General features: G+C 51.7%; 46 protein-coding genes, 3 tRNA genes and 1 other RNA gene (2 of these 50 cut by a window edge). 19 read left to right on the top strand and 31 right to left on the bottom strand.

All coding sequences use genetic code 11. The features are described 5' to 3' along the window. Window positions 1–170 carry the 5' end (the start) of a SpoIIE family protein phosphatase gene (locus JR338_04995; GenBank protein ID QRN84102.1) on the bottom strand. 532 nt of this gene lie to the left of the window's left edge, so 170 of the gene's 702 nt are visible here — the first part of the coding sequence; its start codon is at window positions 168–170; its stop codon lies off the left edge, out of view. A 128-nt stretch (window positions 171–298) separates the two neighbouring features. Here JR338_04995 and JR338_04990 point away from each other — a divergent pair, with 128 nt between their 5' ends. The 6 genes from JR338_04990 (at window position 299) to ssrA (ending at window position 7359) form a co-directional block, all read left to right on the top strand. Further along, entirely contained in the window at window positions 299–2119 is a 1821-nt protein-coding gene (locus tag JR338_04990; GenBank protein ID QRN84101.1) for a nuclease, read from the top strand. Window positions 2120–2177: 58 nt separating this feature from the next. Further along, window positions 2178–3227 carry a hypothetical protein gene (locus tag JR338_04985; GenBank protein ID QRN84100.1) on the top strand — a complete coding sequence of 350 codons (1050 nt, stop codon included), beginning with the start codon at window positions 2178–2180 and terminating at the stop codon, window positions 3225–3227. A gap of 115 nt (window positions 3228–3342) precedes the next feature. Next, window positions 3343–4512 (top strand): sugar ABC transporter permease, encoded by a 1170-nt coding sequence (locus JR338_04980; protein QRN84099.1) that lies wholly within the window; start codon window positions 3343–3345, stop codon window positions 4510–4512. Further along, on the top strand, window positions 4505–5395 hold the full coding sequence (locus JR338_04975) for a carbohydrate ABC transporter permease (protein QRN84098.1): 891 nt from the start codon (window positions 4505–4507) through the stop codon (window positions 5393–5395). The genes JR338_04980 and JR338_04975 overlap by 8 nt, the downstream gene beginning before the upstream one ends. Before the next feature lie 107 nt (window positions 5396–5502). Then, window positions 5503–6861 carry an extracellular solute-binding protein gene (locus tag JR338_04970; GenBank protein ID QRN84097.1) on the top strand — a complete coding sequence of 453 codons (1359 nt, stop codon included), beginning with the start codon at window positions 5503–5505 and terminating at the stop codon, window positions 6859–6861. A 99-nt stretch (window positions 6862–6960) separates the two neighbouring features. After that, window positions 6961–7359, top strand: a transfer-messenger RNA (tmRNA) gene (gene ssrA / locus JR338_04965). Window positions 7360–7520: 161 nt separating this feature from the next. On the opposite strand, the gene JR338_04960 is transcribed toward ssrA, so the two are convergent. The 10 genes from JR338_04960 to JR338_04915 form a co-directional block, all read right to left on the bottom strand. Continuing rightward, the gene (locus JR338_04960; protein ID QRN84096.1) at window positions 7521–7709 is read right to left on the bottom strand and encodes a hypothetical protein; all 189 of its coding nucleotides are present in this window, start codon (window positions 7707–7709) and stop codon (window positions 7521–7523) included. A gap of 146 nt (window positions 7710–7855) precedes the next feature. Beyond that, entirely contained in the window at window positions 7856–9043 is a 1188-nt protein-coding gene (locus JR338_04955; GenBank protein ID QRN84095.1) for a class I SAM-dependent rRNA methyltransferase, read from the bottom strand. Beyond that, complete coding sequence (ligA, locus tag JR338_04950) at window positions 9040–11067, bottom strand: NAD-dependent DNA ligase LigA (protein ID QRN84094.1); 2028 nt, start codon at window positions 11065–11067, stop codon at window positions 9040–9042. The genes JR338_04955 and ligA overlap by 4 nt, the downstream gene beginning before the upstream one ends. A 67-nt stretch (window positions 11068–11134) precedes the next feature. Next, window positions 11135–11206: transfer RNA gene (locus tag JR338_04945), tRNA-Arg, on the bottom strand. A 67-nt stretch (window positions 11207–11273) separates the two neighbouring features. Beyond that, complete coding sequence (locus JR338_04940) at window positions 11274–12272, bottom strand: PrsW family intramembrane metalloprotease (GenBank protein ID QRN84093.1); 999 nt, start codon at window positions 12270–12272, stop codon at window positions 11274–11276. Between the two features lie 114 nt (window positions 12273–12386). Then, on the bottom strand, window positions 12387–13037 hold the full coding sequence (locus JR338_04935) for a DUF2344 domain-containing protein (GenBank protein QRN84092.1): 651 nt from the start codon (window positions 13035–13037) through the stop codon (window positions 12387–12389). Window position 13038: 1 nt separating this feature from the next. Continuing rightward, on the bottom strand, window positions 13039–14943 hold the full coding sequence (locus JR338_04930; GenBank protein ID QRN84091.1) for a TIGR03960 family B12-binding radical SAM protein: 1905 nt from the start codon (window positions 14941–14943) through the stop codon (window positions 13039–13041). Then, window positions 14915–15703, bottom strand: a complete 789-nt coding sequence (locus JR338_04925; protein ID QRN84090.1) for an SDR family oxidoreductase — start codon at window positions 15701–15703, stop codon at window positions 14915–14917. Before JR338_04925 ends, JR338_04930 begins: the two co-directional genes overlap by 29 nt. An 8-nt stretch (window positions 15704–15711) precedes the next feature. Then, window positions 15712–15999: a DUF503 domain-containing protein gene (locus JR338_04920; GenBank protein QRN84089.1), complete on the bottom strand. Its 288-nt coding sequence runs from the start codon at window positions 15997–15999 to the stop codon at window positions 15712–15714. Window positions 16000–16044: 45 nt separating this feature from the next. Then, window positions 16045–16812 (bottom strand): fumarylacetoacetate hydrolase family protein, encoded by a 768-nt coding sequence (locus tag JR338_04915; GenBank protein ID QRN84088.1) that lies wholly within the window; start codon window positions 16810–16812, stop codon window positions 16045–16047. 45 nt (window positions 16813–16857) lie between these two features. On the opposite strand from JR338_04915, the gene JR338_04910 reads away from it, so the two are divergent. The 6 genes from JR338_04910 to JR338_04885 all read left to right on the top strand — a co-directional run bounded on the left by JR338_04910 (window position 16858) and on the right by JR338_04885 (window position 21119). Continuing rightward, window positions 16858–16931: transfer RNA gene (locus JR338_04910), tRNA-Val, on the top strand. 387 nt (window positions 16932–17318) lie between these two features. Then, window positions 17319–17630 (top strand): hypothetical protein, encoded by a 312-nt coding sequence (locus JR338_04905; GenBank protein QRN84087.1) that lies wholly within the window; start codon window positions 17319–17321, stop codon window positions 17628–17630. A gap of 41 nt (window positions 17631–17671) precedes the next feature. Then, on the top strand, window positions 17672–18055 hold the full coding sequence (locus JR338_04900) for a hypothetical protein (protein ID QRN84086.1): 384 nt from the start codon (window positions 17672–17674) through the stop codon (window positions 18053–18055). A 97-nt stretch (window positions 18056–18152) separates the two neighbouring features. Continuing rightward, a complete protein-coding gene (locus JR338_04895; GenBank protein ID QRN84085.1) occupies window positions 18153–19223 on the top strand; it encodes a WD40 repeat domain-containing protein in 1071 nt (356 codons plus the stop codon). A gap of 443 nt (window positions 19224–19666) precedes the next feature. After that, window positions 19667–20023: a winged helix-turn-helix transcriptional regulator gene (locus tag JR338_04890; protein QRN84084.1), complete on the top strand. Its 357-nt coding sequence runs from the start codon at window positions 19667–19669 to the stop codon at window positions 20021–20023. A gap of 46 nt (window positions 20024–20069) precedes the next feature. Further along, window positions 20070–21119: an arsenic resistance protein gene (locus JR338_04885; protein ID QRN84083.1), complete on the top strand. Its 1050-nt coding sequence runs from the start codon at window positions 20070–20072 to the stop codon at window positions 21117–21119. A gap of 98 nt (window positions 21120–21217) precedes the next feature. On the opposite strand, the gene JR338_04880 is transcribed toward JR338_04885, so the two are convergent. Continuing rightward, on the bottom strand, window positions 21218–23164 hold the full coding sequence (locus tag JR338_04880; GenBank protein QRN84082.1) for a S8 family serine peptidase: 1947 nt from the start codon (window positions 23162–23164) through the stop codon (window positions 21218–21220). A gap of 240 nt (window positions 23165–23404) precedes the next feature. Between JR338_04880 and JR338_04875 the strand changes: the two genes are divergently transcribed. After that, window positions 23405–24139: a nucleoside 2-deoxyribosyltransferase gene (locus JR338_04875; protein QRN84081.1), complete on the top strand. Its 735-nt coding sequence runs from the start codon at window positions 23405–23407 to the stop codon at window positions 24137–24139. A 3-nt stretch (window positions 24140–24142) separates the two neighbouring features. Here JR338_04875 and modB read toward each other — a convergent pair whose 3' ends face one another. The 6 genes from modB to JR338_04845 all read right to left on the bottom strand — a co-directional run bounded on the left by modB (window position 24143) and on the right by JR338_04845 (window position 31626). Continuing rightward, window positions 24143–24955 carry a molybdate ABC transporter permease subunit gene (modB, locus tag JR338_04870; GenBank protein QRN84080.1) on the bottom strand — a complete coding sequence of 271 codons (813 nt, stop codon included), beginning with the start codon at window positions 24953–24955 and terminating at the stop codon, window positions 24143–24145. Continuing rightward, entirely contained in the window at window positions 24945–25787 is an 843-nt protein-coding gene (cysT, locus tag JR338_04865) for a sulfate ABC transporter permease subunit CysT (GenBank protein ID QRN84079.1), read from the bottom strand. The genes modB and cysT overlap by 11 nt, the downstream gene beginning before the upstream one ends. Next, window positions 25787–26830, bottom strand: coding sequence for a sulfate ABC transporter substrate-binding protein (locus tag JR338_04860; GenBank protein ID QRN84078.1), 1044 nt, complete (start codon window positions 26828–26830; stop codon window positions 25787–25789). The genes cysT and JR338_04860 overlap by 1 nt, the downstream gene beginning before the upstream one ends. After that, window positions 26827–28728, bottom strand: a complete 1902-nt coding sequence (locus JR338_04855; GenBank protein ID QRN84077.1) for an ATP-binding cassette domain-containing protein — start codon at window positions 28726–28728, stop codon at window positions 26827–26829. Before JR338_04855 ends, JR338_04860 begins: the two co-directional genes overlap by 4 nt. Before the next feature lie 136 nt (window positions 28729–28864). Beyond that, window positions 28865–29557, bottom strand: a complete 693-nt coding sequence (locus tag JR338_04850; GenBank protein QRN84076.1) for a response regulator transcription factor — start codon at window positions 29555–29557, stop codon at window positions 28865–28867. Then, window positions 29554–31626, bottom strand: coding sequence for a HAMP domain-containing protein (locus JR338_04845; GenBank protein ID QRN84075.1), 2073 nt, complete (start codon window positions 31624–31626; stop codon window positions 29554–29556). Before JR338_04845 ends, JR338_04850 begins: the two co-directional genes overlap by 4 nt. 198 nt (window positions 31627–31824) lie before the next feature. Here JR338_04845 and JR338_04840 point away from each other — a divergent pair, with 198 nt between their 5' ends. Beyond that, window positions 31825–32673, top strand: coding sequence for a DegV family protein (locus JR338_04840; protein ID QRN84074.1), 849 nt, complete (start codon window positions 31825–31827; stop codon window positions 32671–32673). A 127-nt stretch (window positions 32674–32800) separates the two neighbouring features. Here the strand turns inward: JR338_04840 and JR338_04835 are convergent, their stop codons facing one another. Beyond that, the gene (locus tag JR338_04835; GenBank protein ID QRN84073.1) at window positions 32801–34000 is read right to left on the bottom strand and encodes a hypothetical protein; all 1200 of its coding nucleotides are present in this window, start codon (window positions 33998–34000) and stop codon (window positions 32801–32803) included. Window positions 34001–34785: 785 nt separating this feature from the next. Here JR338_04835 and JR338_04830 point away from each other — a divergent pair. Together JR338_04830 and JR338_04825 are read left to right on the top strand one after the other, a co-directional pair. Then, window positions 34786–36504, top strand: a complete 1719-nt coding sequence (locus JR338_04830; GenBank protein ID QRN84072.1) for an HD domain-containing protein — start codon at window positions 34786–34788, stop codon at window positions 36502–36504. A gap of 313 nt (window positions 36505–36817) precedes the next feature. Next, on the top strand, window positions 36818–37414 hold the full coding sequence (locus tag JR338_04825; GenBank protein QRN84071.1) for an HD-GYP domain-containing protein: 597 nt from the start codon (window positions 36818–36820) through the stop codon (window positions 37412–37414). A 50-nt stretch (window positions 37415–37464) separates the two neighbouring features. On the opposite strand, the gene JR338_04820 is transcribed toward JR338_04825, so the two are convergent. The 5 genes from JR338_04820 to JR338_04800 all read right to left on the bottom strand — a co-directional run bounded on the left by JR338_04820 (window position 37465) and on the right by JR338_04800 (window position 47020). After that, window positions 37465–39396 carry a diguanylate cyclase gene (locus tag JR338_04820; protein ID QRN84070.1) on the bottom strand — a complete coding sequence of 644 codons (1932 nt, stop codon included), beginning with the start codon at window positions 39394–39396 and terminating at the stop codon, window positions 37465–37467. Between the two features lie 106 nt (window positions 39397–39502). Continuing rightward, entirely contained in the window at window positions 39503–41818 is a 2316-nt protein-coding gene (gene recJ, locus JR338_04815) for a single-stranded-DNA-specific exonuclease RecJ (protein QRN84069.1), read from the bottom strand. Next, the gene (locus JR338_04810; GenBank protein QRN84068.1) at window positions 41818–42657 is read right to left on the bottom strand and encodes a PD-(D/E)XK nuclease family protein; all 840 of its coding nucleotides are present in this window, start codon (window positions 42655–42657) and stop codon (window positions 41818–41820) included. Before JR338_04810 ends, recJ begins: the two co-directional genes overlap by 1 nt. Further along, window positions 42654–44900: an ATP-dependent helicase gene (locus JR338_04805; GenBank protein QRN84067.1), complete on the bottom strand. Its 2247-nt coding sequence runs from the start codon at window positions 44898–44900 to the stop codon at window positions 42654–42656. Before JR338_04805 ends, JR338_04810 begins: the two co-directional genes overlap by 4 nt. After that, a complete protein-coding gene (locus JR338_04800) occupies window positions 44897–47020 on the bottom strand; it encodes a hypothetical protein (GenBank protein QRN84066.1) in 2124 nt (707 codons plus the stop codon). The genes JR338_04805 and JR338_04800 overlap by 4 nt, the downstream gene beginning before the upstream one ends. Before the next feature lie 88 nt (window positions 47021–47108). Here JR338_04800 and JR338_04795 point away from each other — a divergent pair, with 88 nt between their 5' ends. Beyond that, window positions 47109–49208, top strand: a complete 2100-nt coding sequence (locus tag JR338_04795; GenBank protein QRN84065.1) for an acetate--CoA ligase family protein — start codon at window positions 47109–47111, stop codon at window positions 49206–49208. 15 nt (window positions 49209–49223) lie between these two features. After that, the gene (locus tag JR338_04790) at window positions 49224–50018 is read left to right on the top strand and encodes a YhfC family intramembrane metalloprotease (protein ID QRN84064.1); all 795 of its coding nucleotides are present in this window, start codon (window positions 49224–49226) and stop codon (window positions 50016–50018) included. Window positions 50019–50092: 74 nt separating this feature from the next. Here the strand turns inward: JR338_04790 and JR338_04785 are convergent, their stop codons facing one another. Further along, on the bottom strand, window positions 50093–51400 hold the full coding sequence (locus tag JR338_04785; protein ID QRN84063.1) for a UDP-glucose/GDP-mannose dehydrogenase family protein: 1308 nt from the start codon (window positions 51398–51400) through the stop codon (window positions 50093–50095). A gap of 136 nt (window positions 51401–51536) precedes the next feature. Beyond that, window positions 51537–51609: transfer RNA gene (locus JR338_04780), tRNA-Thr, on the bottom strand. A 62-nt stretch (window positions 51610–51671) separates the two neighbouring features. Between JR338_04780 and JR338_04775 the strand changes: the two genes are divergently transcribed. Continuing rightward, on the top strand, window positions 51672–52919 hold the full coding sequence (locus JR338_04775) for a glycosyltransferase (protein ID QRN84062.1): 1248 nt from the start codon (window positions 51672–51674) through the stop codon (window positions 52917–52919). A gap of 14 nt (window positions 52920–52933) precedes the next feature. On the opposite strand, the gene dinB is transcribed toward JR338_04775, so the two are convergent. From dinB to gyrB, 5 genes are all read right to left on the bottom strand, one after another. Continuing rightward, window positions 52934–54139, bottom strand: coding sequence for a DNA polymerase IV (dinB, locus tag JR338_04770; protein ID QRN84061.1), 1206 nt, complete (start codon window positions 54137–54139; stop codon window positions 52934–52936). Further along, entirely contained in the window at window positions 54114–55136 is a 1023-nt protein-coding gene (locus JR338_04765) for an ATP-binding cassette domain-containing protein (protein QRN84060.1), read from the bottom strand. The genes dinB and JR338_04765 overlap by 26 nt, the downstream gene beginning before the upstream one ends. Before the next feature lie 3 nt (window positions 55137–55139). Next, window positions 55140–55946: an ABC-2 family transporter protein gene (locus JR338_04760; protein QRN84059.1), complete on the bottom strand. Its 807-nt coding sequence runs from the start codon at window positions 55944–55946 to the stop codon at window positions 55140–55142. 3 nt (window positions 55947–55949) lie between these two features. Next, entirely contained in the window at window positions 55950–56741 is a 792-nt protein-coding gene (locus JR338_04755; GenBank protein ID QRN84058.1) for an ABC-2 family transporter protein, read from the bottom strand. A 123-nt stretch (window positions 56742–56864) separates the two neighbouring features. Next, window positions 56865–57671 carry the end of a DNA topoisomerase (ATP-hydrolyzing) subunit B gene (gyrB, locus tag JR338_04750; GenBank protein QRN84057.1) on the bottom strand. The gene runs 1110 nt beyond the window's last position, so 807 of the gene's 1917 nt are visible here — the last part of the coding sequence; its start codon lies beyond the right edge, outside the window; its stop codon occupies window positions 56865–56867.

The following is a 57671-nucleotide window of genomic DNA, read 5'->3' as shown; positions in this document are numbered from 1 at the left end:
ACTCGGTGGCTAATCATGGTTGAGATACCCTTGTTGCTCTGACCATTGACCTGACCATCTGCCAGGACAGCGGAAAGCCCGCCGTTGGGCCGCTCGATGATCTCAACCGTATCACCGCTCTTGGCTGAGAAAGCATTGTTTATTTTCGCAACAGCAATTTGTAGTTCCATAATCCTATTTTACTGCAATTCGATTTGATCTGGAGGTCGATTGTGGAGATAAGCTTGCGATATAATGAGGACGTGACATTAGAACTTTCCAATCAGATAAATAAGCAGACTCAGAAAGAAAGACTTTCATGACCAAACAAGCTAAAATCCTCATCATATTGGTTGTCGTCTCTGTTATCCTTGCGGGGTGTGACGCGTTTTCAAAGGCAACACCTCTGCCGGAAGGCGACAAGATCAGTGATATTCAGGGGGCAGGCCACATTTCACCCCTCAAGGGTCGCCCGGTATACAACGTTCACGGCATCGTGACAGCCGTTCGGGCTGACGGGTTCTATCTGCAGGACCCGAACCCCGATGATGACCCCGCCACCTCGGATGGTGTTTTCGTCTTCAAGGGGATGGTGCCGAGAGTTAAAGCTGGCGATGAGGTTTTGATCAACGCAGTCGTGGAAGAATTTAATGCCGGGGGGATTGGCTCAACTTACCTGACCATTACCCAGCTTGAAAACCCTTATATTGAGGTACTCTCAAGCGGCAACGACTTGCCGGAGCCTGTTATCCTGGGAGAAGATGGTCGTATCCCGCCAAACCAGATCATTGAAGATGATGCCAATGGCTCCGTTGCGGCCAATAATGATTTTGACCCTGAGAATGACGGGCTGGACTTCTTTGAGAGCCTGGAGGGGATGCGGGTGCAGGTGAATGATGCTGTGGCCGTTTCCGGCACGAGTCAATATAAGGAGATTGCCGTTGTTGGTGATAACGGTGCTTATGCCAGCGGGATGACAGCTCGCGGCGGCCTGGTCATCCAGGTGGATGACTTCAACCCGGAACGGATCATTTTGGATGATGGCATGCGGCAGATCCCGTTTGTGACCACAGGTGACAAGGCGGAAGGCCCCATCATTGGCGTGATTGACTACACCTTTGGTAATTATAAATTGCAGGCCACTGAAAGTGTAAAATTTTCCGCTGCCGGTCTGGAACGTGAAAGCGTTGTGACTGATTTGGCAGCTGGCCAGATTAGGATTGCGGACTATAACATCCTGAATATGTCCGGGAAGGACCTTGACCGGGCTGAAACCCTGGCGGATCAGATCGTCAATCAGATGGGAGCGCCTGACATCATCGGCTTCCAGGAAATCCAGGATGAGGACGGCAGCACCAGCACCCAATCGCTTTCAGCGGATGGCACTTATCAGATCATTATTGATGCGATCCTCGCTGCGGGCGGTCCGGAATATGGCTTCGTTGATATTGACCCCGAATTGAATCGAGACGGCGGTATCCCCGGTGGAAACATCCGGGTGGGCTTCATTTATCGTCTGGATCACGGGATCAGCCTGGCGGAGGGCGTGGAAGGTGACGCCAGAACAGCAACGGAAGTGCTGAATGTCGATGGTGAGCTAGCCCTCTCACTTAATCCCGGTCGGATTGACCCGACCAATGCCGCGTTTGGGGACAGCCGTAAGCCCCTCGTGGTGACGTTTGAGGTCAATGGTGAGACCCTTTATCTGATCAATAACCACTTCAATTCCAAGGGTGGTGATTCTGCGCTATTTGGCGATGAACAGCCGCCGGTGTTGGAATCTGAAGTACAGCGATTGTTACAGGCTCAGGTTGTGCATGACTTTGTGGCGGAGATGCTGGCAGTTGACCCGGATGCGAATATTGTTGTGATGGGTGACCTCAACGACTTCCAGTTTTCAGCACCTGTCCTGCTGTTGCAGGGGGATCTGCTGACCAACCTGGTCAACACGCTGCCAGTGGAAGAACGTTATTCCTATATTTATGATGGGAACAGCCAGATCCTGGACCAGATGTTGATCAGTTCGAATATGCTTGAGAAATTGGTTGAGTATGACATCCTGCATATCAACTGCGAGTTTGATTATCAAAATCGCTTTAGCGATCACGACCCAGCCTTGGCTGTGTTTGATTTGAATTAAGCTGTTTCAGAGTTAAACTCGTTTTCGTATCTCTAGTGTGGATTTGAAAGGTCTGTTGATGAACCGAAAAATATCCCGAATCATCTGTCTTGGATTGTTTTTCGCCGTGATGACGTTAGGAGCCTGCCAGTCTGGAACTGTGACAGAGACAGCGGCGCCGGCATTGGCGGTTGTTGAGGAACATCCCGTCACGCAGATTGCCCTTACTGGCCCGGTGGCCTCTTCTCAGGCAGAAGTGTCCGGGATGGCTTGGTGTGGAGACAACCTAATACTGCTGCCTCAATTTCCTGATCAATTCTCAGAAGGTGGGGCGGGCAGGGTGTTCTCCATTCCAAAATCCGCATTGTCTGCTTACTTAGGCGGGGATTCAGCGGAAGCGATTGAACCGGTTCAGATCGTTTTTGATACCAATGGGCTGCCAAAGGAACTCTCGGGTTTTGAAGGGTTTGAGGCCATTACCTTTGTGCAGGATGAGGTCTATGTCACCATTGAAACCCACCAATCGGGAGGCATGATGGGCTATCTTGTCCGGGGAACCGTGGCGGATGATTGTTCTGCGATAACTCTGGATGCCAGCACCCGGACGGAACTGCCACCTCAGGCGGACCTTAGCAATATGACCGATGAAACCATCCTGTTTTATCAGGATCAAATCTACACGGTCTATGAAGCGAATGGTGAGAATATTAATCCAGATCCGACAGCCTCGGTCTTTGATCTCGCGCTTGATCCGGTGGGGACGGTGGCTTTTCCCAGTATTGAATACAGAGTGACGGACGCCACGACGGTGGCAGAGGATGGGACCTTTTGGGTGATCAATTACTTCTATCCAGGTGATACGAAATTGCTGCCCGGTGAGGATCAGATCGCTTTGGCTTATGGCATTGGGGTGACTCATCAGACCGCGGAACAAGTGGAGCGCCTTGTTGAAATGCAAATCACCGATGCAGGCGTGATATTATTAGACACCGCCCCCATTTACCTCGAGCTGGATAGCGAGGAAGCGAACAACTGGGAGGGATTGGTCCAGTTGGGCGACGGATTCCTGGTTGTTACGGATGAATACCCGACAACCATACTGGGGTACGTCGCTGGGGTTAATGAGTGATTAATGTATCTTAAATGTTTGAGAATCCTTTGCCTCTAGACGATTCATTGTTTATAATAAAGGGGTAGTTGCGATGTCAGCATATTTATCCTACTGGTTTTCCTAGGAGGAGAACTTGGCAAGAACAACGTCACCGCAGGGGGAATCCACTAAACCGCAGCGAGGCATCAAGTGGCTGAAGCGGCGGGAACAAAGAACTGGATTCCTGTTTATCCTACCTGCTTTCTTAATTATTTTCTTATTTGGCCTTTTCCCTATCGGTTATTCCTTCTATATGAGCCTCTTCAATTGGCGTGTTCGTCGCGGCAGTTTTGTTGGCTTAGGGCATTATATCGATATCTTTGGAGACCTTTTAGGTCTCCTTATGTTTCTGGCTGGGATTGCGCTATTTTTGCTGGCCTACTGGGTTTGGAATAAGGCGTTTCGTTCCTCATCCACAGGCGGTTTGATTGCGAAGTTGCTGGCAGCGGTGATTCTGATCGTTGCCGGCTTCGTGCTGACATCAGGGTGGGGAAGGATGATCGCAGCTGGGAATTCAGATTTTCTGAACTCGCTGATCATCACGCTCTATTATGCCTTGGGGACTGTCCCAGCAGAGATTATTATGGGCATGGTTTTGGCCTATGTTCTTTTCCAAAATATCAAAGGCAAAGAAATCTTCCGTGTGATTTATTTCTTACCCTATATCATGCCGACGGTTTCAACCGCTGTAGTGTTCCAAATCATCTTCAGCTCCAGGGAGACATCCATTGCCAATATGCTGCTGGGTGTGATTGGGATGGACCCATTGAAGTGGCGCTTTGAACCGAAAGCAGTGACCACTCTCCTGGGGATGGACCTGAGCGGTTTCCTGGCAGGACCTAGCCTGGCCCTTATTACCATTGTCATTTTTGGTATTTGGGTCTATGTTGGGTATAACGCCGTCATCTTCCTGGCGGGGCTCGGAAATGTCCCGACGGAGATTTATGAAGCCGCTGAGATTGATGGCGCTAACCGAGTGCACATGTTCCGGCATATCACTATGCCGCTGCTCTCGCCGGTGACCTTTTACCTCTCGTTGGTTGCTTTCATCGGTACTTTTAAAGCATTCAACCATATCTATGTCCTCCGGGTGCCTTCTGCGCAAGATTCAGTAATAACCGCAAGCATCCGGATTTTTGATTCGTTTTATAAAGCCAATATGTATGGAGTGGCTACCGCACAAGCGATTGTCCTGTTCCTTGTGATCCTGGGACTTACCTTTGTTCAAAACAAGATCATGGGAGAGAAGGTTTTTTATGGCTAGCCTTTCCGGTTCCATCTCAAAACGTTCCGTTAGCCACAAGGGCCAGGCCAGGCGGATCATTAGCCGTTTCCTTATTTATATTATCCTGATCGCCGGGGCTCTCATCGCTGTTTTTCCCTTCTTCTGGATGGTCTCAACCTCACTAATGACCTTGGGTGAGACAATCAATAAGCAGCTTTTACCAAAAGCCCCTCAATTCGTAAACTTCGTGGAAGCCTGGAGCACGGCTAAATTTGGTAAATACTTTATCAATAGCGTTATGATTACCGCAGGCACCCTGCTGGGTTTGTTGTTCACTTCCATCTTGGCCGGCTATGCCTTTGGACGGATCGAGTTCAAGGGCCGAGATGCCATCTTTGCGCTGTTTCTTGCGACAATGATGATGCCCGAATCGGTCACCTGGATCCCGAACTTCCTGATGATCCGAGGCGCGATCATTCCCCTCCCGGGTGGAAGTTGGCTGAATTCCTATTGGGCTTTGACGATTCCATTTATCGCGAATGCGTTTAGTATTTTCCTGCTGCGGCAGTTTTTTGCACAGGTGCCAAAAGACCTTTGGGATGCAGCCAGAATAGATGGCTGTGACCATATACGGTTCCTGGTCCAAATCGTTCTCCCAATCAGTAAGGCGCCGATCATGACCGTGCTGCTCTTTGGCTTCACGGCTTCGTGGAATGCCTTTACCTGGCCTCTGTTGGTGACCACCAATGATACCTGGCGGCCGATGATGGTAGGCTTGTGGACCTTTGTGCAGGAAGCTGGTCCGCAGACACACTTGTTGATGGCGGGGGCTGTGATCTCGCTGATCCCGATTTTAATTATTTACTTCATAACACAAAAGCAATTCACCGAAGGAATTGCAACAACGGGTTTGAAAGGATAATTATTGTCCTTGCAGCTGTTCTTAAATAGGATATCACGGGACCTTTGTTGGTCGCGTTTATCAAAAGTTTCTCTCTATTCAATCCTTATTTAACGGAGGCACAAGATATGAAGAAGCACAGTTATTGGATCCTTGCAGTGATCGTTATTTCTGCAATGATTCTGGCTGCTTGCCAGCAGACTGGTGGCGAGACTGGCGCCGTAGATTGGTCCAAAGTCGAACCTGCCACAGAAATCACCTTCTGGCATCAGCACAGTGGCGATCGTGAGACCGAGTTGTTGCGTGTTGTTGAAGAATTCAACGCCACCAACGAATACGGTATCACACTGACGGCTGAATACGCCGGCGGCTATGGTGATATTTTCACCAAGATGCTCCCCATCCTCAACACCGCTGAGGTTCCGGACATTGTGGTGGCCTATCAGAACCAGGCTGCAACCTATCAACTCGCTGATGCCCTCTGGGACATGAACGAGATTATTGATGATCCCACATGGGGTATGCCCCAGGAAGATCAGGATGATTTCTTCCCTGGCTTCTTTGCACAGGATATTTACCCCACCTTCGACAATGCCCGCTTGGGCTTGCCGCCAAACCGCTCCATGGAAGTGTTGTATTACAACATGGACTGGCTGAACGAATTGGGCTATGATGCGCCACCCGCCACCCCTGAAGAGTTCAAGGAAATGGCCTGTGCTGCAACTGCTAATCCCTATTCCGGTGCCACCGCTGAAGGTTCCATTGGTTACGAGCTGAGCATTGATGCTTCTCGCTTTGCCTCCTGGTCATTCGCTTTTGGTGGTAACGTTTTCAGCACCGCTGACAACGAGTTTACCTATGATGATCCCGCTGGCATCGAAGCCTGGGAATTTGTCCAGAGCCTGTTCGCTGATGGCTGTGCCACAATCGTGACCGAACGCTATGGCGATCAGACCGATTTCGGCGCTGGTAAACTCCTCTTCACCGTTGGTTCATCCTCCGGTCTGCCCTATTATGATTCGGCCGTTGCCGAAGGCGCTGGCTTCAACTGGTCAGTGGCTGCGCTGCCCCACACTGGCGATCCGGTTCAGAACATCTACGGCGCCAGCGTCAGCATCCCGAAGTCCACTCCCGAACGCCAATTGGCTGCCTGGATTTGGCTGAAATACTACACCAGCCCCGATCCACAGGCTGCTTGGGTGAAAGCCAGCAACTACTTCCCGACCCGGGCGAGTGTTGCCGACATGATTACGGATTACTTCGATGCCAATCCTGCCTACGCCACAGCATTCGACATGCTGCAGTACGGTATTGCCGAACCCAACGTTCCTGGTTACGACTTCGTCCGTGACGAAATCGAAGCCGTGATGGCTGCCATCGTTGATGATCCGACCGTGGACGTCGCCACCGCATTGACAGACTTCAATGTAGTTGCTAATGACATCCTGGCCGATCAGTTGGCCCAAATCGAACCTGCTGCTGAATAAGCTGCTGGGTTCTAAGAAGTAAACCAAAGGCCGTCCCTTATGGGACGGCCTTTTTCTTATGCAGGGTTAACACGGATAGAGTATAATGATATTCCATTCGGGGATGACTGGCTTCGACGGGAGAGGCTGGTCCCGGATTGCGAGTCGAGAGGTACCGAACTCGTTAACTCAGTACACCAATTAAGTGCCAATCGCACTGAATACGCGGCTCTCCCCCTCGCAGCCTAAGCTGTGAGCTAAGAGCTCTGATCTCATAAGAGGTCACGTCCCTCATCGTCCGTTTTCCTGGCCGGGCATGAGTGTGGCGACACAAAGTCAGGATGCCATGCCGGACGCTGTTAATGGCATGAAAGAAGGGCTTTCGGGTCCTAACAGCTTGCGAAAGGGTCGCCCCGTTGGCTGGCTAACCTTAAGCGAGATTGAATAAGTCAACTACACTCGTAGATATTCGAGGGTCGATTCTTTCGGACGCGGGTTCGATTCCCGCCATCTCCACCTTAACAAAAAACCGCCTGCAAAGGCGGTTTTTTGTTGGATATTATTTGGTTTTTGATTGTACTTGGGTTGCCAACCCGCCGTTCAAAATACCTGTTCTCTATGGGGGGGAACGCTTAATCCATAAGATGGTGGGTTCAAAGGCGGAACCCACCCTACAACGTTTACTCGTTTTTGTGAATAACCAGCCCCTTCAAATATGTTCCCTCAGGGAAGGCCAGATCGGTCGGGTGGTCGGGGGCCTGGCCAAGGAGATAGAGGATCTTGGCGTCCACATCGGCGTCCAGGGCGGAATCGGCCACGATCTTCTGGAAGAAGCCAGCGTCAATCCCACCGGAGCAGGAATAGGTCATCAGTTTGTAGGGTGGGTTGCCAACCCACCATCCACCCGGTTAGTTCTCTTCATGTCTTTGGTAGTGACCAAAGGATAATGCTCAAGATGGTGGGTTCAAAGGCGGAACCCACCCTACGAATAATTTCTTATCCTGATATCCAAGATTTATGCTTTGTGAACGACCAACCCCTTCAAATACGTCCCCTCAGGGAAGGCCAGATCGGTTGGATGGTCGGGGGCCTGACCGAGGTGATAGAGGATCTTGGCGTCCACTCCGGCGTCCAGCGCAGCATCGGCCACGATCTTCTGAAAGAAGCCCGCATCAATCCCGCCGGAGCAAGAATAGGTCATCAGCGTGCCGCCGGGCTTGAGCAGCTTGAAGCCGAGCAGGTTGATATCCTTATAGCCTCGGGCTGCTTTTTTCGCCTGAGCGGCCGTGGGGGCGAACTTGGGCGGGTCCAGGATCACCAGGTCAAACTGGGCAGCCCTGTCACGCTGGGCACGCAGCTCATGGAAGGCATCGCCCACGATCCACTCACAGCGGTCTTCGGGCAATCCGTTGAGCGCGACGTTCTTCTGGGCGGCTTCCAGTGCTTCTGCGGAGGAATCGATTGAGACGACCGATTCCGCACCGCCGGCCAGCGCAGAGAGGGTGAAACCGCCGGTGTAGGCAAAGCAGTTGAGCACTGATTTGCCCTCGGCGATCTCCCGGCACATCTGGCGGTTATCGCGTTGGTCGAGGTAGAAGCCGGTCTTTTGTCCAGCCACCAAATCAACCTGGTAGGACAGGTCGTTTTCCGTGATGATCAACGGCTGGTCTGGTAGAGTGCCACGCAGCAGCCCTGTGCGCTCCGGGAGGCCTTCAAGGGTGCGCACAGCCACATCCGAGCGCTCATAAATGGCCTGAGGAGCGAGAAGCTCTTCAAGCAGGTTGAGAATATCCTCCCGCCAGGCTTCCACACCCGCAGAGAGCACCTGCATGACCAGCGCATCGCCATAGCGATCCACAATTAGCCCGGGCAGGCCATCCGATTCGGCATGCACCAACCTATAAGCGTTGGTGTGCCGTTGGTCGATCCATTTTTCACGCAATTGGATGGCGTTTTGCAGTTTGGCCTTGAAAAATGCCGGGTCGATGGGTGTTTCTGCGTCCCAATTCCAAATTCGGGCTCGGATTTGCGATTCCGGGCTGAATGCGGCCTGGGCCAGGAAGCTGCCTTCGGCGTCATGGACGGCAATTGTCTCACCTGGGGCAGGCTGACCGCTGAGGGACTGAATGGCCCCGGAGAAGATCCAGGGGTGATGGCGGAGGACGGCTTTTTCACGGCCGCGTTTGAGCGTGAGTGTGTTCATTGGGCTTTATCTTTGATTAATTGTTGAAGGTCCGCTTCGGAAAGCGTGGGGATATTGAGCTGCTGGGCTTTCGTGAACTTGGAACCGGGATCGGCACCCAGGACCAGATAGCTTGTGTTTTTGCTGACGCTGCCGGTCACCTTGCCGCCCGCGCTCTCGATCAGATCTTTAGCTTCGTTCCGGCTCAATGAGGGCAGGGTGCCAGTGATCACGAAGGTCAGCCCGTCAAGGGGTTGAGGTCCGCTGGGGGCTTGTTGTTTGCTCACAGGCCAAACCCCACTGGCCTTGAGTTTGGCAAGCATTTCATGGTTATCGGGCGAGGCGAACCATTCCGTCAGGTCCTCAGCGATGGAAGGTCCGAAACCTTCAATTGATTCGATCTGTTCGCTGGTGGCCTGGCTGAGTGCGTCAAGGTCATGGTAGCGCCTGGCGAGATCCTGGGCGGCAACTTCGCCGACCCCGTGAATGCCCAGGGCGTTGATCAGACGGGCCAGGGGTTGGGACTTGGAAGCTTCAATCGCTTCTATTAAATTATCGGCTTTCTTTTCACCGAAGCCATCAAGTTTCAGGAGATCGGCCTTAGTCAGGTGGTAAATTCCTGAGAGGTCATGCAGAAGCCCGGCATCCACCAGCTGGCGGACGGTGTTGATCCCCATCCCGACGATGTCCATCGCACCCTGCGAGACGAAATGCTCCAGGTTGCGGACCAGCTGAGCAGGGCAGGAACTGTTGACGCAGTAATAGGCGACCTCACCGGGGGGATTGACCACCGGTTCGCCGCAGGAGGGGCAGACCTTGGGGGGGACATAGGGCTTTTCCGAGCCATCACGGGCATCCACAACCGGCCCAATTACATAGGGGATCACTTCCCCGGCTCGTTTGATCATCACCCGGTCACCGATACGGATATCTTTCTCGGCAATGTAATCGAAGTTGTGCAGGGTGGCCTGTTTGATGATGGCGCCCCGGATTTCCACGGGTTTGAGGACCGCATTCGGCGTGAGCACACCGGTGCGTCCCACGCTGACCTCGATATTCTCCAGCTTGGTACTGACAACCTCGGCCGGGAACTTATAGGCGATTGCGCCGCGGGGGTCCTTTCCGACCACACCCAGGGACGCCATGAGATCCAGGTCGTTGAGCTTGATGACCATGCCGTCCACCTCAAAGGGGAACTTGTCCGGGTCGGTATTGACGGTGGCGTCAATTGCTTCCTGGATCGTGTCCACTTTTTTGGAGGCGGCTGCCACGGGGAAACCGAGTTTTCTCAGGTATTCAAGCGTTTTCCATTGGGTGGTGGGGATATCGCCATTTTCGTGATCTACAATCGTATAAACCAGCATCCTGAGTGGCCGCTGAGCCGTGATCTTAGGGTCAAGCTGGCGCAGGGAGCCGGCTGCTGTGTTACGGGGGTTGAGGTAGGTCTTTTCGCCTGCTTCTTCCAATTGTTTGTTGAGTTTGTCGAAGTCCGCCTTATAAATAAGCGCCTCACCGCGCACATAGAGCACTTCCGGTGCGGCGGGGCCGTCGGGGCTGACGGGGATCCGAAGCGGCAGGACATTGACCGTCCGCAGGTTGGTCGTGATGTCCTCGCCAATTTCACCGTTACCGCGCGTTGCGCCCTGGGTGAAAACCCCGTTGTCATAGCGCAGGACCACGGTCAGGCCGTCCAACTTGGGTTCCACCGTGAAGGCGGACTGAGTGACCCGATCATCCAGTTTGGCGATCCGGTTATACCAATCCAGCAGGGCTTGCTTGTTATAGACTGCAGCCAGACTGAGGATTGGTGCAGGGTGGGTGACCTTCTTAAAACTTGAAAGAGGTTCTGCCCCGGCGCGTTGGCTGGGAGAGCCTGAAGTTATCCAATCAGGATGTAATTTTTCTATTTCTTGAAGTCTTCGATATTTTGAATCGTATTCAGAATCACTTACGATTGGGGAGTCTTGAACGTAATAATAGTATCCATATTTACGTAGATCTTCTTGGAGTTTCTCATATTCTTTCCGCTCATTATTTTCTGGCATGAGAATTCCTTTTAAATCATTGTCGAATGGGATAATTAATTTTACACGAAGAGACCTTAAATAAAAATATTCCCGCTGAGACTCGAACTCAGATTTACGGCTCCGGAGGCCGCCGCCTTATCCATTAGGCCACGGGAACATGCGAATGGCTTAGCATTCAAGCAGAACAATTATACCTAAAATTCTCTAAACGGCTAGAGTTTGGCTTATTTTAATAGGGCTTGCGAGAGCTGTTTGGTTTCTTCACGTAGTTTTTCCACCTTCTGGGCGTTACCCTTTTCTTCACCCACCCGAGCCAGCAGTTTCTTCTTGATCGCTAATCTGGCTGCTGTCCGGTAGAAGCGGTTGACCGGCTGGTAGTGCCCGGTGAAGAGCGCTTTGGCCCTTTGCCGGTTCACACGGGTGGCGGCGATGGCGTTTTGATATTGTGCTTCCGTCAGCGTGTCAAGGGCGACTTCATCCGCCAGGTAGGTCTTGATTTCGCGATTCTCCAGTGCCATGGCGATCAGGATAAAGATCAGCATGGCGAACCAACCTACCCAATCCAAAACCGCAGAGAGCGGGATCAATGCTGTGCCGGGTAGGAAGCTGGCAATGGTGTTGTGGAGGGAGTGGGCGAAGATAGCTATTGCAAGACCGGCAATCGGGGCGGTGATCTTGACGAAGAGGCTGCGGTTCAAGCGGGAAGCGGCCAGCCCGATCCCGAAAAATGCGGTATAGAAGGGGTGCTGCCAGCCAACCAGCAGGATGCGGATACGTGCCAATTCCCAGAACCCGGCCCATCCGTATTCGGCAAAACCATAGGCGTAAATGTAATAGGCGTTCTCGGTGGCGGCAAAACCCAATGCAGCCACGCCGGCATAGAGGATGCCATCCAGAAGCGAGTCGAATTGATTCCGGAAGGCAAAGAAGACCATTAGAACAGCGAAGCCCTTGAGGATCTCCTCGATGAAGGGGGCTGTCAGGGAGGTGGTGACCAGGTTGGATGCTGCTTCGGAACCTGTGACGACGAAGAGGCCCAGGCCCAGGACGGTGTTGACGATGAACGCCCCTCCCGCTGCCACCACAGCGCCCCAAAGGAAGACCCCAGCCAGCAGGATGAAGGGTTCCTTTTCATAGCGGTCAAACCAGTGCAGCAGATAGGCGAAGAGCAGCGCTGAGGTGAAGCTGATGACGATTGATGCGAGAATGCCAGAGGTTTCCATGGGTAATTCTCCAGTTATTAGTTAATGGTGCGCTCAACTACGGAGCACACCCTACAGAGCGGAGCACACCCTACAGAGCGGAGCACACCCTATAGAGCCATAAGTTGATACAACTTAGGCCTTAAGGATCAGTCCCGTCCGGCAGGCCAAATATTGGGTGTTGGTAAATCCCAGCTCTTCCATAACCTCATCGGGGCGACCGGTCGCGCCGGGTTCGGCGTTGAGCCGCATCCACAGCCCAATTTCACCGTCATCTGCTTTGGTGACTTTCAGATCGAGGATCAGCGGCCGCAGGTCATAGGTTTTATTGCGCCGCACACGGGGGAGTTGATCGGCTGCCAGCAGGGCAGCCACTTTGTCCTCAAGTTCGCTTTGCGGCTGGGGATCATAAAAGGTGATCTGATACTCACTGGCGCTCATCTGTTCCTGCAGGGCTATTTCCTGCCGGGAGACGCTGGTCACCTCCTGAATATCCAGCCCAGGCGGTGCGTTTTCTGCCAGATGCTTCCTGACAGTCTCGGTTGGGAGGGGGACGTCCATCCAGAAATCCAACATCTCAGATTCACTGATCACGCCCAGGGGTAGCGCAGAGGCCAGGTTAAGCCTGGCGCGGGGGTTGAAGCCCTGCGAATAGCGGATGGGCAGCCCACTGCGGCGCAGAAGGCGCTCCCAGAGGCGCTGCATGTCCAGGTGCCCGGTAAAACGCAGGCTGGGCCCTTTGGCATATTTCAGACGGATACGGGTGATTTGTTCTTGTTCGCTCATCTTAGGGGCACTTCCAGCCCCCATCGGGGGCAACCAGGCGGAGTTCATTGAAGGCGGAGAGTATCCCGCAGCCATAGCAGCCGCCCCGACAATCCGGGCGGGTTTTGCCCTGCAGGCTCCATTGGTAATCGGTTTTGAGGAAAGATTTTTTCACACCGGCGTTTATGTGATCCCAGGGGAGGATTTCATCGAGCCCGCGAGCGCGGTGACTGTAGAAATCGGGGTCCAGACCTACCTCTGTGAAGGCTGCCCGCCAATGCGCCATGTTGAACTGATCCGACCAGGCATCAAACCTTGCGCCATTCTGCCAGGCTTTGAGGATCACCTCCGAAAGCCGCCGGTCACCACGGGAGAGCCAGGATTCCAGCAGGGAGGCTTCAGGGTCATTCCAGGTCATCTTGACCTTGGCGCCGTGCAAGCCCTGGTGGAGGATATCCAGCTTCTGTTGGATGGACTCGAGCGAGTCAAAGCCGACCCACTGGAAAGGCGTATGCGGCTTGGGAATGAAGGTGCTGATCCCGGCATGAACGCGGGTGCGTCCGCCGGCAATCTGCCGGCCTTCATAGAGCACAGCCTTGCAGAGTTCAGCGATCGCGGCCACGTCCTCGAGCGTTTCCTGAGGATGGCCGATCATGAAGTAGAGCTTGATGGTCTTCCAGCCATGTTTGAAAACGGAGCGGACGGTATCCATGAAGGCTTCGTCGCTGATCGGTTTATTGATGATGGCGCGCATGCGCTCCGTACCAGCCTCGGGGGCCAGGGTGAATCCACCGCCAGGCGTGAGGGACTGGAGTTCGTCCATCAGGTCTTCGGTGAAGGATTCGATCCGCAGGGAGGGCAGGGTGATATTGACCTGGCGTTCCTGAAGCAATTCGCGTAGCCCATTGATCAATGGGATGATCTGGGAATAGTCTGATGATGAAAGCGAGAGCAGGCTGACTTCTTCATAGCCTGTCTGGTCCAGCCCGGTTTTCAGGGCGGTGAGGATCTCATCCAGCGGTCGCTCACGGATCGGGCGGTTGACCATCCCCGCATGGCAGAAGCGGCAGCCGCGGGTGCAGCCCCGCATGATTTCCACGCTAACGCGCTCCTGCACTACTTCCACATTGGGGACCAGGAAGCGGGTGAGGGGTGGGGGCAATTTGGCGTTGATCCGCTTGACTATCGGCAGCGCAAGGTCCGGGCTTTCGGGCGTGACAGCGGCAATCGTGCCGTCGGCGTTGAAATCCATCTGATAGAGAGATGGGACGTAAACCCCCGGGATTTTCGCCAGGGCTGCCAGAAGCTCTTGCTTGCTACCGCCAGCGGTTTTCCAGGCCTGATGAGTGTTTACCACATCCACAATAGCTTCTTCGCCCTCACCAACCACAAAAGCGTCCACGAAAGGTGACACGGGTTCGGGGTTGTAGACCGACTGGCCGCCGGCGATGATCAGGGGATGGGATTCGTCCCGGTTCGCACTGCGCAGGGGCAGGTGGGCCAGGTCGAGGATGTTTAGGAAGTTGGTGTAGAGCGTTTCATAGGGCAGGCTGATGCCGAGGATGTCGAAATCCGCCAGGGCGCGCTTGTTTTCCAGGCTGTAGAGCGGAATATCGTTCTCCCGCAGAGCGCTTTCCATATCGAGCCAGGGTGAATAGGCCCGTTCCGCAGCGATGTCCTCCCGTTGGTTGAGGATGTCATAGAGCAGCATCAGGCCGAGGTTGGATTGGCCGAGGTCGTAGATATCGGGGAAGACCAGCGCTATATGGGTGCGGACTGAGTCCCAGGCTTTGATAACCTGGTTCAGTTCGCCGCCGACATAGCGCCCGGGTTTGGTTACGGTAGGCAGGATGCGTTCGACCCTCCGCCAGAGGGTCTCTTGAGATGAATTGGGCACGTTAGAAAGTTCCTTTATAGCTGCCGCCATCCACTGTGAGCATGACGCCGGTGATGTAGGAGGCAGCGGGTGAAAGCAGGAAGGCGGCGGCGTTGGCGAATTCCTGAGGGGATGCCATGCGACCCAGCGCACTCTGCTGGTTTTGTTTTTCAATCTCCTGTTCGCGGGTGGTGCCGTTACGCTGGGCACGGTCCGCCAGGAGTTTCTCAACCCGTTCGGTTTGGGTCCACGAGGGGAGGATCGAATTGAAGCGGATCCCGTCCTCACCCAATTCCAGCGCAAGGGTTTTGGTCAGCCCGACGGTGGCTGCCCGGACGCTGTTGGAGAGCACCAGAGCAGGGATCGGCTGTTTGACCGAGACTGAGGTGACCGTGAGGACTGAAGGGGTGTCTGACCGGCGCAGGGCCGGCAGGGCAGCGCGGATCAGGCGCACGTGGCTGAGGAAGGCCAGTTCCACAGCGGATTGCCAGGCAGCGTCATCCACATCCTCAAAACGCATTGGCGGTGGACCGCCTGAATTGGTGAAGAGCAGGTCCAGCCCGCCATAGGCTGAGACGGTCGCCTCAACCAACTTTTGGGGTGTGGCGGGGTCGCTGACATCGGCAGGCAGGGTCAGTACCTCTGCTCCGAGTGCTGTCAGTTCGGCTTTAGCCCGTTCCAGGTTCTCTAGATTGCGGCTGTTGATGGCCAGCCGGACACCTTCGGCAGCGAGAGTCTTTGCCGTGGCGAAGCCAAGCCCGCTGCTGGCACCCGTGAGCAGGGCAATCTTTCCTTTTAATCCCAGGTCCATAATGATCCTTAGTTGATAATTTCGATTTGTTCATCCGTGAGCGGCAGGTCGGGCCAGTGCGTCTCGAGATATTGAAGCACACGGGTCAGGACGATCTCTGCCTGGCGACCGCTGCCCGAGGCACACGCCACCAGCAATCCACAGCTCTGCCAGAGGTCCTGGTCGTCAACCTCCGCCACCGAGACGTTAAATTCCCGGTGCAGACGGGCGATCACAGGCTTGATCCGGCCGCGTTTTTCCTTGAGGGAGTGACATTCCGGCAGGCGAAACGAGAGACGCAGAATTCCGACACTCATGGTCTAAATTTAACCGGAGGTGGGGCAAATGTCAATTGATTGGGGTTAGTCTGCTTCGCTCAGGACGGGGTTGGTCAGCGTGCCCAGGCCTTCAATGGTGATGCTGACGCTGATGCCCGCCGTCAGGTCGCCGACACCTGCTGGTGTGCCTGTCAGGATCAGGTCGCCGGGTTCGAGGGTCATGATCGAGGAGGCGAAAACGATCAGCTGCGGGATAGTGAAGACCATATCGCGGGTGGAGGCCATTTGGCGTAATTCGTCACCGACATGGCAGGTGATGAGGGCATCGGAGGGGTCGAAATCCGTCTCGATCCAGGGGCCGAGGGGGCAGAAAGTGTCGAAGCCCTTGGCGCGGGTGAAGAGGCGGTCCGAACGCTGCAGGTCACGGGCGGTGACGTCATTGGCGATGGTGTAACCGAAGACGTGGTCCATGGCGTTATCCGGATGGATCCAGCGGCCCTGTTTACCAATCACCACAGCCAGTTCAGCTTCGTGTTGCACCTGGCGGGATTGGGGTGGCAGGATGATCGGGTTGCCCGGTGCGGTCAAACTGCTGGGCGGCTTGAGGAAGAGCAATGGAATCTCATCCACGGGGTTATCCATCTCTCGGGCATGGGCTTCAAAGTTGCGGCCCACACAGATGATCTTGGATGGCCGAACAGGGGGCAGGAGCGTGACCGTTTCGACCGGGAATTCCGGGTCGAGCCGACGATAGGCGCTGAAGGGGTCGCCATCCAGCTGACCGACAAGGGCTTCGTGCAGCCAGCCATACCGGGGGGAGAGATCGGGGGTTGAGAAGCGAAGAATTTTCATAATTTAGATATCAATTCAGATGTTCTGCGGTATAATATTCTCGTTGGGCGGGTAGCTCAGTTGGTTAGAGCGCATCTCTTACACAGATGAGGTCGCAGGTTCGAGCCCTGTTCCGCCCATTATACCTTCGAATGGGGGTGAATTTCGAGAAGGTGATGAAGAATTAAGTCTAGCATGAACTGGATTACAAAAGCTGTCAGGAAAACGGGGAGTCTTTCAGAGAAATTACCATGTTTATAAAAATACTCACAGGGATAATATATTTAGTCATAATCATTATTGCATTTAGGTTGGTTTATTATCTTTGGCGGTATCCGAAGGACAAAATCCTCTCATGCATCGTTAAGCCATTACTAATGTTCATCATTTTGTACTTCAGTTCTGAGTTATTAATGATGTCTCAACCGTCTTCTGAGGCAAGTAACATACTTGTGCCATATTTCTTTGGTTGTTGTCTGCTACTTGGGTTATCAAGTTTTTTGGTGACTCGAGCAATAGAACGAATCATGAATGGCGAGGAGATTTTGGGAATAAACAAGGAGAAGCTTCAGACTATTTTTAAATATTCTCAAAAAGGCGATAAGCCGAAAACGAGCTTTACGAAGGAAATTACCAAAAAGTGTGATGACAAATTAATCAATTTTCCAATCAAGGGAAAAGTTGACGGTTGGGCATTCCGCATTGATGAAATATCGCAGGGCTATTACCGGGTTGAGGGGATGGACCGGTACGGTAGGATCGTATCAAGGGATGGGATTGATCCGGATGAATTGCTTGAACAGTGCGTCAACGATGTTAAGAAAATAATGAAAGATTAAACTGTCTAAACACTGCAACGTGACCCAATGAGGTAAGTGAAATGAGAACAGCTTTAAGAATGTTCGCGCTCCTCGTGATTTGCCTGCTGCTGGTTTCCTGTGATAACAACCCTCTTCATTATCAGGATGAGCTTCAGCAGGGGCAGCGAGATGGTGATTTGATCATTGCCGTGATTGATGTATACAACGCAGATCAAGGCGTATATCCGGAAGATCTCGATAGCCTGGTACCGGATTACTTGGATGAAATTCCGAAAGCACCTCATGGCCGGTTTGAATACAAGATATCGATCTATGGAACACCTGAGGTTTCTTTTGATATTTTCCGACATTTCCGCAAGAGTTATTCCTGTAATTCTTGGGTGCATTCGACCTTGGGTAGAATTTGGGATTGCGGTTACTGTTTCAACAATTGTGACTGGTAAGGAATGCATCCGACCGTTTTATGTTCAGTTACACTTCTTGGCCCCTTTGTGAATCAAGCGCGGTGGATTATTCCTGGATGATTCAAAGTTGGTGGTGATGAAAATTAAACTGCACAGCTTACTGGTTTTCTTATTCGGATGTCTTTTTCTACTGACCTCGTGTCGGCCACAGGTTAGTGAGGTTGAGGATGCCGCAGAGGCAATAACCTCCCAACTGATGGCAATAAAAGACGGCGATCCGTTCATTCTGAATGCCGATCAATTTTCTCCCAATGGAGAATGGTTTGTTGTGCAAACCCAGATATCCGATGACTCAGAAGATCCCTGGGCTTTTGTGGGCTATTCGCTGATCAATCCAGATCTCATTCTCTATCAAGATGAGGAGGTTGGCATTGTCTATGGCGCTGAGTGGGCTGCTGATAGTACTGCCTTTATTTCAGATGGATATGATCAACCGGGGTATTGTCCAAATAAAAATAAGGTAGTCATCTACAAAATCGATCCGGAAAATGAGGTTCTGACTACCAATGCTTTCCAGTTTGAGCACAGCGGATGCACGCAAAAATCCTGGTCACCGGATGAAACTCAAATTGCTGTCCATGTGGACCCAGATACAATTTATATCCTCGACAGGAGCGGAGAATTACAAAACGAACTTACGTATGCCCTGCCTGATGGGTATAGTTCGCAAATGTTTTGGGGAGACAGGGGATTGTACTTCATTCATAAAAAGGGTGCGATAACCAAAGTAAATTTAGTCAACCTTGAAGATGGCAGCACCAACAATATACTGAAGACACCTAATAGGCTTGTGTTGGTTGGTTTCAGCAATGAATATGATCTGATGGTCATGCAAGATGGATTAAATAGCACCCTTTGGCTGTATGACCTTGAAGACATGTCTGTAATAGGATCTTTTGACTTTCCAAGTGAGGCATTGAATGTTTATTTTTCTTCAAATCCAAGAGAAATAGGGATTTCCGCTGTTGGTAAAGAGGGGTCGGATTTATTTGTCCTTGATTATCGTCGTGGAAGTCTATCGAATTTTGGCAGTATAAAAAGAATTAGCGGATGGAATATCGTCTATCAAGGATATTTGATGTTGGGAGGGGGGCATTCAGATTATAAATTATGTGGACCAATAGAATCGAGTTATAGAACTCGATAATTAATTAAATTGAAGTAAAAGAGGCTGACCAATTGGTCAGCCTCTAATTTTTATACTAGCTAGTTATTCTATTGAACGATAAATGTGCTGGACGCTGAAGTATCATCATAGCCGGTCATCGAGGCGGTTGAGTCGATGGTGTAGGTGCCCTTACTATGAAGTCAGTTTTAACCTTGAAGGTGACATTGATGGAAAGAAACAATCTTAGTTAATTTATTCGATTTTGGTGTTCAATGGTTGGCGAAAGACTTTTATGGAGATGGCAGAACATCGCTGGGGGATGAATTTCGGCCTGATAAAAAGGTGATCACTTGACAGAAGAGCTATTAACTATATAATTCAATCTGCATTGAACTAATTGAGGATTTATTTGAACATCAAAGTCTTTGAGGGTCAGGTAAACGGTTTTTTATGTTGTTGTCAAAAGAGACAGGTTGGGAAATATGAGAGCGGAAGAAAGTTTAAATCAACCGATAGATCAGCTAGCAACTGTATTAAAAGTTCTCGGGGAGCCGAATCGTTTATTGCTGCTGAACAAAATCATCGAAGGTATTCAGTGTAACTGTGAGTTAGGCAAATCATTATCCTTATCTGCTAATTTGGTTTCTCATCACTTGGCAATCCTATGTGATTCAGGTCTTGTGAAGGCAAAGAGGGATGAAGATGATGGGCGCTGGATTTATTATTCGATCAATGAAGAGGCGTTTGATCAGATCAAATTATTCTTTGATGAATTCTTTGATAAGGACAGAATTCAGCCCTGTAAGGATATTTGTGGTCCGAAAAATACTGTATGTTGAAATGTTCATCAAGTGCACCATTCAATCATTGTGAGGACTGATAATTATGGAATCTGCAGAAAAACACATAAGTACGTTTGAAAAATTTCTTGCCATTTGGGTCGCGCTTTGTATGGGCGCTGGCATCTTATTATCAATACTGTTGCCTGGAATTGGGGAGAAAATCAATTCATGGCAGATTAGGGGTATTTCCATACCAATAGGTATATGTCTATTCCTAATGATGTATCCCGCCATGTTGAATATCCAATTTTCAGAAATCAGAAAGCTGCGAAAGAATCCTTTACCCATTTTGCTCACAATGATTTCCAACTGGCTTGTAGCGCCATTATTAACTGCAGTACTGGCAAATTTGTTTTTACAAGATAACCCGCAATTACTCGTTGCTGTCATTTTGTTGGGCTCGAGTCCCTGTACTGCCATGGTGTTGGTATGGGGAAAGCTGGCTGATGGCAACCAAGAGCAAAATGTAATCAACACCAGTTTAAACACAATTACGATTATGTTCTTCTATGTTCCAGTGGTCAGTTTATTGACTGGCATCCAAGGTATCCCTTTGGATCGAGGTTTGCTATTGATTTCCGCTTTAGTATTCATAGGTTTACCTATGGTGCTTGGAATTTTCACCAAGAGAGTACTAATCCAATGGAAAGGTGATTCCTGGTTTACCCAAAAATATCGCCCTGTTGTTGGAAAAATATCTACTATTGCCTTGTTATCAACTTTGGTGATTCTCTTCTCTTTAAATGGTCAAGTGCTTTTGCAGAATTTTGATAAGTTGTTGCTTGTTTCAATCCCTCTATTGTTAGGTTTTGTTCTTGTCGTAGGCTATAACATCTTGATGACCAAGTTGTTCAAGCTTAAATATCGGGAAGCAATTATCACGGTCTTAATTGGATCATCCAGCCATTTTGAAATTGCGATTGCATCTGCCGTTGCACTGTATGGTGTCGGTTCCGAAGCTGCTTTGGGAACGACAATGGGATTGTTCTGGGAGGTGCCAGTTATGTTGAGCCTGGTTGCTTTTGGAAAATGGCTTAACTCGAAGGGCTTTTGGGCAGGTTCAACAAAGGTTGAGATTGAAGAAGCAGTCTGATAAGGATTCATTCTCTATGCAATTGATTTAATGGATTTCTGACAATAAAAGAGGCTGACCAATTGGTCAGCCTCTAATTTTTTTACTAGCTAGTTATTCTATTGAACGATAAATGTGCTGGACGCTGTACCATCATCATAGCCTGTCATTGAGGCGGTTGCGTTCACGAGATAAGTGCCGTAACCTGTCTTGCCAGCGTTGATCTTGAAGGACATGCTAGCAATACCATCTGCGCCAGTGGTGCCGGAGAGGCTCACGGTCTTGCCGGTGGAGCCGGTCACGACCACGGAAACTGATGCGCCGGCAACCGGATCGCTATTGTCATCCACCACGGCAACTTCAATGGTCGCTGTTTGGCGGTTGGCAAAGACGGTGCCTTCGGCGGGGGCCACAATTTCAGCAATGAGTGCGCCAGTTGGTGGCGGGGGTGGCGGAGGTGTCACGCCGCCCTGCAGATACTCGAGAGCAGCCGCAGCCTGTACCAGACCATAGCCAAAGACCGAATCACGGCCAGCGGCACCGAGATCAATCGCAGTTGCGTTCAATGCTTCGCGGATCTGAACGTTGGTCCAGGAGGGATTCGCGGACCAGATCAGAGCTGCCACACCGGAAACGTGCGGGGTAGCCATGGATGTGCCGCCCCAAGCTTCGTAGCCACTGGTTGGCCAGTCATGGGTGCTGGTGATTGTCGCAACGTTGCCCAGTTCATTGGCGACTAGATATTGGCCGTCTTCCTGGCTGAGGGATACACCGATGATGCTGGATGAAGCGCCATCGCCCAGGGTACCCAGGAAATTGCCAGGTTCATTGTTATAAATCACGGCAGCTGCGCCGCCACTATTCTGAACATTCATCACCTTGTCATAGAAGGAGATGTCGCCGCGGGAACAGAGAACGACTTGACCGGACCAAGGGCCGGTGGTGGTGCAGAGACCACCATCAACGAAAGCGCCGGATGCTGTCCCTAGAGCACTGTATTCAATATGATTGGCGATGTAATCCACGCCAGCCACACTGACCAGGTTAGTGTCAACATAAGGAATGGTGGATAGAACGCCCACACCGGGAGCAGCAATTTCCACTTGATCATTTTGTTGGGAGAAATCGGCTATATTCAGCGCAGAATCGACTGCTGCTACAGAGACGACGGAATCATAAGATCCGGGATATTCATAAGCGCCGGGGGTTTCTTGCTGTTCATTACCGGCTGCAGCAATGGAAAGGATGCCAGCAGCATAAAGTTCATCAAAGGCGCGCTGTTCTTTCCGGCTGGAGGTCACGCCTCCCAGGCTCATGCTGATAACATCAGCGCCGTTGTCACGGCAGGTGTAAATAGCGCTAACCAGGTTTGAGGCACTGGTCCAAACGCCATCATCATTGAAGATCTTGACAATGGTCAAATTAACTGTACCGGGGGTCACACCGACAACGCCGATGCTGTTGTTGAGGGCGGAAATGGTGCCTGCAACATGGGAACCATGACCTTCGCCATCCCGAGTGTAGTCATCGTCTACCTGGGACAGACCAGTGGTTGAATCGATCAAATCCTCATGGTCAGCATAGTAACCCGTGTCGATAATGCAGACGGTGATACCGGAACCATCAGGAGCACCATCGTCAACAACGGCGTCATAATCTGCATCCCAGACTTCACGGGCCTGAACGGCATCGATACCCCAGGGAATAACCTGGCCATTGACATCCACGGTATCATCGGGACCGGGGGCAACGGCTACTTCTACGGGGTCGATAGCATAGCGAACCGGATCCTCTTCAACATCGATCACAAAGGGATTGTTCACGATGCCATTGAGGGCCGCTTCAGGAAGGGTGACCACATAGGCTTCCAGTTCAGGGAAGTCATAGTGGAGTTGAGCTTTGGCCTTGTCGAGGGCCTGGAACACTTCCGCTTTCTTGCCGCTCTGATAGGACACCCAGACTCGCACGGTGTCTTTCGGAGCCGCCGTAACCGGTGTGACCGCGATAAATAGCATTATCACGATCATGGCGAAAGTGAACCATTTAGTTCGTTGACGTAACATCATTTTTACCTCCAAGTAAAGAATTGATAGTTAATTATATACCAGGCATAAAAATTATGTCTAGCCGTATAACCTAGTAAAAATTAAAAATAGATTAGAATAAATAAAAATTTAATGAAATATTAACCAAACATCAAAATTAATAGCGGAAAAATCTACCTGAGGCTTTTTTTGGTTATACTTAGGAAACCTAGAATTTTTTCGCTGTTTTTATCATACATGAGAGCAGGCTCAGGAGTGAAAATGCCCAAAACGACACAATCCCATCCAAAGAATGAACCCTATACGATTTACGCCGCTGGCGGCCTTTTCACCTATCGTGAATTGGCGATGAACCTTGCCATAAAGGAAGCGATTTGGGAACAATCCAGCGGGAAATATCAATTGATCCTGCCGCAATCGGAACAACCGGAGGGATTTGAGCATCCGGATGTGTCAATCCAGATCCGAAATACAGATCTCTGGCATGTGATGCGGACGGACTTGCTGCTGGCACAATTCGACGGCCTGGAGTTGGACGCAGGAACGGTGGCGGAGTATATGATGGCGAAATTCCTGGCAAAACCAACTGTGATCCTGCGCAGCGATTCGCGCCGGATGGAGAACGCCGGGTTTGATGAGCCCTATAACCTGATGCTCAAGAATTACCCGAGAACTGTGGTTTTACATATCGATTCGCTAACGGATTATCTGAATCGTTGGGAAAAGATCAAACCTGAGAAACAGGATCCACTTGGCTTTGGTGAATTAATTAGGATTGAAAAACAGGCGATGGCGCAAGGGGTCAGTGACCTGGCGGCTCGGATCATCGCGGCTTTTGATGAGGCTCTCGAGATGACTTCGCCTTATTCCGAAGCAATGAAGAAGGAAATTTATCAAGCTGCGAGGCTGATGCCCGGCAGCGGATTTGACCAATTTGTTTCTGAGGATGATCTGGAAGATTTGATTAGCCGGCTGCAGTCACATGGCAGCTTATAAGCATTAGACTTGACTGCGTTTTCGCTTGAGCGCATCGGCGATCAGGACCAACAGGACGGAAAACAACCCCAGGACAATTGCAGCGACATAAGCATCCGTATATTGGCGTTCGTCCAACGAGCGGAAGATGTAGAGGGTTGCGGTTTCCGTGCGTCCCTGCACGCCGCCGCCGATGACTAACACAGCGCCAAATTCTCCCAGGGCCCGGGCAAAGGTGAGTGTCATGCCATAGATGAGGGCAGTTTTGAGTTGGGGGATAATCACCTGCCAAAAGATCCGCCACTTTGATGCGCCGAGAGTGGCAGCGGCACTCTCCTGTGAAAGGTCCAATTGCTGAATGACGGGGACCATCTCGCGAACCATGAAGGGCAGGCTGACGAACAACGTGGCCAGGAACATGCCTGGCACTGCGAAGGCCACCTGGATATCGAGTGCATCCAGAAGCGAACCGAGATGACCGTTGCGACCAAAAAGCAGCAGAAGCATATAACCGACCACAACCGGTGAGAGGGCAAAGGGGATATCCAGCAGACCGTTGATCAGTGCCTTACCAAAAAATTCCTGGCGGACGAGAACCCAGGCGGTCAGTGAGCCGAACACAGCCTGTACAAGCACAACAACTATCGCAATCCTGAAGGAAAGCCAAACCGACTGCAGGAAGGGGATCGAGATAAGGCTCTGCCAGGCAGCCTCCAGACCATTCTGGAAAGCGCCTTTGATTAATGCGCCGATGGGTGCCGCGATCAAGAAGCCGAGATAGGCAATGACCAGCGTCAGTAACAGCCAGCCGCCTAAGCTGCGGATGTTAGTTTTCATGCCGTGCTCCCCAGGATTTTTGAATTTTATTGGCAACCATCAGAATGATGATCGCAATGGCGAGGAGCAATAAGGAGACGGCACTTGCGCCAAGCCTGTTTTCAGATTCGACGGCGCCCAGAACATAAACTGCCGCTGTCTGGGTTTTCAGGGGGATGTTTCCTGCCACAATGACGACCGCGCCAAATTCACCGACAGCCCTCGAAAAACTGAGCAGCGACCCACTGATTAATGGGGGGAGTAAGGTTGGCAGGACGACAGTGCGGAAGGTGTACCAGGGCTTAGCGCCCAGTGTTGCTGCGGCATCTTCTTGAGAGAGGTCCAGGTTCATCAGGACGGGCTGGATGCTTCGGACGACAAAGGGGAAGGAAATGAACAGCAGTGCGACCACGATCCCGGGTGGGGCGAAGATGATATCCAGTTCGATTTTCTGTGAAAGGAAACCGCCCAGCGCGCTTTGTGGGCCATAGAGCATCACCAGCATCACACCGGTCACCAGGGTTGGGATGGCAAGCGGCAAGTCGACGATCGCATTCAGGAGCCGCTTGCCAGGGAATTCATAACGTACGAGAACGTAGGCGGTTGCCAGTCCCATGATGGCATTGATTAGGGTCATGAGGGCTGCCGTCCATAAGGTCAGCAGGATGGCGTGTTGAGCGATCGGAACACTGATCTGATGGACCAGGCCGCTCAAGCCTTCCCGAAACCCATCCTCCACGATGACGATTAAGGGTACAAGGATCATCAACGTGACATAGAGGAGGGCGGGGACGCGCAAGAACCATTTTGACACTCCGGTTTCCCGGCCTCCCTGATTTAATGCCAGGTTCATTACTGCGCGTCCCCTTGAGCAGATGCAATTGCTTGGTTATAAATACCGTCTTCGCCAAAGATATCTGTCATGATGGCATCCCAGCCACCGAAGTAATCCACTGTGAATATATCCTCCACTGGTGGGTATTCAGCTTCATTTTCAGCAGCGACATCTTCATTGACCACCCGCAGGCCGAATTTTGCAAAAATTGCCTGAGCTTCCGGGGTGAAGAGGAAGTTCACGAAAGCTTCGGCCACTTCGCGGGTACCGTGTTCATCCACTGAGGCATCCACAACCGCAACGGGATTCTGGATCAGAATAGTGGAAGATGGAATGACACGTTCATAAGTCTGGCCGGATTGACGCCCAACCAGGATCTCATTTTCATAGGTGATTGCCAAATCACCGATCCCCATTTCGAAGTTGAGGATGCTATCTCGGGCGGCTTTGTCCATCACGCTGACATTTTGGAGGACCTGAACGAGGAAGTCATAGGCGGCATCCGGGTCATCCCCCGGCACACCATCGACCTGACCGCGCAGAGCAGCGCCATAAACAGCCAGTACATTCCACATCGCACCACCGCTGGTGTTGGGGTTGGGGGTCAGAACTTCCAGTCCCGGCTGGGTCAGGTCCGCCCAATTGCTGACGCCTTTAGGATTGCTTTCCCGGACGGCAAGGCTGACGACGGAGGTGGTGACGATGCCATTGTTTTTCGCCGTTTTCCAGTCGTGAGTGATCAAGCCGGCATTCTGAATGCGGTTTACGTCCGCTTCCAAAGAGAGGGCAATCACATCCGCTTCAAAGCCCTCCACCACTGCCCGGGATTGGGCCCCGGAGCCAAGGTAGGATTCTTCAAAAATGACTTGCTGACCGGTTTCTTCGAACCAATAAGCCTGGAAGAGGGGGATGATCTCACCATAGGCTTCACGGGGTGTGGTATACGCGGCCAGGATCAGGTTGATCTGATCACCAGTGGGTTCTTCGGCCACTGAGGAGCAGGCCCCAAGCGAAACAGCCAGTATGGCAATTATTAAGAGCGTTTTAAAATTAATTTTCATTTCGATCTCCTGATGTTTTCCTGCAAGCGTTGCAGTTGATGTGAGCGAACGATTAGGAAAGAACAATCCTCCACCGTTGTCAGGATGGATTTGATCAAACCTTCCAACTCAAAATGTCCAGAGCGGCCAGGCAACGGCGCCCCTAACACAACCAGGTCATAATCCTGTTGCTGCATTTCTGCCTGGATTGCTGAGAGAATGTCACCTTCCCGGATCAAAACGTTGGATTGCACACCGAACCGGGCCAGGCTGTTTTGTCCATCATTGAGGAAGCGCTCCACACGCGTGTATTCATAATCATCAACATCTGTCTCAGGCAGCACGGTGAGCAGGGTGGCTTCGGCCCCAAAGTGGCGCAAGAAGCGGCCGGCGAAGAAGACATTGTCTTTGCCAGGTTCGCCGCTTGCCAAAAGGATCAATGCCTTTTGTAACTGAGCCGTGGGTTGGGTTGCCAGGAAAAGGTGCTGCTCGCCGGTTTGCAGAATTTGCTCAGGCTGTTCAATGCCAGCCGTAGGGCGCCATCCCAGAACAGCCAGGTCGTAAGGTTTTTCATCTGCCACTTTGGTCACAGCTTTATTGAACGGCTGATCGGAGAGTTCAACCTCCAGGGAGGCCATTCCGCTGCCGACTTCCTTACGGGCATCCAGCAAATGATCTTCCAATTTGGCCTGGTCCTGACCAATCCCCAGAATCGTCACCTGGGCATGTGCCATGCGGCCCAAATAGCCGCCCTGGATCAGCGCGGATTGGCTGCGTAGGGTACCATCGGAGAGAATTAGGAAATTTAAACCAGGGTGGGAGAGTACATGCAAACGCCGAATCCCGACCCATACTTGTTGGTTCATTTCGATTGGAAAACTGGTGCTTTGTTCTGGTGAACGATTGACATCCATCACGAAGCCGGGGATGCCATATGGTGTAACCGGTGATATAGCCCGGACACCTTTAATTGGAGGCATCTCTACGCGGAGATGTTCATTGGGGCCATTGAAACCCATCTCAATGACCTTGCCCTGACCAAGTGGCAGACCGCTTAGATTGGTCTCAGCCTTGGCCAGGTCAATGTCCTCAGGCCGGGAGAGAATTTGCGCCCGATGGCCGGCATGAAGATCGTAGGTCTCCGCTGGAATAGGAAAGCCATGAGAGCCCAGGAAGACCTCATGACCATTGCGTTGTCCAAGCAGCAAATTAGCTGATCCGAGGAAGGAGGCCACATATTCCGTTTTGGGGAATTGATAGAGCTCATGTGGCGTTCCAACCTCGATCAGCCTTCCATAGTTCATTACGCCGATCCGGTCCCCCAGGTCAAAGGCCTCTTCCTGATCATGCGTTACCAATATTGCGGCAACCCCTAGTTGCCGCTGAATCTTCTTAAGACTTCTGCGCAGTTCAACCCTGATTTTGGCATCCAGTGCACCGAGAGGTTCGTCCAATAGCAGAACATCCGGTTCAATGGCCAGGGCTCTTGCCAGGGCGACTCTCTGTTGCTGTCCCCCGGAGAGTTGGGCTGTCATTCGGTTTCCCAAGCCAACCAGACCGACCATTTCCAGAAGTTCATCCCGCCTTCGCTGGCGTTGTTCCATTGGAACTTTTCGAACCCGCAGACCAAACTCGATGTTCTGAGCAACGGTCATGGATTGAAAAAGGGCGTAATTTTGAAAGACAAACCCAATATTGCGCTTCTGAGGTGATTCGTGGGAAACATCCCGGCCATGCAGCCAGACCCGCCCCTGATCCGGTTCGATCAGCCCGGCGATGATGTTTAGAACGGTGGTCTTTCCACTGCCGCTGGCACCCAGCAGCACAAAAAACTCGCCGTTGTCAATTTCCAGGTTCACATTATTGACGACAACCTGGCGGCCGTAATATTTACTGATATTTTCCAAGCGAATCGACATTAAATCCTCTGACTGAAAAAGAGCCAAGCATTGGAGCCTGGCTTTGATTTCCATTAAATTCTACTCAGAGGATGTGACCGGCATCGTGATAGCTATGTGACAAACGTGTGATATATTTTGGGGTAAAAAAAGGGGTCTAGGGAGCGAAACTGTAGCCGATTCCGGGATGATTCTGGATCATCTTGGGATTACTGGGGTCAATTTCAATCTTTTGACGCAAGCGGCGAATCAACTGCCGCAACATTTCCTGTGTGGCACCGCCGGGACCCCAAACATGATCAATCAGGCTGGTGGTCGGGAGCACCTGGTTGATATTCAGGAATAACACTTCCATCAATTGGCTCTCCAGACGTGTGAGTACCACGGGATCAGAATCCCCGCGGGTAAATTCATGCCGGTTTGGATCAAAGCAGATATCTTTGATGGTGAAGGGGGCTGACGAGAGTATTTGACCTTCCCCCGCACGGCGGAGGACTGTTTGCACCCGGGCGACCAACTGACGGGGACTGAAGGGCTTGAGGATGTAATCATCTGCACCCAGGTTTAGGCCTTTGATGATGTCCTCTTCCTCATCGCGCACGGTGAGCAGGATGATGGGGACATTGGAGGTCTTGCGGATCTCACAGCAAACATCAAAGCCGTCCCGTAGCTGGCTTTCACCCGGCAAATTGACATCCAGAATGATGATATCGACCGGTTCCTGATGGAAAACTCGGATGGCCTCGGGGGTATCAAAGGCCAATAAAGTCTCAAATCCAGCCCTGCGGAGCGTGAAGGCCAGGAGATCTGATAAGGTGCGATCATCATCAACGATCAGAGCTTTCATCATTCACCTCCAGAGGTGGTTGGCAGGGTAAACCAGAAAAGGGCGCCACCGGTTTCAGGGTTGCAGTACCCCACCTGACCGGATTGGGATTCGATAATGGCTTTTACTACCGATAAGCCCAGCCCAAGCCCCAATTGGGGGGCATCTTCTGCGGATTTTGGCGTGAGGAAACGGTTGAAGACCTGGTTTTGCAGATTCTCAGGAATGCCCGAACCTTGGTCCTGCACTTCCACCAGGATGGCCTTCTCAATCAAAAGGGAGCGAATGGTAATCTGACTTTCCTGCGGGCTGTGCTTGATGGCGTTGGAAAGCAGATTGATCAGCACCTGGATTGTCCGGCGTTTATCCGCTCTCACGATGATATCTTGTTTCGTTTCGGGGCTTTTGATGGAAACGTGATGCAGGCGGGCAATTGGCTCCATCGTCAGTACGGCCTCTTCCACAATCTGACTGAAGGCAACCGGCTGTGGATTGACTTTGAAGCGACCGCCTTCAATGCTGGCAGCTTCGATCAGGTTGTCGATCAGGGATTGGAGATTGACGATGCCGATATTGATCGTATGGAGGAGCTGTTCAATTTCAGGTGGCGTGAGATCTGGGAGCTGGTCGACCAGAAGCTCAACCGATGCCGAGAGGGCTGCCAATGGCGTCCGGAATTCATGGGTGATGTTGGCCATGAACTCGCCGATCAGATGATGGATGCGTTCTTCGTCGGAAACATCCCGGATTACCAGGGCTGTGGTGGCGTTGCCGGCATCGGGTGGGATAAATTCGGAGCGGGATACGGCCAGCAGGACTTCTTTCTCACCAATCAGGACCGGTATCCGGCGGACCTGATCCGCCAGGGGGATCTGTTGGCTGAAACGATCCTCGCCGGGCATGGTTGTGAGGATCTCGTCAATGGGTGCACCGATGATCTCTGAGGGTGTTTTGCCGGTGAGCCGGAAGGTGGAGGCGCTGGCAAAGGTCACATAATGGCGATTGTCCAGCGTGAGCAGGCCTTCCACAATGGCGTTGAGCAGCCCTTCGATCCAGATTTTTTCCTTCTGGAGCTGATCCAGGGAGTGTTTTAGGCTGACCCGCGCATCTTCAAGCGCATTGGCGAGTTGGTCAATTTCCCAAAGGTCGGAGACTGTGGTTAATTGGGTGGTGAGATCTCCTTCACGGAGCCGAACCGCGGATTGAGCAAGTTTGTTGAGGGGCTTACTGATCTTTCTGGAAATGATGACCGCAAGGAAAGCCGCCAGGAGGCTGATGAGCGATAGGACTAGAATAATGATCCAGCGTAATTGCCGATTCGCCTGGATATACGGCGCAACATGGAGGAAAGCCAGCCACTGCTGATCGGGATTGTCGAGCCCGGTTAGTGTCTTGACCATCACTATTTGGTTTCCCTGACCTTCAGCAGGCAGGGATAGGATTTGGTAATTGGTCAGGTTTTTTGGTTTGATGTGATCAAGTTCCGTGGGGTGAACGGCTAGGTTGCTGCTGACCAGGTCATTGTCAATGTAAAAAGCGTAATCCAGTCTGCTTTGGGTTGTAAATTCATTTATGATCCCACTCAATAGCTGTCCGACCACAATATCGTTTCCGTTTTCCAGTGGGGCCTGGGTAACCATCCAGGCTGTCCCCTCAATGGAAAGGATATTGCCTGATGAAGTTCTCTCGCATAGTCTGTCGGTATCCTCTGGACTGGCTGAGGCGAGAGGAGTTTCTCCATCGCAAATCAGGATGGCGTCAAAACCAGAACTATTTTGGATGCCTACCAGGTAGGTGTGAAGAGTTTCTGAATCGGCATTGATTGCTAATAGAGATTTCAAGGTAGGGCGCTGGACCAGAAGGACAGCCAGGTTATCGAGTTGATTAAGTTTGCTATCTAAAAGGGCCTGGGTGGTATGATCGGCCTGATCCAAGAGGGCTTTGAGCTGGGTTTGGGTCTGATGCTCCAGCACGAGAGTCGCAGGAATGCCTAATGCCAGGATCGTCCCGAGGGTGAATGCCACAAAGATGACGATCAACTGAACCGTAAATCGCTTAGGTGAAAGATGAAGGCGAAGTTTACGGAGGTTCATGTTTTACGATAGCCTTTCGAAGAGAATGGGCTTTGCCAGATTGTTCACCTCAAATATAGCATTGAAGCCCAAGCTTGACAATGTATCCTGAAAATCCAAGGAAATTAATAAAGAATTTACAAAAAGTGCAGTTTTTTCATTGGTGTCAAAGGAATACTGTTCTATAATGTTATTGTTATTTTACCCGGAGGAAAACGTATGATCACCATTATTACTGATAGCACTTGTGATGTCCCTGATGAATTGATTGAAGAATATGGAATTGTGGTTGTTCCTCAATATATCATTTGGGATGACCAACAACTTCGCGATCGGGTGGATATTCAACCAGTTGAATTCTATGAACGGTTAACCACCGAGAAGCAACGACCGACCACGGCCCAGGTCAGCACCGGTGATTTCTTGGCAGCGATTAATCAGGCGATAGAACTCGGTGCGACGGAAGCTGTGATACTCACTGTTTCCAGCGCAATGTCCGGTACGTACAACATGGCCAAGCAAGCCGCAGCTGATGCGCCCATCCGAGTGGAAGTGATCGATTCAAAAGGTCCTACCATGACCTTGGGATGGCAGGTATTAACAGCCGCCCGCGCCAGGGATGAGGGGGCGAGCCTGGATGAAATCGTTGAGAAGGTTGCCAAAGTTCGGACTGGTATGGTGCAGATGGTTGCAATGGAGACGCTGGAATATCTGCAATACGGCGGCCGAATTGGTGATGCCGTCAAATGGGTGGGGACTATCCTCAAGGTGAAACCGCTTGTTTCCATTGATCACCAATCAGGCCGCGTCCAGCCCACCGGGTTGGCCCGGACGCAGCGCGCCCTCAAGGAAATGCTCTATAAGAAATTCTTTGAGCAATTAGCGGGTGGCAAGAAGCTTCATATTGCCGTTCTACACGGCAATGCTTTCGAAGAAGCTCAAAAGCTGGTGGAACGCATCAATAAGGATTTCAACCCTGTTGAACTGTTGGTCAATGTAACCGGGCCTGTTTTGGGGATCAACACCGGGCCTGGCGCATTGGCTCTTTGCGGTTACGCCGAAGAATAAATAAGCGCAACTAATACCTTAAATGTAAAAACGCCCAAGCTCAAGGTTTGATCCGATGAGAGGGGCGTTTTTTTGTTATCAGTTTTTATTGGGTGAAATACACCCACGAAGCACTTTAGAGTATCCGTTATTGGACTTGCCTAATCAAGAGGTAGCGGTTTTTGGGGCTGGTTTTCACAACATCCCATCCCGGGAATGGCATTTCAGCTTTGATCAGATCCGACAAGCCGGAACGGATCTTGACCACCAGGTGATTTTCCTGCAGGAAGAGGAAATCAATTCCCTGGATGTGGTCGATTTCATTTAGCTTCTCCTCTACCACGGAAATATCATCCATTTTGTCAAAACCCTCAATCCAGACAACCCATTGGTCATCATCCAAATTGATTCTTTCCAAAATATTGACATAGACCTGTTGTTGATCTTGTTCTTCTGATTCTTCCATTGTTTCAAGGTCTGGCTGGTCTAAGTCTGCTAATGATTCTGAATCCACACCTAGATAGGTGACCACCTGTTGATCTGAGCCTAAAGCTGTTTGGAGGGCGGTCTTGGCCCGAAGAAGGATTTCATCCTCTGTGATGGCGTCTTGCGGGAAGCTGGCAATACCAGCTTTGGCCTGAGTATCACTTGCTTTGTTGATCTTCTGAATCAGGCGTTGGGTGACGATTAGAGCACCCTTATCGCCTGTTTCGGGAAGGATCAGCCCCATTCGATCGTTTATGAAGGCAATATCCAAGTTCGTGCGGATACCATCCAAAAGAACCTCAGCCACTTTTTTATTGACCTTTTGGAGATCTTCTTCGGAGAGTTGGTCTCTTTGGAGGTAATCGAAAAGGACCAACGAAACGTCGTGGTGATAGCGTCGCCCACGCATGATTTCTGTAATTAGAGTTTGGTTCGCAAATTTCCAGCGCATCAGAGAGGTGGACTCATCGTAAATCATCAGAGAATCAGCGACTTGTTGAAGCCCTGCAAATTTTAACTCGATCTTTCGGACAACATGTGCATAAATGTTGCAGATGATGGCGGTGATCAGGAAAACAGCTGTACCCATTACGGTTGACACGATGAAAACCATTTGGTTGTTGATTAGACTGTATCCTGTTCCTGCAAAGACGCCCGTTGCGATGATCAGACTCACCCATGAGGCAAAGGGGAATAGGTTTGTCAGTGAAAATACAATGATGAACAGGTTGAGGGCCATCCCAACCAGGCTGAGGGTTGGTGCAAAGTAAATGAGCACATAAGCCCCTACCATGTTCCACAAGACCAACAGGAGGATATGTAGAAATAGTTTTCGGATTTGAAGATCGGTTTTATTTTTCATTTGTCACCTCAAGACTGATCATCAGGCGTCTTATTTTAAAGATATGTGATCAGAACAATGATAACGTATATTTCGTTACTCCCCCAGAAGCCAAACCAGGTTTGGTAGTTTTTGCCTCTTAGGGTATAGTGGTCTGCTTGATATTACGATTATGATTTGCGAGCCAAGAAGGGTGGGGCTGGGATCGCGTCGCAAAATTCGTCACTATCAAAGCATAGATTAACATAATAATACGCGTAAATGACTTGTGTCTAAGGTAAATGACTCTGTTTCATTTCATTTAGAAGTCAGTTTCATAACAATGACACCCGCTTTACTGTTCTATTATATTGAGGATAGGTCTCAGATTATGCTCATTTATGAAAGGCCTTTCCAGTATTGGACACATTTTTGGGTAGAAATTAAAATACTGGCGTAAGCTCCCATGGAATGTTCAATTTGGAACAAAACAGTAACAAAAAACATAAAAGATAATTAATTACAACTGAGCCTCGTATACGTTATTATGTTTGATGAAAATGTCACTTGCAACAATAAGCCTTTGACATTCGAGCGTTTTACGGCAGAATTTCGGCCAAGAGTAGGATTTGGCAACGAATTTGCAATGAGACCAGATAGAATTTTATTTATCTGTGGATGAGAAATTAACGATTAAATTAAGATTTGGTATTGGAAAAAATAAGAATTGATTAATAATGGCACAAAACTTGCTCTAGATACTGTTGTGAAATGGAAAGTTAGACCATCACAACCCTTTAGTAGTGATAGGGCGCTGAGGAATGGTTATGACAACGACTTCGTTCAAAGATAGATTGGCTAAGTTCAATGCGTTCTGGGAAGAACTTGAGACCGGTGAGGAGCTATCACAGGTGAGTGATAAAGCTCTTCGAAAGGTCGTACGTTTTCTCCCGGAAACTTTGGCATGCCCTGATATCACCTCGGCTCGCATAATCTATAGGAACAAAACCTATTCCTATGGAAAGGTCGGAAGGGCTACTCATGAGATCGTTGAACCCATTAAAACTTTCCAGAACCAAATTGGTCAGGTGGAATTTCATTACTCAGAAAACGGGGCGAAATGCAGCCGGACAGGTCTGGATGATGATGGATTTATTCTCAAGCTAGTCACAGAACGGCTTGGTGTTCTTTCCACCTTTATTGAAAAAGACATAGAAATTGAAAAGTTAAAAGATGAAGCGCTCAATGCTTACGATCGGACGATTGAAGCTTGGGCGGCTGCTTTTGAAACACAACAGAAAGAAGCCAGCGGGCACACAGAAAGAGTTGTTAACCTGGCAATGGAACTGGCGCGGGAGATGGGCTTCCCCGACGAAGAATTGGTCCATATCCGCCGAGGCGCATTGCTGCACGATATCGGCAAGATCAGCATCCCGGATGAAATTATCTCCAAGCACGGCAAGTTGACCGAAGAAGAATTTGATGTCGTCCGGCGGCATCCCCTGTTTGCCAAAAAATGGCTTTCGCAGCTCGAACTCCTCAAACCCGCTTTGCAAATTCCCTATTACCACCATGAAAGATGGGATGGCAGTGGATACCCGCTGGGGCTGAAGGGGAAGGATATCCCCCTGGCTGCCAGAATGTTCTCAGTTGTTGATGTGTGGGATGCACTCACCTCAGACAGGCCCTATCGCAGAGCCCTGAGTAAGGAAGAAGCGCTCAACCTGATCATTTCACAATCCGGCTCCCACTTCGACCCAAAAGTCGTTGAGCATTTTATCAAAGTGCTCTCCAATGAGAACTTGATCAATGCTCCGCATCAGCTCAGGATCCAGGCTTTTGGTGGAGAGAAGGTTTGGCTTCAGAATATTCTGATCACGACCAGTGACTGGCAGGTACATGCCGCCAAAGAAATGTTCTTTGTCTTTTTGGCCCATCCCGGTGGGCTGACCAAAGAACAGGTCGGGTTATATATGTGGCCGGATGCCTCCACTGAGGAGTTGGACATTAAGTTCAAGAATACCCTTTATCGCTTGCGCAGCGCTGTCGGTAAGCAGGTGATCTTGCTTGCGGAAGGGATGTATCGCTTCAATCCCATGCAGGAATATGCCTTCGATGTGGAGATCTTCCTGACCTCCATTCAACGGGCTAATGAAGTGGATGAACCCCGGCAGAAGATCAAACACCTCTCACATGCCATTCAGCAATATGGCGGCGATTATTTGCCAGAAGTTGACGATTACTGGGCGATCCCGGATCGGGAGAAATTCCGGCAGATGTATATTGATGCGCTGTATACGATCGCGAACTTGTATTTTGAGAGAGAAGTGTATAAATCTGCCCTGCGTTACTGCCATCAGGCCTTGACGGAAGACAATGCCAATGAAGAAGTTCACCGTCTTGCGATGAAGATCCACGCCGTGACTGGTAATAAGGCTGAAATCATCCGCCAATACGAAGCATGCCGGCAGGAATTGGAAGAAAAATTTGATGTTGAGCCATCTGAACAGACTCTACTCCTTTATGACACTTTAATTAATGCCTAGACCTATTTTTGTCGACCAATCGAAAAGGAGAGACGCAACTAATTCACCGGTATTCTTAGGAGCAATGATTTCTCGGTAATCAATTGTTTACTTAGCTCGGATTAATGTACTGGAAGACACTATTGGAGCCTACGCAGTTGGATACTATAACTGTGCGGAAGACACATTGTTGTTATACAGAAGAATTATTAAAATGAACACACAAAGAAGAACAGACCAGATGAGTATCGACCTTAGAGATCCTTTCTATGAAAGGAATAAGGCTGATCGATCAAAGCTCATCACAGAATTTAGACGAATAAAAAGAGATCTTTTGGCGATTAACGACCAGGATGCAAATCGCTGGTTGCAGGCATTGGATCTTTACGATAAAGAAATCACAGAGCATACGCTGAGGGTGACTTCTTTATCTTTAAAGATTGCCCATAGCCTGGGCCTTCCCAAACGTGGTTTAATGAATATCCAATTAGGGACACTGCTTCATGATATTGGAAAGCTGGGTATTCCGGAGAGCATCATGCAAAAGCCGGGTCGCCTAACCCCCTATGAGTTTCAGGTGGTTCAGGAACATCCACTTTTCGCGATGGAATGGCTGACCAAATACCCCCAATATAAGCCTGCCATGGTCATCCCGCTCTACCATCATGAGTGGTGGGATGGCACTGGATATCCATTTGGCTTGGCTGGGGATGAGATTCCCAGGTTGGCACGGATTGTGGCTGTTGCAGATGTATGGGATGCGCTGACTTCTGACCGACCATATCGCAAAGCAATGGCGGAGAGCCAGGCCTTGTATATCATCACCTCGGAATCGGGCACACATTTTGACCCTGAAGTTGTGGATGTGTTTCTGGATTATGGCATTTTTGAGACGAATTATTTCCCAGCCTATGCTACCATATTTGCTTAATGAAAAAAGGCCCGAATCTCGGGCCTTTTGATCTATATAGGGTAATAATGTTAGGAACTGGTGGAGGCGCCGTCTCCGCCTTTATCTTTAATCCGGTAAAGGGCGTTATCCGCCCGGTTCAGCAAGTCTTCAAGCGAATCGGACCAATCCTCAACGGAAGCAATACCAGCACTGAAGGTGACTATGAAGCTTCGCTCACCGTAGAAGACAGGTGAGGTGGACATCACACTGCGGATCCGCTCCATGACCAACAGGGCATGTTCCGCGTCCGTCTCGGGTAATAACAAAAGAAATTCATCGCCGCCAAACCGTCCGAGGATATCGACATCTCGGATGATTTCCTTGACGATTTTGGCGAATACCGTCAGCGCGCGGTCGCCAGCCAGGTGGCCATAAGTGTCATTGATGCCTTTAAGGTTATCAAAGTCCAGAATGACCACTGAGAGGGGGTGATGATAACGGCGTGCTCGGCGGAGTTCCAGCTCTGCCAGGTTCATGAAATGCCGGCGGTTGGAAATATTGGTTAATTCATCAATAGTGGCTTCTTGATAGAGCTGATCGAGCAGATGTTTACGTTCGGTGATATCACGGGAAAGTCCATGATATCCGATCAGGTTGCCATAATTGTCATAGTGGGGTGCCGCGACCACTTCCGTCCAGATCCAGCTGCCATCTTTACATTTTTGCTCGATCTCAAAGCGGGTGGTCATATTGTTATTGCCGACTTCTTCTTTTTCCTGGTGATGAGTGATCTTTTGCCTTACCAGTTCAACACCTTCCGGTTTGAAGAAAGCCCAAATTTGCTGGCCGATCACTTCTTCACGCTTGAATCCACGAGTTCTCTCGTCGGCAGGACTCATATAATCGATTCGTAATCGTTTATTGATGTGCCAGATGACATCACCGGAATTTTCCGTCAGGAAGCGATATTTTTCTTCTTTTTCGCGCAATTTCTCTTCCATTTTTTTACGGGAGGTGATATCTCTGACCACGCTGAGAATATGGGGCTCATTGTTGACCTGGATGATCCGCGAAGAAAGCAGCCCCAGAAGCGGGCGGCCATTTTTCTTACGGAATTGGAATTCCATATCTTCAATTACGCCGGTTTCAGTTAAAAGCACGATGAAACGGGCGCGTTCGGTTGGGTCAAACCAGATATCCACATCCAAAGTGGTTTGTCCGAGGACTTCTTCGCGCGAATACCCGGACATTTTGGTAAAGCCATGGTTGACTTCGTTAAAAAGACCATCTCGGAGCCTGGTGATCAGGACTGAGTCCGGGATAGTATTGAACATCAGGGTGTATTTTTCTTCGGCTTCAACAGTTTCCTGGTTTAAGCGAAGGTTCATCAAATAAATAAAGCTAAAATTCCAAAGTGTAATTGAAGCATAAAGAACAAAGTATGAAATCGCCTGCATGGTAGTGGGCAGGTTATTTAAGTCTGGCGCGGGAAGGATCAACCACGCTAGCGTATGGGTCAGGTAAAAGAGAGTATTGGCAATGAAGGCTATACCAATAAAATGGCGGAACGGTCGATCTGCCAGGGATTTCTGTTTTAAGGTGATAATGGCTATTAGGAAAGAAAAGCCAGCAAAGCTAAAGGCAGAGAGGGCGTTGGGTATGAGGTAATTATCAAATAATAGGGAAATTAGTAGTACCAGGCCATAGAGTGCAATGAACAGGATGGGGTGGAGGCTTTTCTTCTTGAGTATTCGGAAGAAAACAAGGACCCCGTGGAAAAGCACCAGACCGCTTGCTGCGAGGAAGATATCTTCGATGACAAATGAGTATATGCCATACGAAATGAACCCTTGCGAGAAGAGGAATAAATAATAAAAGCTAATCGTTAGTGTCCCAAGTATCAGCCAGAGAAAACCAGGGAAGTCTTTACCCTTCCGAAATTGAACGTAAAGGATGAAAACTTCCAGAAGGACCGTCAGGCCGAATATTAGGCAGATGGTATGGATATCAAAGCTCATCATTGCTCATATTATAGAATATTCAATACTCAAAATGATATAAATTAATGCTAGGTAATAGAATACCATATAAAAACTCATTTAAAATTAAGATTACATATCAAATCAATCAAAAGCGTTTATTAGGATCAAGTTTTAGCAATTCTGCTGATGTGAAAAAATGGCGGAATGCCTTTGTCTCCCCCAATAAAATCTTTAACATATTTTCGTAAATTTCAAGGTTTTCGATATTGGCATTTGTGGCGGGTTGGGAGAAACGCAGGATATCTTCCTGCACCGACACGTCAAAAGCGCCTTTCGCTTCCCAGAAGCGAAGGGCTGCCAGGGTGGGGCTGACCTCAGCGGCACAAGCTGATGCCAGGGTTGGTAAGGTGGTTTCGCCTGCTTGTTTGGAAAGGGTGTATTTCGCCAGCCCCGCAACCACTTTGATAAAAGTTTTCCAATCCTCCAGGCTCGGATCTATGCCGAACACGATGACTTTTTGGGGCTTGACCTGCCGGATGACCTCAGACAGTATCCTCTGGGAGGGCGGCGTGGTCCAGATGACCAACGCCTCGCTCTCGGTCAATCCCATACGGGTGATGGTGGGCACGCCTTCTGGTGGATTGGATTCAGCCCAAACCTGAACATCTTTTTCTATTTCTAGGATGTCCTTCAAGAGAGAAATCGGGACGGGCTTCATCCGCATATCCACCCATTCCAACGCATGTTTTGGCTTTTTGGCTTTATCCGTTGCCACAGGGCGGGAGTGCATCCATTCCGCGTTGATCTGGGCAGTTCCCCGATAGTCACTTTGTGAGAGTTGGCAAAGCAGGTCAAATTCGTTCGGAGGGAGAGGTTCACTGGCACCATTCCACCAGATGAACTGATGCTGATCGCCCACCTGGTCTCTGGCAATCAATTTTCGATGGTCACCGGTTTGGCCAATTTCCGTAGCTGAGACGTATTCAAGATCCCGGATCAGGAAATTTAGCGGGGGATTTCCCGCGCCAAACGGCGCCAGGCGTTCGATCTCTGCGATCACGTCGAAATTGATCTCTGAGAGGGTGATTGTCTGGTTGATCTCAATTTCAGCGATGTGTTCAGCTGTTTTGGCTTGTTCTTCAACAGCCTGGAACAGGCCGCGTTTGAATTTGGCGTAATTCTCAGGCGAGAGAGCCATACCCGCTGCCATCGGATGGCCGCCATAGCCCAGGAGGAGGTCTGATTGGGAGCCAATCGCCTGGGTGATATTGATGCCCTCAACCGACCTGGCAGACCCGTGGAATGGATCGGAACCAGTGAGCAGGATGGCGGGTTTATGAAAATGCTCGACCAGCCGGTTGGCGACAATACCGACCACACCACCCGGCCATTCCGGATAGTGGAGGACGATGGCTGGGGCGTGGCGGTCATCCGGTGAATCCTGAAGGATCTTCTCGGCGGCTTGGGCCACCTGGCGGGTGATCATCTGGCGCTGGGCATTGAGGGCTTCAATTGTGGAGCCGATCACCCTGGCACGGCCGGGATCAGTTGTGGTCAGAAATTCAACAATCGAATTCGCATCACTCAGCCGGCCCACCGCGTTCAAGCGTGGTGCGATCTGGAAACCGATGTGGGTCTCGGTGAGCTGTTGGGGATTGATTTTGGCGTTGGTGAAAAGGGTTTGCAGTCCCAGGCGTTCGGTATGGCGCAGATGGGTCAGCCCCTTTTGCAGGAGCCAGCGGGTATCGCCATGCAAGAGGGCAACATCCGCCACAATGCCCAAAGCAGCCAGCTCATAGAAAGGGCCGCTGTCAAAAGGTTCATCTAAATAGCTATAGAGCCCCTCCATCAGCTTGCAGACCACACCCACACCCGGCAGAGTGCGCAGGGTGTGATCCTCCGGCAGCCGCTGGGGATTGACCACGGCATCCGCAGGCGGCAGGGTTGCCCCCAAGGTGTGATGGTCGGTCAGCACCACAGGAATGCCAGCGTCTTTGACCGTCTGGATGTTGTCATATTCCGTGATCCCGGTGTCGCAGGTGATCAGCAGGTCAAAGCCCTCATCCAGATATTCCTGCAATACATCGGCTGTGATGCCGTGCGATTCTTTTGCCCGAATGGGGATATGATAGCGCACATCCGCGCCCAGGCCGCGCAATCCTTCAAAAAGAATCGTGGTGGAGGTCTGACCGTCCACATCGAAATCACCCCAGATCAGGATGTGCTCCTGATTGTTGACCGCTTTGGTGATTAGTTCGTAGGCGATGTGCGCATCAGGGAGTTCATCCGCGGAGGTCGGGTGGTAAGCGTCCGGGTCCATGAAGGCCTGAGCGGCTTCGACCGTGCGGAAACCGCGCCGCCAAAGCGTCTCAGCGACGAGAGGGTGGCCGCCAATCGTCCGGCGGAAATCCTCCGGGATTGTGATTGGTTCAGGCTCAATCCAGCGGACCTCTTCAAGCATCAGAATGCGATCTCTTCAATCTGGTCAAAATCCAGTTCGTCATCATTTTCCACAGTAGTCAGCTCGAAATCCTCAAACTCATCCAAATTACCCGCCACGGTCCCCCGGTCACAATGTGAACGGTAGACACAGTAGCGACATTTGGTAAGGTCTGCTGTGCGGAGGAAGCCGTTATCGGGCAGTTCTGCAATCTCACGGATCAGATTGGTGAAAAAGGCCAGGTCCTGCTCATATTGCCCTTGGGAATAGGGCAGGCTGATGGGCAGTTCCGGTTGGGACGTGAACCAGTAGTTCATTTCGATTTGCTCAGGTGGAGTCTCCTCACCGCCATTTAGCACGCAGCCGGATTGCGCCAAAAGGAACCGGTAGAGACGGGTTTGAATCCGTTCTTCCAGCCATTTTTGTTTGGGCTGTCTGCGGCTCGTTTTCCAGTCGAATATCACCAGCTTGCCTGAGGATTGCACCAGAACGAGGTCGAACTTTGCCACCACTCTGTGACCTGCCAGACCGGTGCTGAGGATGGTCTCGACATAGCGAGTCCCTTCCAACAGGGGCGGTACAAATTGCAGGAAGTCCTCCCACCAAAACATCATCTCAGGGCTGGGATCCGCAGCCACCTGGTCGGTTAGGCGCTCCTCGGGAATGCCCAACAGGTATTGCTGGATCAGCCGGTGAAAACGGCCTCCGGTCTGGCCGCGCTGTTCGAATTCGAGGGCATCGTCCACTATCAGAGCCGGCCATTTGGCATGCTGGATATAGCGCAGGTTGAAGCGATAGGGGCAGTCAATGTAATCCTGCAGGTTGCTCTGGGTGAAATCAAAGGTTTCTGGCATGTTCATTGGCGTTTCTCCCAGTCATTGATCAATTCAAGGAAAGCCCGGGCGATGACATTCTTAGCGGATATTCGGCCGGAATTGGCCGTCACCGTCAGCCAGCTTCTGGCCCGGGTAACACCTACGAAGAAAAGCCGCAGCCTTTCACGGATGAATTCCTGACGGGCTTCCAATGAGGCCGCACCTTCCTGATACCAGTTGAGGCCGCGTTTGGCAGTCAGAGCAGTGAGTTGGGCCAGGGTCTCGGCTTCCAGATTGAGGTGATCCCGTACGAACCATTTCTCGGACTGATATTGATCATAATCCTCGCCCGAGGGGAAATTGTAATTATTGACCGCGGTCAGGTAAACGGCGTCCCACTCCAGACCTTTGGCCTTGTGCATGGTGGCAATGACCACCTGGCCGGGATAGAGGTCGGGATCAAAGGCTGAGTCTTCATCCGAAAAGCCCAGGAAGCGGCGCTGGTTATTGGCGATCTGCTTCATCTCTTCCGTGAACTCCGGCAAGCGCCAATCCGGGTGGGCGTTGGCAAGCTGGCGGAGGAGCACGGAGAGTTTATGGGCCAGGGCCAGTTCGGCGGGCTCGAGGAACAGGTCCTGTGAAAGAGTCAGGACGAGTTGGTCTATGGGCAGGAAAACGGAGTTCTGCCAGCGCTGGATCACGTCCCGGAAGGTCTCGAGTTCATCCAGCATGGCGGCCTCAGCGGAATCCGCGATAAGCGTATCGAGCCATGAATGGTCCATCTGCGGCCAGAGGTAATCTTCCACACGTTCCAGGGATTTGATTTGGTCTGCGATGGCTTTGAAGAAGGGCCAGCGCTGTTCATCTTCGCGTTCCTTGCGCCGCCACACCCGGTAAGCCGTGGAGAGTTTGCCGCTGTCACGCGGGTCACAAAGGTAATTCAGGATGTGGTAGATCGCGCTGGTGGAAAGCCGGGTGGAGGAAGTGGAACGCAGCAGGCTGTCCACCACCGGGATACCCCGGTCCTGGCATTCATCAGCGAACTTGAAACCGCGGGCGTTTCTCGGTGAGAGGATCGCAACGGTCTTGTCAGGATGTTCCGCAAGCCAGGCTTCGATTGAATCGACCACAAACCGCACTTCCTGATCCGGTGTCATGAGATCTTCAATCAACTGAATACACTCGGGGCAGTCCGGTGGGTTGGGTTGGGGGTCATCGGGTGGCGTGGGCTGGATAAGCGGTGGGTTAAGCGCGCTGCGGGCATCCCAGTTGGGGTGATGATCCTGAGTCCAGTTGATCAGGTGATTGGCAAGGGAGAGGATGCTGAGAGTGGAGCGGCCGCTTTCCGGCAGAGATCGGGGAGTGACATCTGGCCGCTGAATGAAGTCCAGCAGGTAATGAGGACTGGCTGTGGTGAAGGTTTCATAGATGGCTTGATTTGGATCGCCAACGCGCACCCAGTTGCCGGATTTGCCGGTCAGCAGGGAGAGGATCTTCTGTTGCAGGAGGCTTGAATCCTGGGCTTCATCTTCCAGAATAAAGGGCCAGCGCTTTTGTAACAGAGTGACCAGAGAGGGATCGGATTCTAAGCATTGCAGGGCCAACCGGATCAGATCGTCAAAGTCCACGCTGCCGCGGTAATTGAGGGCATCCTGATATTCGTGGTAGAGTTCCACGCCCATCTGTACCAGTGGCAGCGGGATGGGAGAGCTGCTCAGGAGTTTTTCGAGTTTATTCGGTGTGAGCTGGCGGTCCTTTGCCAACCTGATGAAAGCCACGGCAATTGATTCGACCATGGCAGGCAGGTTGCGGCTCTCAGTGTAGACCTTGCCCAATTGGGAATCATCCACATCCAGATAGGGATCAAAGAATTCCGGGTGAGCTTTGAGCCAGGCATCCGCCACAGAGCGTATTATGCGGGTGCCCTCCACCTCATCGAGGATTTGGAAACCGTGGCTCAGCCCAGCCAGATCGGGGCGCATCCGGACGATGTCATTAGCCAGGCCATGCAGGGTGCGTACGCGATAACCCAGCCCGGGGAGCAGCCCGGCGGCCTGCAGTTGGGTGGAGATTCTGGCGGAGAAGTTATCTACGGCGGCGTTGACCAGCGTGACGATCAGGATTTCCTGGTCGGGGTTGATCGCGCCGGATTTGATCAGGTCTGCGGCGAGATAGGAAAGCGTCCAGGTCTTGCCGCTGCCGGGCACGGCGCTGACGCCCATCTTCCCGTTCTTATATTGCAGGATCTGCTGCTGCCCAGGGCGGAGCTTGATGGTGGCGTCGCTCATTTAGCCCCCCGTTTGCTCTCAAGTAGCACCTGCTGGAAGATTCGCAGGAGCAGGCCCCGGTTCTCATAACCGGAGACATCCATCTCACTCATCCCGAGATAAACCTTCTGGCGGCAGCGGTTGAGTAGCCCCAGTGACAAACGCTGCAAGGTGTCATTGGCGGCATTGACCTCATCCTCCGCTGTCCAGACCTTATTGGATGGCCAATTGCGAGAGAGCACATAGGGCTGGGTCAAGGGCTGGTCGAGGCGCTGGTACCAGGAGGGGCTGCCAATATCCAGCCAGAACTGAACATCCACGGGCTGGTTGCGCATCAGGAAGGTATAGGCAGGCGCCAGGAAAACTGAATCCTGGGGTGTATCCTGCCAGGGTTGGATGTATTGCGCAGCTATGACGCCATCTGCAACCATCTGGACATATTCCTTCCCGGTGGAAAGGGTGCCCTCAGCTAATTGTTCACCGATCACCCAGCGGAATTTCTGGATGGATTCGATCAGAGTGGCCACGGTGTTGGCGCTCTCAAGATCATCATGGAAGCCAAAGCCTGGCTGGCTGAGGACTTCGCCGAACAGCCGGTTGAGGAAGAAATCAAGGGTTTGGTCGTCATCCGGGAGGGTGGTTGCCAGCCAGCTGCGCAGCTGATCATAGCGTTCACCGGCGGAGTAGGTGATCCGGTCCCGTTCTTCAGCAGGGACCTCTTCAAAGGGCCTCAAGGGGAAGCCCTCGGTGCGTTCATCGTAAATGTAGTGTGATAGCAATTGGGCCCGGATCAGGTCAAACTGGTCAATAGCCTGCATCAGTGCAAAGGCGAAATTGATGCGTTTGGGTTTGAGCTGCCACTCGGGAAATGCAATCGTTGCGAGGTTCAGCAGGGTTTGTGCAGCAGGCTCGTCACGCAGGGCCCGCGACGGGCGGTGGGAGTGGTGCGGGACACCGTATTCATCCAGCTTGCGAGATAGGGTGTAACGCAGGACATCCGACATGAAAGGTGCCAGGATCACGATCTCACCCGGTGGTGTGCCGTGTTCGATCAAGCGCCGAATTTCACCCGCTGCCCAGTTGATCATTGCCGGGAAATAGCGGGGATTGTCGGGAGGTGTTATGATCGCCTTTGTGGGGTCAGCCGCGGGCAGCGAAGCCTGGCTGGCTGGTGCACCCATCAGGCTGGCGACTACCTTGCGGACGCCATTCTGCAGACCTTGGATATCTTTTGAGCTGACCAAATTCTTTGTAAATGAGATGACTTCGTTACAACCTGTAATAAGCCGCTGGGCGCTTTGGGTATCCGCACCAAGGAAGAACCGGTAACCAGCATCCTGATCTTGGATCACCAGGGCAGAATCAAACTCCGGCAGCCACTCCTGCAGGACGTCATGCGCCACAGGGGTATCTTCTTCGATATTATCCACGATCAGATGGCGATATTGACCCGTTAGGTAATCTCGGCAGAGCGGCGAGGGCCAGAGTAATTTAATAAAGAGTTCGACCTGCAGTGAGAAATCCAGCAGGTTATGTTCCAGGCAAAAAGCCCGAAATGCCAGGCCGCTGGCCTGGACGTCGTCGTAGATGTGCATCTGTTCCACATCGCCAACCCAAGCGGTTTTCAATCGGGGGGCGATTTCCTCAATCGGGAACCCGACAAAGGCGGCTTTGTTGAGGTTGTCCAGAATTTGGGAAAAGATCCGGTTTCGGTTGATCGTCAGGCTGTCAAAGAAATTCTTCTCTTCAATCAGAGGCCGGACGACATGGGCCATATAATATTGAGCGGTTTCCAGAGTTAGAAATTGCGGCGGCCGATTGGGATTGGCTACGCCGGTCTGGCTGCTGATCGTTGGCCAGAACAGTTCCAGCATCCGCCGCGCCAGACCGCCCAGGGTCACGGTGGTGGGCAGGCTGCGTGCCAGATCAAGGTCGTCCCAAAGGATATCCTCATAGGGTTTCGCGATGGTGCGCTGGGGCACAAACAGGAGGATTTGGTGGGGCGGGAAACCTGATTCGAGCAGCTTTTTTAACCAAAGTGTGCCGGCTGTGGTTTTCCCCGTTCCCGCGGTCCCGACCAGGGCGATTTTGCCAGTGATTGGGCTTTCCAATAAGCGGTTTTGTTCAGTCGTCAATGCCATGAGAGTATTATATTCTAAAACGAAAGGGCATCTCAGGTATAATAACCGAACGATCCAAATTGACCTGTATTGAAAGGATAATTGATCCATGACGAATGACTTGGCACCCTTTTTCTCACCAACAGGTGTAGCCATCATTGGGGCTTCTACCAACCCGCGTAAACTAAGTTACGGTATTGTGAAAAATATGACCGAATACGGTTTTCAGGGTGGGATTTACCCTGTTAATCCCAAGGCAGATGAGGTCCTGGGCCTCAAGGTCTATGCGGATGTGGCCGATGTGCCCGATCCGGTGGACCTGGCTGTGGTCGTTCTGCCGGCACAGATGACGCCGGATGTGTTGCGAGCATGCGGGGAACGGGGGATCAAAGCCGTGGTTATCATCTCCGGCGGGTTCCGGGAAGTGGGTGGCCAGGGCAAGGTGCTGGAAGAAGAGTGCCGTGAGATCGCTGAATCTTACAATATGCGTCTGATCGGCCCAAACTGCGTGGGTACCTTGGATTTGACCACCGGTCTGAACACAACCTTTATCCAGGGCGTCCCAGCATTGGGATCGATTGGCTTCGTGTCACAGTCCGGCGCGGTTTGCGGCGGCGTGGTGGATTATATTGCCGATAAGTCCATCGGTTTTTCACACTTTGCCAGCCTGGGTAATGAGCTGGATGTGGATGAGTCCGATATGATTGCCTTTTTTGGCGATCATCCCAAAGTAAAAGTGATTGCGGCTTATGTGGAGGGCATTCAGGACGGTGCAAAATTCCTGCGGATTGCCAGCGAAGTCTCTCGCAAGAAACCGATTGTCCTGCTGAAAGCTGGGCGAACCGGAGCAGGCGCAAAAGCTGTCTCATCTCACACAGGGTCGCTGGCGGGATCCTATTCCGCCTATCAGGCGGTATTTGAACAGGCCGGTGTGATCGAAGTTCCAGATTTGCCCGCGCTATTTGACGTGGCCTGGGCGCTAAGCTGCCAACCCTTACCGAAAGGTGATAGGGTTGCAATCTTTACCAACGCGGGTGGCCCGGCAGCCTTGGCATCGGATGCCCTGGCCGCCAATGGTTTCACCCTGGCGGAGATTTCAGCGGGTCAGCGAGCCAAATTGGCTGAAAAACTGAACCCCAGTGCGCAGGTTGCCAACCCAATGGATATGCTGGGTGGCGCGGAACCGGGTGAATATGCCCACTGTCTGAAAACGCTTTATGGCGACCCGGATGTGGACGTTTTATTGCCGATGCTGGTGCCGCAGTCATTGGTGAACCCCGGTGATGTGGCAAGGGCGATTGCGGATGCCACTCGGGGCACAGATCAGACCGTGCTGGCTTGTATGGTCGGTGAGCGGAGCCTGGCGGAAGCCCGTCAGGTGCTGCATGAAAATAATATTCCGATGAGCATCTTCCCCGAAGTGCCCGGTCAGGTGTTGGGTGCGATGCGCAGCTATAGAGAGTGGCTGGCAAAGGGTGAAGGCGCTCCATTCTCGGTTGAGGATCGCAAAGTGGATCAAGCGGAGAAGCTGCTTCAATCCGTCAAACCGGGGCAGGCCCTAGGTGAGGCTGAAACTCGGCCGATCCTGGCAGCTTATGGGCTGGACCTGGTGCCTGGCGCACTGGCGAAGGACGCTCTGGAAGCCTCCCAAATTGCTGAAGAGCTGGGCTTCCCGGTTGTGGTGAAGGTGATCTCGCCCCAGGTACTGCATAAGTCGGACTTTGGTGGGATTGCCCTTAACCTGAACTCGGGCTATGAAGTTGAAAGCGCTGCCCTGAACATGGCCGCAGAAATTACTGAAAAAATGCCGGACGTTAAGATAACCAGCTTCCTGGTGGAAAAAATGGCACCCAAAGGTCTGGAAGTGATCATTGGGATGCGGCGGGACCCAACCTTTGGCCCCTTGATGATGTTTGGATTAGGTGGTATTTATGTAGAACTCTTCAAGGATGTTGGCTTCGGTGTGGCACCTCTGACTCAGCAGAGGGCCAAGGATATGATTGAAGCCACCAAGGCTGGACGATTGCTGCGAGGCTTCCGGGGCGGTCCGGTGTATGATCTGGACGGTGTTGTGGATGCCATTGGTCGGTTGAGCCAGTTGGCGGTGGATTTCCCGCAGATATCCGAAGTGGAGATCAATCCCCTGCTGGTGTTACCGGAAGGACAGGGTGCAAAGGTCCTGGATGCCCGGCTGATTTTGGCAGAATAGTGAATTGAGGTGTATATGCTGCCCTTAAGTATTGGTATTTTTATTGAAATATTGGTAACCGTTGCATTTCCGATCGCTGCGGGATTTTGGCTGAACAAGAAAAAAGGAATCTCCTGGCGGAAGATTGGCTATGGTGCCATTGCCTATTTCATTATGCAGACCCTGACGACGGTAGTCTTCATCGGGTTCACGATGCTGGTGGAGAACGGCGCACTGCCGCTGCAGGACCCTGCTCTGCGGATCACTCAGGTGGGGTTGTCCATCCTTTTGGGCGCCATCTTTGGCGCACTTGTCCGCTGGATTGGAATGAATAAGATGAAGGAAGACCTGAAGGATCTCCCTTCGGCCTGGGCGATAGGTCTGGGTTATGGCGGCGTGGAGACCATTCAATTGGTGGGCCTCCCCCTGGTGAGCACATTTTGGACAATGCTGACCAATATCAATCTGGATCCAGCAACGACCTCGCTGAGTCCGGATATCATCAGTCAGCTGGAAGAACTCTGGCAGGTGCCGTTCTATATTCCGCTGGCCGGTGCGATGGAACGAATCGGCGCAATGGTGATGCATCTGTTGGTAACTGTGTTGATCCTGCAAATCTTCAAACAAAATAAAAAATGGTTCCTGGCTGCTGCAATCGGCATTGAAGTACTGGTAAATGGGTTGGTCGCAGGCCTTTCCGAGGTTGGGTTTGAGACTGGCTGGGTGATCCTGGTCGCTGTCATTCTCATGGCCGGCAACCTTTACCTGCTAAAATATCTGAAAGCCTTTGATCTGAAGGCTGAACCTTCTGAGGAATTGCCGGTAATCTGATCGCCTAAGAATTAAGAAAATACCCCGGAAAGCTGACTGCTCTCCGGGGTTTATTATTTAACGTAATTTTGTTATTAGTTTGAGCCGGGGATACCCATACCGAAATAGGTGAAGCCCATTTCCTGAAGTTCTTCTCCGTTCCAGATATTGCGGCCATCCAGAATGATGCTGCCGCTCATATTGGCTTTGATGCGGTCAAAATCGAGGGACTTGAATTCATTCCATTCGGTTGCCAGCAGGAGCGCGTCAGCACCCTGAGCGACATCATAAGGGTTCTGGCAGAGGTTAAGTTCCGGAACCTCTTTCTTGCTGAGGGTCATGGCCTGCGGATCGTAACCTTGGACCGTAGCACCTTTTTCAATGAGCATCTTGATGATATCCAGCGATGGGGAATAGCGGATATCGTCGGTGTTGGGCTTAAAACTGAGCCCAAGGACGCCGATTTTCTTACCGCTGACACTGCCAAGTGCCTTTTCCAGCTTCTTCACGGCATGTTTGCGCTGGTTGAAGTTGATATCCATTACTGCCTGAAGGAGCTGCGGGTGGGTGTCATGGGTGACGGCCATGTGGGCGAGGGCTTTGACATCCTTGGGGAAGCAGCTACCGCCCCAACCGAGGCCGGCGTCCAGGAAGGCCGGGCCGATCCGTTTGTCCATGCCCATACCGCGGGCTACTTCACGAACATCCGCGCCGAGTGTCTCGCAGATATTGGCCATCTCATTGATGAAGGAGATCCGGGTGGCGAGGAATGCATTGGAGGCATATTTGATCATCTCTGCTGTACGTAGGTCGGTGATCATAATTTCCGAGCGGAGGGCCTGATAAAGTTCGGCAACCTGATGAGCCGCTTCTAAATCGGTGGACCCAAGGACGACCCGGTCAGGTTTCGTGAAGTCCATCACGGCGTTTCCTTCGCGCAGAAATTCCGGGTTGGAGACCACGCTGAATTTTGTGGTGACCTCACCATTCAGATCTTTGATGATCTCTGCGACCCAGTCGCCGGTGCCTACGGGCACAGTGGATTTATTAACGATGATGATGGAATGATCGAGGTTCCGGGCGATGGAAGTGGCAGCGGCCTTGACATATTGCATGTCCGCCTCGCCATCCTCGCTGGAAGGGGTCCCCACGGCGATGAAAGCAAATTCGCTATCCTTCAACGCTTCGGGATAACTGGTTGTGAAATCCAAGCGGCCAGCATCGACGTTTTGATCGACGATTTGTTTCAGGCCGGGTTCATAGATCGGCATGATCCCGCTGTTGAGCAGATCAATCCGTTTTTCATTGATATCCAGACAGGTGACCCGATGGCCCATGTCTGCAAAGCAAGTCCCGGTGACGAGGCCGACATATCCGGTGCCTATCACGCATAGTTTTGCCATAAAGAAATCCTCCAGAATTAAATTGTTGGCGAAAGTGCCTGCCAAAGTAATTTCAGGATATTATTATAACAACGAAATGGCCTAATCTGGGCCTTGGGCTTAAAATAGAAACAGCCCATCGGGCTGTTCGGTTGGAAGCCAACGGAGGGATTCGAACCCTCGACCTGGCGCTTACGAAGCGTCTGCTCTACCAGCTGAGCTACGTTGGCGTGCCCCCGATTATACCAGTAAGGCCGACGAACGCGCAAGATAATTAATGGAGAATACGATATTGAACATCGCAATGATTTCCTATCACACCTGTCCGCTGGCCGTTTTGGGCGGCAAGAATACCGGCGGGATGAACGTCTATGTCCGGGAACTGACTCGGTTCCTGGGGCAGGTCGGTGTGCATGTGGATGTCTTCACCCGTTCAATGGACGAGCATGTCCCGCAGGTCTCCCATGATTTGGGAAACTTCAATCGCGTCGTGCATGTCTCAGCGGGGCCGGAAGTTTATCTGCAGAAAGGCCAATTACGGGAATATATTGAGCCCTTTGCCGAGGGGATCATGGCATTCGCTGAGAAAAAGGGTATTCAATATGACCTGATCCACAGCCATTATTGGATGTCCGGTTTGGCAGGTATGATCCTTAAGGAGCGCTGGCAGGTGCCTATGCTGCAGATGTTCCACACTTTAGGGCTGATGAAGCAGCAGATCGGGCGGACCCCTGAGGAACGGGAGGGGCAAGAGCGGGTAGATGGCGAGTTGGCTGTAATGCAGGCTTCTGATCGGATCATTGCCGCAACGGAGGCGGAAGTGGGGCAGTTGGAACAGCTCTATGGCGTGAACCGCCGCAAGGTGAGCATTGTGCCCCCTGGCGTGGACACGCATCATTTTTACCCAATTCCGATGGATGAGGCAAAGGAAGCGATCGGAATTTCCCCCAAGGACCGGATGGCCTTGTTTGTGGGACGGATTGAACCCCTCAAAGGTGTGGATACCCTTATTCGAGCGATGGCGATATTGAAGGAGAAATGCGTGCAGTATATCTGTCCGCATTATCTGGTCATCATTGGCGGTGACCCGGAAGGACACCCTGAGCGGGATGAGAGTGAAATGGGACGGCTGCAGATCCTGGCGCGGTCTCTGGGGCTGGATGATATTGTGTTCTTCCTCGGCAGACGCGGCCAGGATACCTTACCCTATTATTATTCCGCTGCAGAAGTAGTCGTCATGCCTTCTCATTATGAAAGTTTTGGAATGGTTGCGTTGGAGGCGATGGCCTGCGGGACGCCGGTGATCGCTTCACGTGTGGGTGGTTTGGCGCATCTGGTGAAGGATGGCGAGACGGGGTTCTTCGTGCCGGCTCAGGACCCGGAAGCCCTGGCGGACAAGCTGCGGCTGCTTTTTATGACGCATGACCTGCGGGAAGAGATGGGCAGGCAGGCGGTGGCTTATGCCCAGAAATTACGCTGGGAGACCATTACAGACCAAATCGCGGAAATTTACCAACAATTATTGAAATCCAATACCTAATTTTCCTACCAGGATTATTCTGATTCAGGGGGCTTCTGTTCGGATTCCTTTGGAGAGGGTATTCTGCCCGCACGCTGGATGATATTCCGGCCGAATCGGTCCCGGAGTTCATCCATGGCATTGAGCAGCCGGGCCTGTCTTTGGTGGTCATCCCCCCAGAGTTCCAATTGGTGCATGGGCGGCCCCAGGTTGCTGACCCCCACGCCTATCAGCCGTACAGGTTTGCCAAATGGCCAGTTTTGCTTGAAAAGGGTCAGGGCGTTCTCAAAGATCTCCTGGTCGAGATTGGTGGCAGAAGAGAGAGTGATCTGGCGCGTGATGGTCGTGAAATCCTCCCAACGCAATTTGATCTGCACGGTGGTGCCAGCCAGGGAGTCTTTTCGTAAACGGCGGCCCACGGATTCGGAGAGCTGCCGGAGGGTTTGCTCCAGGTGAGTGGCATCCTGGATGTCTTTGACGAAAGTGACCTCGTTGCTAACGGACTTGACCTCGTGTTCCATTGAAATGGGGCGGTCATCAATTCCCCGGGCGCGGTCGCGCAAATCCGGCCCGAAGCGGCCAAAGACCATCTCCAGGGTTGAAGAGGGAGCTTCTGCAAGGCCGCCAATCGTGATGATGCCAATCGCCTTGAGCTTTTCGGCGGTTTTCGGCCCAACGCCCCAAAGGGACTGGGTAGGCAGAGGTGCTAAGAATGCGGCTTCTTCTCCCGGCGGGATGATGGTGATGGTGTTGGGGGGTGTGGGGCCTTTTTTCTGGGCTTTTCCCCAGTCATTGGCGATTTTGGCGACCAGTTTGTTCGTCGCACCGCCAATCGAGATGGGCAGCTGCAGTTGGGTGTTGACCCGGTCTTGCAGCATATGGGCGATCTGCTCAATCGACTCGGGCAGGGTCGTGACATCCACAAAGGCTTCGTCAATCGAGATTTTTTCGATAAATGGGGTGACTTCGAGAAGCGCCATGACCTGTTTGGAGACTTCGCCATATCGGCCGTGCCGGGAGGAAACCACGATCAGCTCCGGACACAACCGCAGCGCCTGTCCCATGGGCATGGCGGAATGGACACCGTGCATCCGGGCCGCATAGGAGCAGGAGGCAACAACGCCGCGCCGGTCTGCCTGACCGCCGACGGCGAAAGGCTTGCCTTTTAGCGTTGGGTCGTTGTTTTCTTCAACAGCGCAAAAGAAGGCATCCAGGTCAAGATGCAGGATCTTCCGTGTCATATGGATGATTATACAATAGCTGGCCTTCGTAAATCTGGCGGATGGTGTCCTCGATGGGCTGGTTTTGAACCTCCAGATCGGAGATTCGGTAATTTGCAGAGAGCCGGTTGATCAGCCTGGAGGCGGAGATGGTTTTCCTCTCGAAGCTGAAAACTACCTGATTGCCGTCGATTGTGACCACCTCGGCATCCTGGAGATGAATATCGGGATAGTGCTCTGCAAATTCCACGCTGAGAAAACGCTTACCGCCAAATTCCGCCAGCAATTTGGCTAGTTTGCCATCGAAGAGGATCTTGCCGTGGTCAATAATCAGAACTCTTTCACATAGCTTCTGTACGTCTGAGATATCATGCGTGGTCAGCAGGATGGTTGTTCCCTTTTCCTGGTTGATATATTGGATGAAATCACGGATGCGCTGCTTGGCGACCACGTCCAGCCCGATGGTCGGTTCATCAAGGAAGACCAGGCTCGGGTTGTGCAGGAACGCGGCGCAGAGGTCTGCCCGCATCCGCTGCCCAAGGGAAAGGGAGCGGACAGGCGTGTTGAGGAAGGGATCGAGTTCGAGTATCTCTCGGAAATGGTTGAAATTAGCCTGAAAGACATCTTGAGGGATTTCATAGATCCGCTGGAGCAATTCGATCGAGTCCGTCAGAGGCAGGTCCCACCAGAGGGTCGTCCGCTGACCGAAGACAACGCCGATTTCACGGACATAATCCTTGCGCTGTTTCCAGGGGAGGTAGCCGTTGACCTCAAGGGAGCCGGAGGTTGGAACCAGCAAGCCGGCCAGCATCTTGAGTGTAGTGGATTTGCCAGCGCCATTTGGGCCGATATAACCCACCAGCTCGCCGGAATTGACTTCAAAGCTGACCCCATCCACCGCATGGACGAGGTCATAGCTGTGATCGAACAGGTTGCGGACCGCTCCCAGGTAGCCTTTGTGGTTGTGGTGAACCTTGAAGTCTTTTGATAAGTCTTGGACATTAATTATTGGTTTCATGGTTTAACTTCCAGAACTCTGATAATTACGAATGCCGAAATGCCAGAATCGTAAGGCCAGCAGGAACATCACTGCCGCGGCGGCCGGTGCCAGGAAGGAGACAAAGGCCGGTGCACCGAGGGGATCGGTTTTCCCCAGGATGAAGACGGCTGGATAGTAGCTGAGCAGGATGGCCGGGACGACATAGGTGAAAAGCATGCGGATGGGACGGGGGAAGATGTGCATGGGGTAGGACATAACTTCATTGCCACCATAGGAGAAAATATTGAGGATTTCCAGCCGTTCCATGGTCCAAAAAGTGGTGGTTGCGCCGATGACGAAAAGGCTGCCGAAGAAAAAGACCTGGCTGACAACCAATATTGGGAGATAGATCAGTTTGATGGCCGTCCACTCCACCTGCAGCAGGGTGAGGCTGTAGATGAAGATGATTAGTCCTTCGATCATCTTCCCCAGCCTGCGCAGCACGAAACGGGAGCCAAAGACTTGCAGCGTGATATTGGCAGGCCGCAGCAGGAGCTGATCAAACTGGCCTTTGCGGATCATCGGGCCAAAAACGTCATAATCGAAACCGCTGAAGATCAAATCCATGAGGCCGAAGCTGAACTCTGCTAAACCCCAGACAAATGCAACCTCGCCCAGGTTCCAGCCGCCGATATTATCGAAGCGGGTGAAGGTCAGCGCGAAGGCCACAAAGTAGAAGCCCATGATGATCACACTGCTGATCACTTCAAGGATGAAGGAGACCGGGTATTGGAGTTGGGACCGGATCTGGAGCCGGATAAAGTGCAGAAGTAGTTTGATGGATTTCATGCCCTAGCCCCCCTGGATGACCAGTTTCCTGACTCCGCGGGAAAGCACCAGCTGGTCAAAAAAGATGAAGAAAATGACCCAGGAAACCTGGATCAACACGGCCTGCAGAAGATCAAAGCCTTTGAGGTTGTTGATGAAGATCTCAATAGGGAGGTAGACGCTGGCTCCAAAAGGAGTCAGCCGGGAGAAATTTGCCAGCCAATCCGGAAAAAGATCCAGCGGCATGAAGAAGCCCGAAAAGATCCAGCTCAGGCCAAAAGCGAACCGCCCAATTCCGATGGCATTGGGGGACCAGAATGCCGCCAGGTTCACCAGGAATCGCCAGCCGAAGCTGATCAGTTCCGAAAGGACGATTGAAAGCAAGAAAACCAACCACTGCAGGAGGGAATCCGGCAGGGTGATGTTGTAGAAGAGGGTGAAGATCAGAAAGAGCGGCAGGCTGCGGATGAAGAATGAGCCCAAAGCACGGCCCAGGTCGATGCCCAGCCAGTAGGTGAAGAAGTTCATCGGCTTGAGCAAGTGAGCGCCGATTTCACCATTATTGATCGCGTGCATAACGTCATACCAGGAGAAGAAGCTCAGGAAACCAATCAGCGCCTGGGTGATCCCGGCGAAAGTGATGGCGCTTTGGATGGTTAAGCCATTGACAACGTTCTTCTCATTGAAAAGCGCAATCAGCACTGCCGCGCGGAAGAAAGCGAACATCAAATTGGTTGCTAGACCCGAGAGGTTCGCAGCGCGATAAGTCAACTGGCGCCTGAATGAGGTGCGAATAGTCGCAAAAAAAGCTGTCATGGATCGATTTTCTCTGTGACGTGTGTGAAATGTCCATTATAACATGGGGAGAAATGGTGGCAAAAATAAAAAAAGCTGCACCTGATAAAGGTGCAGCCTTAGATTTCTTGTTGAGGTTATTTTCTACACATCCAGATTGCGGACTTCCTTGGCATGGGTCTGGATGAAGCGACGGCGGGGCGGCACTTTGGATCCCATCAGCATGTCGAAGGTGCGATCTGCTTCTGCGGCGTCTTCCACGTTCACCCGCAGGAAAGTGCGGTTATCCGGGTTCATTGTGGTTTCCCAAAGCTGTTCAGGGTTCATTTCACCCAAACCCTTATAGCGCTGGAGACCGAATTTGCCCCCGCTTGCGGTGATTTCCTTGGTCAGTTTTTCCATTTCTGCTTCGGTGTAGACATAGGTCTTTTCCTTGCCGTGGGTGATCAGATAGAGCGGCGGTTGAGCGATGAACAGGTGGCCGCTTTCAATTAATGGGGCCATGTAGCGGAAGAAGAAGGTCAACAACAAGGTGCGGATGTGGGCGCCGTCAACGTCAGCATCCGTCATGATGACAACATTATGATAGCGCAAGCCATCGAGCGAGAAGGACTCACCAATCCCAGTTCCCAGGGCGGAGATCAGCGCTTTGACTTCGTTATTGTTGAGGATCTTATCAAGCCGGGCACGCTCGGTGTTGAGGATCTTACCGCGCAGGGGGAGGATGGCCTGGAAGTGTCGGTCACGCCCTTGTTTGGCGGAGCCGCCAGCCGATTCACCCTCGACGATATAGAGTTCGGTCCGTTCCGGGTTGCGTTCTGAGCAGTCAGCCAGTTTGCCAGGGAGGGTCAGGCTTTCCAGCGCGGACTTGCGGATGACCAGGTCGCGGGCCTTGCGGGCGGCTGCCCGGGCGCGGGCGGAGGTCAAACATTTCTGGATGATCTTCTTGGC

The sequence above is a fragment of the Chloroflexota bacterium genome (assembly GCA_016887485.1).
Classification (GTDB): Bacteria; Chloroflexota; Anaerolineae; order Anaerolineales; family Anaerolineaceae; genus Brevifilum.
This window is presented reverse-complemented; position numbering and strand designations above follow the sequence as displayed.

What these genes read in the sequence shown, in the direction of transcription:
- modB (QRN84080.1), bottom strand. Translation starts at nt 24,955, where the DNA reads ATGAAAACTAACATCCGCAGCTTAGGCGGCTGGCTGTTACTGACGCTG.
- JR338_04810 (QRN84068.1), bottom strand. Translation starts at nt 42,657, where the DNA reads ATGAACATGCCAGAAACCTTTGATTTCACCCAGAGCAACCTGCAGGAT.
- JR338_04930 (QRN84091.1), bottom strand. Translation starts at nt 14,943, where the DNA reads ATGGCGGCAGCTATAAAGGAACTTTCTAACGTGCCCAATTCATCTCAA.
- JR338_04985 (QRN84100.1), top strand. Translation starts at nt 2,178, where the DNA reads ATGAACCGAAAAATATCCCGAATCATCTGTCTTGGATTGTTTTTCGCC.
- JR338_04820 (QRN84070.1), bottom strand. Translation starts at nt 39,396, where the DNA reads ATGATGAGCTTTGATATCCATACCATCTGCCTAATATTCGGCCTGACG.
- JR338_04790 (QRN84064.1), top strand. Translation starts at nt 49,224, where the DNA reads ATGCTGCCCTTAAGTATTGGTATTTTTATTGAAATATTGGTAACCGTT.
- JR338_04970 (QRN84097.1), top strand. Translation starts at nt 5,503, where the DNA reads ATGAAGAAGCACAGTTATTGGATCCTTGCAGTGATCGTTATTTCTGCA.
- JR338_04905 (QRN84087.1), top strand. Translation starts at nt 17,319, where the DNA reads ATGAATGGCGAGGAGATTTTGGGAATAAACAAGGAGAAGCTTCAGACT.
- JR338_04805 (QRN84067.1), bottom strand. Translation starts at nt 44,900, where the DNA reads ATGAGCGACGCCACCATCAAGCTCCGCCCTGGGCAGCAGCAGATCCTG.
- JR338_04855 (QRN84077.1), bottom strand. Translation starts at nt 28,728, where the DNA reads ATGTCGATTCGCTTGGAAAATATCAGTAAATATTACGGCCGCCAGGTT.
- ligA (QRN84094.1), bottom strand. Translation starts at nt 11,067, where the DNA reads ATGCCAGAAAATAATGAGCGGAAAGAATATGAGAAACTCCAAGAAGAT.
- JR338_04880 (QRN84082.1), bottom strand. Translation starts at nt 23,164, where the DNA reads ATGATGTTACGTCAACGAACTAAATGGTTCACTTTCGCCATGATCGTG.
- JR338_04840 (QRN84074.1), top strand. Translation starts at nt 31,825, where the DNA reads ATGATCACCATTATTACTGATAGCACTTGTGATGTCCCTGATGAATTG.
- JR338_04975 (QRN84098.1), top strand. Translation starts at nt 4,505, where the DNA reads ATGGCTAGCCTTTCCGGTTCCATCTCAAAACGTTCCGTTAGCCACAAG.
- JR338_04960 (QRN84096.1), bottom strand. Translation starts at nt 7,709, where the DNA reads ATGACCTATTCCTGCTCCGGTGGGATTGACGCTGGCTTCTTCCAGAAG.
- JR338_04755 (QRN84058.1), bottom strand. Translation starts at nt 56,741, where the DNA reads ATGACAGCTTTTTTTGCGACTATTCGCACCTCATTCAGGCGCCAGTTG.
- JR338_04900 (QRN84086.1), top strand. Translation starts at nt 17,672, where the DNA reads ATGAGAACAGCTTTAAGAATGTTCGCGCTCCTCGTGATTTGCCTGCTG.
- JR338_04890 (QRN84084.1), top strand. Translation starts at nt 19,667, where the DNA reads ATGAGAGCGGAAGAAAGTTTAAATCAACCGATAGATCAGCTAGCAACT.
- JR338_04885 (QRN84083.1), top strand. Translation starts at nt 20,070, where the DNA reads ATGGAATCTGCAGAAAAACACATAAGTACGTTTGAAAAATTTCTTGCC.
- recJ (QRN84069.1), bottom strand. Translation starts at nt 41,818, where the DNA reads ATGCTTGAAGAGGTCCGCTGGATTGAGCCTGAACCAATCACAATCCCG.
- JR338_04860 (QRN84078.1), bottom strand. Translation starts at nt 26,830, where the DNA reads ATGAAAATTAATTTTAAAACGCTCTTAATAATTGCCATACTGGCTGTT.
- JR338_04875 (QRN84081.1), top strand. Translation starts at nt 23,405, where the DNA reads ATGCCCAAAACGACACAATCCCATCCAAAGAATGAACCCTATACGATT.
- JR338_04915 (QRN84088.1), bottom strand. Translation starts at nt 16,812, where the DNA reads ATGAAAATTCTTCGCTTCTCAACCCCCGATCTCTCCCCCCGGTATGGC.
- JR338_04925 (QRN84090.1), bottom strand. Translation starts at nt 15,703, where the DNA reads ATGGACCTGGGATTAAAAGGAAAGATTGCCCTGCTCACGGGTGCCAGC.
- JR338_04800 (QRN84066.1), bottom strand. Translation starts at nt 47,020, where the DNA reads ATGGCATTGACGACTGAACAAAACCGCTTATTGGAAAGCCCAATCACT.
- JR338_04850 (QRN84076.1), bottom strand. Translation starts at nt 29,557, where the DNA reads ATGATGAAAGCTCTGATCGTTGATGATGATCGCACCTTATCAGATCTC.
- JR338_04990 (QRN84101.1), top strand. Translation starts at nt 299, where the DNA reads ATGACCAAACAAGCTAAAATCCTCATCATATTGGTTGTCGTCTCTGTT.
- JR338_04765 (QRN84060.1), bottom strand. Translation starts at nt 55,136, where the DNA reads ATGAAACCAATAATTAATGTCCAAGACTTATCAAAAGACTTCAAGGTT.
- JR338_04845 (QRN84075.1), bottom strand. Translation starts at nt 31,626, where the DNA reads ATGAACCTCCGTAAACTTCGCCTTCATCTTTCACCTAAGCGATTTACG.
- JR338_04830 (QRN84072.1), top strand. Translation starts at nt 34,786, where the DNA reads ATGACAACGACTTCGTTCAAAGATAGATTGGCTAAGTTCAATGCGTTC.
- cysT (QRN84079.1), bottom strand. Translation starts at nt 25,787, where the DNA reads ATGAACCTGGCATTAAATCAGGGAGGCCGGGAAACCGGAGTGTCAAAA.
- JR338_04920 (QRN84089.1), bottom strand. Translation starts at nt 15,999, where the DNA reads ATGAGTGTCGGAATTCTGCGTCTCTCGTTTCGCCTGCCGGAATGTCAC.
- JR338_04795 (QRN84065.1), top strand. Translation starts at nt 47,109, where the DNA reads ATGACGAATGACTTGGCACCCTTTTTCTCACCAACAGGTGTAGCCATC.
- dinB (QRN84061.1), bottom strand. Translation starts at nt 54,139, where the DNA reads ATGACACGGAAGATCCTGCATCTTGACCTGGATGCCTTCTTTTGCGCT.
- JR338_04835 (QRN84073.1), bottom strand. Translation starts at nt 34,000, where the DNA reads ATGAAAAATAAAACCGATCTTCAAATCCGAAAACTATTTCTACATATC.
- JR338_04785 (QRN84063.1), bottom strand. Translation starts at nt 51,400, where the DNA reads ATGGCAAAACTATGCGTGATAGGCACCGGATATGTCGGCCTCGTCACC.
- JR338_04895 (QRN84085.1), top strand. Translation starts at nt 18,153, where the DNA reads ATGAAAATTAAACTGCACAGCTTACTGGTTTTCTTATTCGGATGTCTT.
- JR338_04955 (QRN84095.1), bottom strand. Translation starts at nt 9,043, where the DNA reads ATGAACACACTCACGCTCAAACGCGGCCGTGAAAAAGCCGTCCTCCGC.
- JR338_04940 (QRN84093.1), bottom strand. Translation starts at nt 12,272, where the DNA reads ATGGAAACCTCTGGCATTCTCGCATCAATCGTCATCAGCTTCACCTCA.
- JR338_04760 (QRN84059.1), bottom strand. Translation starts at nt 55,946, where the DNA reads ATGAAATCCATCAAACTACTTCTGCACTTTATCCGGCTCCAGATCCGG.
- JR338_04935 (QRN84092.1), bottom strand. Translation starts at nt 13,037, where the DNA reads ATGAGCGAACAAGAACAAATCACCCGTATCCGTCTGAAATATGCCAAA.